At 65.2% G+C, this 56,684-nt stretch carries 56 protein-coding genes (1 of these 56 running past the window's edge); 10 read left to right on the plus strand and 46 right to left on the minus strand.

All coding sequences use genetic code 11. The annotated features are described in order from the left end of the window. On the minus strand, positions 1-521 hold a 521-nt coding region (locus KPL81_RS13630; protein ID WP_219792668.1), incomplete at its 3' end, for an electron transfer flavoprotein subunit beta/FixA family protein. 352 nt (positions 522-873) lie between these two features. Between KPL81_RS13630 and KPL81_RS13635 the strand changes: the two genes are divergently transcribed. Further along, positions 874-2,544 carry an electron transfer flavoprotein-ubiquinone oxidoreductase gene (locus tag KPL81_RS13635; protein ID WP_219792669.1) on the plus strand — a complete coding sequence of 557 codons (1,671 nt, stop codon included), beginning with the start codon at positions 874-876 and terminating at the stop codon, positions 2,542-2,544. A 78-nt stretch (positions 2,545-2,622) separates the two neighbouring features. Here the strand turns inward: KPL81_RS13635 and KPL81_RS13640 are convergent, their stop codons facing one another. The 16 genes from KPL81_RS13640 to KPL81_RS13715 form a co-directional block, all read right to left on the minus strand. Further along, complete coding sequence (locus KPL81_RS13640) at positions 2,623-3,453, minus strand: sulfurtransferase (protein ID WP_219792670.1); 831 nt, start codon at positions 3,451-3,453, stop codon at positions 2,623-2,625. Further along, entirely contained in the window at positions 3,450-5,678 is a 2,229-nt protein-coding gene (locus KPL81_RS13645) for an ATP-dependent helicase (RefSeq protein ID WP_219792671.1), read from the minus strand. The genes KPL81_RS13640 and KPL81_RS13645 overlap by 4 nt, the downstream gene beginning before the upstream one ends. Beyond that, a complete protein-coding gene (locus tag KPL81_RS13650; protein WP_219792672.1) occupies positions 5,675-6,232 on the minus strand; it encodes a DUF1285 domain-containing protein in 558 nt (185 codons plus the stop codon). Before KPL81_RS13650 ends, KPL81_RS13645 begins: the two co-directional genes overlap by 4 nt. A 30-nt stretch (positions 6,233-6,262) precedes the next feature. After that, positions 6,263-7,108: a TatD family hydrolase gene (locus KPL81_RS13655; protein ID WP_209477738.1), complete on the minus strand. Its 846-nt coding sequence runs from the start codon at positions 7,106-7,108 to the stop codon at positions 6,263-6,265. 48 nt (positions 7,109-7,156) lie between these two features. Further along, positions 7,157-7,492 (minus strand): PilZ domain-containing protein, encoded by a 336-nt coding sequence (locus tag KPL81_RS13660; RefSeq protein ID WP_209477736.1) that lies wholly within the window; start codon positions 7,490-7,492, stop codon positions 7,157-7,159. Positions 7,493-7,515: 23 nt separating this feature from the next. After that, a complete protein-coding gene (locus KPL81_RS13665) occupies positions 7,516-8,511 on the minus strand; it encodes a DNA polymerase III subunit delta' (RefSeq protein WP_422674133.1) in 996 nt (331 codons plus the stop codon). Further along, a complete protein-coding gene (tmk, locus tag KPL81_RS13670; RefSeq protein WP_209477732.1) occupies positions 8,508-9,161 on the minus strand; it encodes a dTMP kinase in 654 nt (217 codons plus the stop codon). The genes KPL81_RS13665 and tmk overlap by 4 nt, the downstream gene beginning before the upstream one ends. Before the next feature lie 24 nt (positions 9,162-9,185). Continuing rightward, positions 9,186-10,190 (minus strand): endolytic transglycosylase MltG, encoded by a 1,005-nt coding sequence (gene mltG, locus KPL81_RS13675; protein ID WP_209477730.1) that lies wholly within the window; start codon positions 10,188-10,190, stop codon positions 9,186-9,188. Between the two features lie 51 nt (positions 10,191-10,241). Beyond that, positions 10,242-11,063 (minus strand): aminodeoxychorismate lyase, encoded by an 822-nt coding sequence (pabC, locus tag KPL81_RS13680; RefSeq protein ID WP_209477728.1) that lies wholly within the window; start codon positions 11,061-11,063, stop codon positions 10,242-10,244. A gap of 24 nt (positions 11,064-11,087) precedes the next feature. Next, complete coding sequence (fabF, locus tag KPL81_RS13685) at positions 11,088-12,329, minus strand: beta-ketoacyl-ACP synthase II (protein ID WP_422674136.1); 1,242 nt, start codon at positions 12,327-12,329, stop codon at positions 11,088-11,090. 190 nt (positions 12,330-12,519) lie between these two features. After that, entirely contained in the window at positions 12,520-12,753 is a 234-nt protein-coding gene (gene acpP, locus KPL81_RS13690) for an acyl carrier protein (RefSeq protein WP_008956801.1), read from the minus strand. A 122-nt stretch (positions 12,754-12,875) separates the two neighbouring features. Continuing rightward, positions 12,876-13,619 (minus strand): 3-oxoacyl-ACP reductase FabG, encoded by a 744-nt coding sequence (gene fabG / locus KPL81_RS13695; RefSeq protein ID WP_219792675.1) that lies wholly within the window; start codon positions 13,617-13,619, stop codon positions 12,876-12,878. Positions 13,620-13,694: 75 nt separating this feature from the next. Next, the gene (fabD, locus tag KPL81_RS13700) at positions 13,695-14,648 is read right to left on the minus strand and encodes an ACP S-malonyltransferase (RefSeq protein WP_219792676.1); all 954 of its coding nucleotides are present in this window, start codon (positions 14,646-14,648) and stop codon (positions 13,695-13,697) included. 5 nt (positions 14,649-14,653) lie between these two features. Continuing rightward, positions 14,654-15,691, minus strand: a complete 1,038-nt coding sequence (plsX, locus tag KPL81_RS13705) for a phosphate acyltransferase PlsX (RefSeq protein ID WP_209477720.1) — start codon at positions 15,689-15,691, stop codon at positions 14,654-14,656. A gap of 35 nt (positions 15,692-15,726) precedes the next feature. Beyond that, complete coding sequence (gene rpmF / locus KPL81_RS13710) at positions 15,727-15,897, minus strand: 50S ribosomal protein L32 (protein WP_209477718.1); 171 nt, start codon at positions 15,895-15,897, stop codon at positions 15,727-15,729. Positions 15,898-15,928: 31 nt separating this feature from the next. Further along, positions 15,929-16,456 carry a YceD family protein gene (locus tag KPL81_RS13715; protein WP_219792677.1) on the minus strand — a complete coding sequence of 176 codons (528 nt, stop codon included), beginning with the start codon at positions 16,454-16,456 and terminating at the stop codon, positions 15,929-15,931. Between the two features lie 118 nt (positions 16,457-16,574). On the opposite strand from KPL81_RS13715, the gene KPL81_RS13720 reads away from it, so the two are divergent. Next, positions 16,575-17,168 (plus strand): Maf family protein, encoded by a 594-nt coding sequence (locus KPL81_RS13720; protein ID WP_219792678.1) that lies wholly within the window; start codon positions 16,575-16,577, stop codon positions 17,166-17,168. On the opposite strand, the gene sppA is transcribed toward KPL81_RS13720, so the two are convergent. From sppA to KPL81_RS13735, 3 genes are read right to left on the minus strand one after another with little or no spacing between them, the layout of a single operon-like run. Then, the gene (sppA, locus tag KPL81_RS13725) at positions 17,156-18,232 is read right to left on the minus strand and encodes a signal peptide peptidase SppA (protein WP_219792679.1); all 1,077 of its coding nucleotides are present in this window, start codon (positions 18,230-18,232) and stop codon (positions 17,156-17,158) included. The two genes, KPL81_RS13720 and sppA, sit on opposite strands and share 13 nt — an antisense overlap. A 25-nt stretch (positions 18,233-18,257) precedes the next feature. Continuing rightward, positions 18,258-18,908 (minus strand): HAD-IA family hydrolase, encoded by a 651-nt coding sequence (locus KPL81_RS13730; RefSeq protein WP_219792680.1) that lies wholly within the window; start codon positions 18,906-18,908, stop codon positions 18,258-18,260. Between the two features lie 35 nt (positions 18,909-18,943). After that, the gene (locus KPL81_RS13735) at positions 18,944-19,891 is read right to left on the minus strand and encodes an RluA family pseudouridine synthase (protein ID WP_219792681.1); all 948 of its coding nucleotides are present in this window, start codon (positions 19,889-19,891) and stop codon (positions 18,944-18,946) included. Positions 19,892-20,455: 564 nt separating this feature from the next. Here KPL81_RS13735 and rne point away from each other — a divergent pair. After that, positions 20,456-23,635 (plus strand): ribonuclease E, encoded by a 3,180-nt coding sequence (gene rne / locus KPL81_RS13740; RefSeq protein ID WP_219792682.1) that lies wholly within the window; start codon positions 20,456-20,458, stop codon positions 23,633-23,635. A gap of 94 nt (positions 23,636-23,729) precedes the next feature. Here the strand turns inward: rne and murB are convergent, their stop codons facing one another. The 9 genes from murB to KPL81_RS13785 form a co-directional block, all read right to left on the minus strand. Then, a complete protein-coding gene (gene murB / locus KPL81_RS13745) occupies positions 23,730-24,737 on the minus strand; it encodes a UDP-N-acetylmuramate dehydrogenase (RefSeq protein ID WP_219792683.1) in 1,008 nt (335 codons plus the stop codon). Further along, positions 24,734-25,213: a low molecular weight protein-tyrosine-phosphatase gene (locus tag KPL81_RS13750; protein WP_209477704.1), complete on the minus strand. Its 480-nt coding sequence runs from the start codon at positions 25,211-25,213 to the stop codon at positions 24,734-24,736. The genes murB and KPL81_RS13750 overlap by 4 nt, the downstream gene beginning before the upstream one ends. Before the next feature lie 15 nt (positions 25,214-25,228). After that, positions 25,229-26,002, minus strand: a complete 774-nt coding sequence (gene kdsB / locus KPL81_RS13755; protein ID WP_219792684.1) for a 3-deoxy-manno-octulosonate cytidylyltransferase — start codon at positions 26,000-26,002, stop codon at positions 25,229-25,231. Further along, the gene (locus tag KPL81_RS13760; protein WP_219792685.1) at positions 26,002-26,211 is read right to left on the minus strand and encodes a Trm112 family protein; all 210 of its coding nucleotides are present in this window, start codon (positions 26,209-26,211) and stop codon (positions 26,002-26,004) included. The genes kdsB and KPL81_RS13760 overlap by 1 nt, the downstream gene beginning before the upstream one ends. 76 nt (positions 26,212-26,287) lie before the next feature. Further along, the gene (gene lpxK, locus KPL81_RS13765) at positions 26,288-27,298 is read right to left on the minus strand and encodes a tetraacyldisaccharide 4'-kinase (RefSeq protein WP_219792686.1); all 1,011 of its coding nucleotides are present in this window, start codon (positions 27,296-27,298) and stop codon (positions 26,288-26,290) included. Next, positions 27,295-29,052, minus strand: a complete 1,758-nt coding sequence (gene msbA, locus KPL81_RS13770; RefSeq protein ID WP_219792687.1) for a lipid A export permease/ATP-binding protein MsbA — start codon at positions 29,050-29,052, stop codon at positions 27,295-27,297. Before msbA ends, lpxK begins: the two co-directional genes overlap by 4 nt. Next, complete coding sequence (locus tag KPL81_RS13775; protein ID WP_219792688.1) at positions 29,049-29,477, minus strand: ExbD/TolR family protein; 429 nt, start codon at positions 29,475-29,477, stop codon at positions 29,049-29,051. Before KPL81_RS13775 ends, msbA begins: the two co-directional genes overlap by 4 nt. After that, the gene (locus tag KPL81_RS13780) at positions 29,474-30,142 is read right to left on the minus strand and encodes a MotA/TolQ/ExbB proton channel family protein (protein WP_219792689.1); all 669 of its coding nucleotides are present in this window, start codon (positions 30,140-30,142) and stop codon (positions 29,474-29,476) included. Before KPL81_RS13780 ends, KPL81_RS13775 begins: the two co-directional genes overlap by 4 nt. A gap of 34 nt (positions 30,143-30,176) precedes the next feature. Beyond that, complete coding sequence (locus KPL81_RS13785) at positions 30,177-32,486, minus strand: DNA internalization-related competence protein ComEC/Rec2 (protein ID WP_240549285.1); 2,310 nt, start codon at positions 32,484-32,486, stop codon at positions 30,177-30,179. 109 nt (positions 32,487-32,595) lie between these two features. On the opposite strand from KPL81_RS13785, the gene KPL81_RS13790 reads away from it, so the two are divergent. Further along, positions 32,596-33,135 carry a DUF2062 domain-containing protein gene (locus tag KPL81_RS13790; protein ID WP_219792690.1) on the plus strand — a complete coding sequence of 180 codons (540 nt, stop codon included), beginning with the start codon at positions 32,596-32,598 and terminating at the stop codon, positions 33,133-33,135. Between the two features lie 32 nt (positions 33,136-33,167). Here KPL81_RS13790 and KPL81_RS13795 read toward each other — a convergent pair whose 3' ends face one another. Further along, entirely contained in the window at positions 33,168-33,902 is a 735-nt protein-coding gene (locus tag KPL81_RS13795; protein ID WP_219792691.1) for an ABC transporter ATP-binding protein, read from the minus strand. Further along, positions 33,895-35,136 (minus strand): lipoprotein-releasing ABC transporter permease subunit, encoded by a 1,242-nt coding sequence (locus KPL81_RS13800; RefSeq protein ID WP_209477686.1) that lies wholly within the window; start codon positions 35,134-35,136, stop codon positions 33,895-33,897. Before KPL81_RS13800 ends, KPL81_RS13795 begins: the two co-directional genes overlap by 8 nt. A 163-nt stretch (positions 35,137-35,299) precedes the next feature. On the opposite strand from KPL81_RS13800, the gene KPL81_RS13805 reads away from it, so the two are divergent. Then, on the plus strand, positions 35,300-36,361 hold the full coding sequence (locus KPL81_RS13805) for an agmatine deiminase family protein (RefSeq protein WP_219792692.1): 1,062 nt from the start codon (positions 35,300-35,302) through the stop codon (positions 36,359-36,361). Beyond that, positions 36,358-37,260 carry a carbon-nitrogen hydrolase gene (locus tag KPL81_RS13810; protein ID WP_209477682.1) on the plus strand — a complete coding sequence of 301 codons (903 nt, stop codon included), beginning with the start codon at positions 36,358-36,360 and terminating at the stop codon, positions 37,258-37,260. Before KPL81_RS13805 ends, KPL81_RS13810 begins: the two co-directional genes overlap by 4 nt. A 134-nt stretch (positions 37,261-37,394) precedes the next feature. On the opposite strand, the gene KPL81_RS13815 is transcribed toward KPL81_RS13810, so the two are convergent. The 4 genes from KPL81_RS13815 to KPL81_RS13830 form a co-directional block, all read right to left on the minus strand. Beyond that, positions 37,395-38,354 (minus strand): Nudix family hydrolase, encoded by a 960-nt coding sequence (locus tag KPL81_RS13815; protein ID WP_219792693.1) that lies wholly within the window; start codon positions 38,352-38,354, stop codon positions 37,395-37,397. Positions 38,355-38,447: 93 nt separating this feature from the next. Beyond that, entirely contained in the window at positions 38,448-39,677 is a 1,230-nt protein-coding gene (gene argJ, locus KPL81_RS13820; RefSeq protein WP_219792694.1) for a bifunctional glutamate N-acetyltransferase/amino-acid acetyltransferase ArgJ, read from the minus strand. Between the two features lie 62 nt (positions 39,678-39,739). After that, a complete protein-coding gene (secA, locus tag KPL81_RS13825) occupies positions 39,740-42,475 on the minus strand; it encodes a preprotein translocase subunit SecA (RefSeq protein WP_219792695.1) in 2,736 nt (911 codons plus the stop codon). A gap of 82 nt (positions 42,476-42,557) precedes the next feature. Continuing rightward, complete coding sequence (locus KPL81_RS13830; protein ID WP_219792696.1) at positions 42,558-42,929, minus strand: hypothetical protein; 372 nt, start codon at positions 42,927-42,929, stop codon at positions 42,558-42,560. Between the two features lie 97 nt (positions 42,930-43,026). Between KPL81_RS13830 and KPL81_RS13835 the strand changes: the two genes are divergently transcribed. Further along, a complete protein-coding gene (locus KPL81_RS13835; RefSeq protein WP_240549286.1) occupies positions 43,027-43,452 on the plus strand; it encodes a DUF721 domain-containing protein in 426 nt (141 codons plus the stop codon). Between the two features lie 20 nt (positions 43,453-43,472). Here the strand turns inward: KPL81_RS13835 and KPL81_RS13840 are convergent, their stop codons facing one another. After that, positions 43,473-43,718: a hypothetical protein gene (locus tag KPL81_RS13840; protein ID WP_338035626.1), complete on the minus strand. Its 246-nt coding sequence runs from the start codon at positions 43,716-43,718 to the stop codon at positions 43,473-43,475. A gap of 206 nt (positions 43,719-43,924) precedes the next feature. Between KPL81_RS13840 and KPL81_RS13845 the strand changes: the two genes are divergently transcribed. Further along, positions 43,925-44,227, plus strand: a complete 303-nt coding sequence (locus tag KPL81_RS13845) for a winged helix-turn-helix domain-containing protein (protein ID WP_219792699.1) — start codon at positions 43,925-43,927, stop codon at positions 44,225-44,227. Beyond that, complete coding sequence (locus KPL81_RS13850) at positions 44,224-45,234, plus strand: alpha/beta hydrolase (RefSeq protein WP_219792700.1); 1,011 nt, start codon at positions 44,224-44,226, stop codon at positions 45,232-45,234. The genes KPL81_RS13845 and KPL81_RS13850 overlap by 4 nt, the downstream gene beginning before the upstream one ends. A gap of 110 nt (positions 45,235-45,344) precedes the next feature. Here KPL81_RS13850 and KPL81_RS13855 read toward each other — a convergent pair whose 3' ends face one another. The 5 genes from KPL81_RS13855 to KPL81_RS13875 form a co-directional block, all read right to left on the minus strand. After that, complete coding sequence (locus tag KPL81_RS13855; RefSeq protein ID WP_219792701.1) at positions 45,345-47,156, minus strand: acyl-CoA dehydrogenase C-terminal domain-containing protein; 1,812 nt, start codon at positions 47,154-47,156, stop codon at positions 45,345-45,347. A 376-nt stretch (positions 47,157-47,532) separates the two neighbouring features. Then, positions 47,533-47,985, minus strand: coding sequence for a MarR family winged helix-turn-helix transcriptional regulator (locus tag KPL81_RS13860; protein WP_219792702.1), 453 nt, complete (start codon positions 47,983-47,985; stop codon positions 47,533-47,535). Between the two features lie 80 nt (positions 47,986-48,065). Further along, positions 48,066-48,833: an SDR family NAD(P)-dependent oxidoreductase gene (locus tag KPL81_RS13865; protein WP_219792703.1), complete on the minus strand. Its 768-nt coding sequence runs from the start codon at positions 48,831-48,833 to the stop codon at positions 48,066-48,068. Between the two features lie 171 nt (positions 48,834-49,004). Beyond that, positions 49,005-50,675: an AMP-binding protein gene (locus KPL81_RS13870; RefSeq protein WP_219792704.1), complete on the minus strand. Its 1,671-nt coding sequence runs from the start codon at positions 50,673-50,675 to the stop codon at positions 49,005-49,007. 204 nt (positions 50,676-50,879) lie between these two features. After that, positions 50,880-51,485 carry a TetR/AcrR family transcriptional regulator gene (locus KPL81_RS13875; protein WP_219792705.1) on the minus strand — a complete coding sequence of 202 codons (606 nt, stop codon included), beginning with the start codon at positions 51,483-51,485 and terminating at the stop codon, positions 50,880-50,882. A gap of 167 nt (positions 51,486-51,652) precedes the next feature. Between KPL81_RS13875 and KPL81_RS13880 the strand changes: the two genes are divergently transcribed. Beyond that, complete coding sequence (locus KPL81_RS13880) at positions 51,653-52,840, plus strand: acetyl-CoA C-acyltransferase (RefSeq protein ID WP_219792706.1); 1,188 nt, start codon at positions 51,653-51,655, stop codon at positions 52,838-52,840. Between the two features lie 54 nt (positions 52,841-52,894). Here KPL81_RS13880 and KPL81_RS13885 read toward each other — a convergent pair whose 3' ends face one another. From KPL81_RS13885 to pstB, 5 genes are all read right to left on the minus strand, one after another. After that, positions 52,895-53,698, minus strand: a complete 804-nt coding sequence (locus KPL81_RS13885; RefSeq protein ID WP_219792707.1) for an ABC transporter permease — start codon at positions 53,696-53,698, stop codon at positions 52,895-52,897. Further along, positions 53,689-54,291, minus strand: coding sequence for an ABC transporter ATP-binding protein (locus KPL81_RS13890; protein WP_240549287.1), 603 nt, complete (start codon positions 54,289-54,291; stop codon positions 53,689-53,691). The genes KPL81_RS13885 and KPL81_RS13890 overlap by 10 nt, the downstream gene beginning before the upstream one ends. Before the next feature lie 145 nt (positions 54,292-54,436). Then, complete coding sequence (locus KPL81_RS13895) at positions 54,437-56,119, minus strand: methyl-accepting chemotaxis protein (protein ID WP_219792709.1); 1,683 nt, start codon at positions 56,117-56,119, stop codon at positions 54,437-54,439. 128 nt (positions 56,120-56,247) lie between these two features. Next, a complete protein-coding gene (locus KPL81_RS13900) occupies positions 56,248-56,592 on the minus strand; it encodes a metalloregulator ArsR/SmtB family transcription factor (RefSeq protein WP_422674137.1) in 345 nt (114 codons plus the stop codon). Positions 56,593-56,659: 67 nt separating this feature from the next. Then, positions 56,660-56,684 carry the end of a phosphate ABC transporter ATP-binding protein PstB gene (pstB, locus tag KPL81_RS13905; protein WP_240549288.1) on the minus strand. Its footprint extends 785 nt past the window's final position, so only the last 25 of its 810 coding nucleotides appear in the window; its start codon lies off the right edge, out of view; its stop codon occupies positions 56,660-56,662.

Raw genomic sequence — 56,684 nt, forward strand, 5'->3', positions numbered from 1 at the left:
ATCACCGCCGGCAGGGTCAGCTCGACGGTCTGCAGGCCGCCGTCGATCTCGCGGGTCACCTGCACCTTGTCGTTCTCGACCGTCACTTCCGAGGCGAAGGTGCCCTGGGGCAGGCCGGCCAGCGCGGCCAGCATCTGGCCGGTCTGGTTGTTGTCGGTGTCGATCGCCTGCTTGCCGAGAATGACGAGACCGGGCTGCTCCTCTTCCACCACCTTGGCCAGCAGCTTGGCCGCGGCCAGCGACTCGACGCGCTCTTCGGTCTCGACATGCACGGCACGATCGGCGCCCAGCGCCAGCGCGGTACGCAGTTGCTCCTGGGCGGCCTTGGGGCCGATGGTCACGGCGACCACCTCGGTGGCCACTCCCTTCTCCTTCAGGCGCACCGCCTCTTCCACGGCGATCTCGCAGAAGGGGTTCATGGCCATCTTGACGTTGGTGAGATCGACGTCGGAGTGATCCGCCTTGACGCGGATCTTGACGTTGTAGTCGATGACGCGTTTGACCGCGACGAGTACTTTCATGGTGTCCTCACTTGGTTCAGTGGGTGAACCGTTTGGTTTTGGACTCGCTGACGTCCTTCGAGTAAAGGTCAACGACCCCTTAGAACCGTTTGCTATTCCTTTATACGTTTCATGCAAGCGTTTGATAGGCGCCGAATCGAAAAACCCTGCCAATGTGCCACAGCCTGGCCTGTGGCAACAATCCCTTACCCGTCGCTGCGGGTGGAGCCGTCGTACATTGCCATTCGTAGGGCTGTCCTGACTCGTTTATTATGCCTATCATGGAGAATATCGAGAAGCAAACGACCGTTTTATTTTCCTTCGACGTTGGTGGCAGCCGCTCCGACGCCGAAGCCGAGGGAGGAGCGAGTGGATGTCTGAGCAAGTAGAACGCGATTCGATGGACTTCGACGTGGTGATCGTCGGCGCCGGCCCTTCCGGGCTGTCGGCGGCCTGCCGCCTGATGCAGCAGGCCAACGAGGCCGGCCAGGAACTGACGGTGTGCGTGGTGGAGAAAGGCTCCGAAGTCGGCGCTCATATCCTGTCTGGTGCCGTGTTCGAGCCCCGCGCGCTGGCCGAGCTGTTCCCCGACTGGGAAGAGCGCGGCGCTCCGTTGACCACCCCGGCCACCCGCGATGAGGTCTACCTGCTCAAGGATGCCCAGAAGGCCCAGAAGCTGCCCAACGCCCTGGTGCCGAAGAGCATGCACAATACCGGTGGCGACATGAAGCGCTACGTGATCAGCGCTGGCAACCTGTGCCGCTGGCTGGCCGAGCAGGCCGAAGGGCTCGGTGTCGAAGTGTTCCCCGGCTTCGCTGCCCAGGAAGTGCTGCACGACGAGGACGGCACCGTGCGCGGCATTCTCATCGGCGACATGGGCGTGGCTGCCGACGGCACGCCCAAGGACGGCTACATGCCGGGCATGGAGCTGCGCGCTAAGTACACCCTGTTCGCCGAGGGCGCCCGTGGTCACCTGGGCAAGGGCCTGATCTCGCGTTTCAAGCTCGACGAGGGTCGCGATCCCCAGCACTACGGTATCGGCCTCAAGGAGCTGTGGGACATCCCCGCCGAACAGCACGAGCCGGGGCTGGTCCTGCACGGCTCGGGCTGGCCGCTGGCCAAGGATACCCATGGCGGCTGGTTCCTCTATCACGCCGAGAACAATCAGGTCGTGGTCGGCCTGATCATGGACCTCTCCTACCAGAATCCCTGGCTCTCGCCGTTCGACGAGTTCCAGCGCATGAAGCATCACCCGGTGCTGGCCAAGCATCTGGAGGGCGGCAAGCGGGTCGCCTACGGTGCACGGGCCATCACCAAGGGCGGCCTCAACTGCCTGCCGAAGATGACCTTCCCCGGCGGCCTGTTGATCGGCTGCGATGCCGGCACGCTGAACTTCGCCAAGATCAAGGGCCTGCACACGGCGATGAAATCCGGCCTGGTCGCCGCCGAGGCGGTCTTCGAGGCTATCGCCGGCGGCGACGAGGGCGGCCAGGAGCTGACTGCCTTCAGCCAGAAGTGGGAAGCAAGCTGGGCCTACACCGAACTCAAGGAGACCGCCAGCTTCGGCCCGGCGCTTCACAAGTACGGCACCGTGGGCGGCGGCGCCTACAACTTCGTCAATCAGCTGCTGGGCGGCAAGCTGCCCAACCTGCACGACACCACGCCTGACCATGCCGCCCTTAAACCGGCCAGCGACTTCGAGAAGATCGACTATCCCAAGCCAGACGGCAAGCTCTCCTTCGACAAGCTCTCCTCGGTGTTCCTGTCGAATACCAACCACGAGGAGGACCAGCCGAGCCATTTGAAGCTGCTGGACCCGGAGCTTCCCATTCGCGAGAACCTGCCGAAGTACGCCGAGCCGGCCCAGCGCTACTGCCCGGCCGGGGTCTACGAAGTGGTCGAGGATGACGACGGCAAGCCGCGCTTCCAGATCAACTTCCAGAACTGCGTGCACTGCAAGACCTGCGACATCAAGGATCCGGCGCAGAACATCAAGTGGGTGGCACCGGAGGGCGGCGGCGGGCCCAACTACCCCAACATGTGACCCGCAGCCCTAAGGGCAAACGTGAGCAGGGCGTGCCTATGGCACGCCCTTTTTGTACTACTTCCCTCTATTGGCAGCCTAGCGCAATCCGCCACGCGCCACTGGTCTCGATGGGTCGCGGATCCACTCGCTCCACGAGCCCGGATAGAGCCGGGGCAAGGGACGCCCGGCAATGGTGTAGGCGAGAACGTTGTGACAGGCGGTCACGCCGGAACCACAGTAGGCCACGACCGCTTCATCACGAGGGAGCTCGCCATCCAGCACCTCGGGAGTCTTGAAACGTCCCGTTTCGGTAAGGTTGGCGGAGCTGGGGCGGCACACCGCCCCGGGAATGTGTCCGGCCACCGGATCGATGGGCTCCACCTCGCCACGAAAGCGCTCCTCGCTGCGAGCATCGAGCTTCAGCTCCCGCCCGGAGAAGACTTCGTCTGCGCTCATGATTGCCCTGTCATCGAAGCTAGGCTGCCAGCGGCTCGGCTCGGGCCGTACTTCCTGCCCCAGCACGAGTTCTCCGCCCTCCTCCTGCCAGGCTCGCAGCCCTCCATCGAGTACGCGCACATCGGGGTGCCCTGCCCACACAGCTAGCATCCACCAGGCCCGGGCCGCGGCCAGCTGGCCGCCCATGTCGTCAAGCACCACCACGGGTACATGGGGTGAGATGCCGAGACGCTGTAACGTACCAGTGAAAGCCTCGCGAGACGGCAGGGGGTGGCGACCGCTCTCACCGGGCTCGGCCGCTAAGTCTCGATCGAGGTCGAGGTGCAGGCTACCGGGCACGTGACCGGCTTCCCACAGTCTGCGACCGGCATCACCGTCGCCCAGCCGCGCACGACAGTCGAGAATGCTGGGCGGGTTTCGTCCTAGCAGCGACTCGGCCAGTTCGCGGGCCGAGATGAGTACCTGGCTCATGTACGTTCTCCTTGGGCAGACTCGGGATACGCCTTCTCGCTGCCGAACAGTTCGATGGGCGCCCGGCAGGCCAGCAGGCGGCGACGTCCGGCCTGCTTGAAGTTTACTTCAATCACCGGGTCAGCGGGGTCGCCCTCCACCACCACGATCTCACCCTCTCCGAATACCGCGTGGAGCAGTCGCTGCCCGGGACGGTAGGGCTGCATGGCGTAGGCCGCACCCCGCTCACCCAGCGCCATACCTCGTGGCGTCAGTGGAATAGCGGAATGGCCGACGCCAGCCAGGTAGCGCGAGACCAAATCGGGTGAAGACACCGCCAGGGGGACATCCTCCTGCGTCGGCTCCTCCAGCCGGGCCGCGACACGTTGGCAATCCTCCCATGCCGTCTCGCCAAGAAAACGGCTGGGTCGGTGATCACCACCGTCATGCAGCAGCAGCAGACGTTCGCGAGCCCGCGTCACGGCGACATAGAACAGTCGCCTCTCCTCCTCCAGTCGCTCGGGAGACAGCGGGTTGTCACGACTGTAATGCGGGAAATCCTCCTCGTTGACGCCCGCAACGATCACCAACGGCCACTCTAATCCTTTGGCCCCATGGACGGTGGTGATCAGCAAGCCGTCGTCACGGTTCTCGACAGGCCTTTCGAGCAGCTCGATGAAGGCATCGATGTGAGGCGTCTCGCCGGCCTGTTCAATCAGAACGTCGAGCAGGCGCACGTCCTCCTCACCCTTCTCGCGGCGTGCGGCGGCGCGCTTGAGCACCTTCTCGGCATCCAGGGCCTCGACGATATGCGCCAGTAGTCGCGCGGGCGGCCAGTCGCCCAGCCGGGGCAGTTCGCATAGCAGCGCCCAGCGCCGCTTCAGGTTGCGTCGTTGCATCGGCTTGAGGCCGGCCAACAGAGGATCGTCCCGTTCGGGATATTGCTGCGCTTGCGCCAGGCGCTGGACCAGGGCGACGAGACGTTCACGGGCGACGAAAGGCGTCGGCTGCTCGAACAGGCGCAGCAGGTGTGCCGGGTCGTGCAATAGCCTCGGGCTTCGGGCCAGTTGCAGGTAGCCGGCCAGCGCCTGCACTAGCGGCAGGCGAAAGACGAAGCGATCCTCACGGGAGAGTCGAAATGCAATCCCGGCTTGTAGCAGCTGCAACTGTACGGGTACCGAAAGCGTCCAACTGCGCACCAGCAGGCAGGCCTCATCGAGCGCTCTTCCCGCACGCTGCCAGCGGTCGAGCGTCGCCAGTAGCGCCGCCCTGCCCTGCTCGATGGTCAATGCCGTGCGCGGGTTGCCGGGAGCGGCCAGGCACAGCTGGTCAGGCCGTCGCCGGTTGCCGGCAATGGCATGGTTTGCGAGTAGTGCCAGTGCATGACCGTGGCGGAAGGTGGTGGATAGCGGGTAGTCGGTAGCCATACCGAAGGTGGCGGTAAAGTGCTCGCGCATGGTGTCGGGATGGGCACCACGCCACTCGTAGATACACTGATTGGCATCTCCTACCGCCATCACATCGGCGTCGCGTCCGGCGAGCAGCGCCAGCAAGCGCAACTGAGCCTGATTGATATCCTGATATTCGTCGATGATCGCCTGGTCGAGAAAGCCCTGTACCCTGCGCACCAGGCCAGGGTCGGCCTCCAGCGCGCGCAGAGGACGGTAGAGCAGGTCGGAGTAGGTCATCAGGCCGTGTTCGGCCAAAAGCGTCTCGAGTCGCTCGAAGGCGTCGGCGAAATGCTCGCTGCCCTCGTCGTCGAACCGCTCCAGCAGCGTGGCCGCCGGAATCATCTCGGCCTTCACCAGGCCACAGAAATGCGCCAGCGCCTCCAGGGTATCGGCTTCCAGCGCCAGCTCGCGCCGATCACCGTCCTCGAGAGCCTCGAGGGTCGCCTGACGTAATAGACGTTCTACCTGCCAGTCGGCGGCGATCAGCCGTCGGGGGGCCAGCGCGCCCCAGCGCGTCAGGCTGGCCGTCAAACGATGCCCCAGCGAATGAAAGGTCCGCACGTCGGGCAGGCGCTGTCCGGCAGGCGCCATCTCGACCAACCGACGCTGGAAGTCTTCGCGCGCCGAGCGGTTGAACATGAGGACCAAGATCCGGTTCGCCGGCACCCCCCGCGCCAGCAGGTGCAGCACGCGAGCGACCAGGGTGGTGGTCTTGCCAGCCCCGGCCACCGCAGCGACCCGTGCATGACCGGCACCATGCTCGACGACGGCGCGCTGTTCTCCGGTCAGCCTCACGACGCCTCGGCAGGCAGCTCGCCGAGCGGCTGCCAACAGTCATCGCTGAGCAGGCCAAGCTCGATGACGCCGCCCGTCCCTGTGCGCTGCTCGGCGCTTTCCACCAGCCGATAGTAGACGTTACGCCCCAGGCGAGCGGCAAGGCCGAAGCGCACCGGCACTTCCGGGACCTGCTCCCCCTCGGGGGTAACCGTCACCTCGAGTCGATGAGTCGCGTCAAGGCGAACCCGATCTCCCACGTGAGTCGTCAGCCACCAGCAGCCCGAGGCTTCGTCGTAGTCGGCATCCACCACCACGAAGGGTCGATCGGCCACGCGGATACGCTGCTTCTCTACCGGCGTCACCAGATAGTAGTGGCCGTCCTCCTCACGCCGCAGCAGTGTCGAGAGCAAACGCACCAGATGGGGACGTGTCATCTCGCTGCCCTCGTGGAACCAGCGGCCATCGGCAGCGATCTCCACATCCATCACCCCAGCCAGGGTCGGCTGCCAGCGGTCCACCGGCGGGATGGCGCCATCGGAGTCGACGTGATTGAGTAGAGGATCGAGATTCATGGTTGCCCCCGATATCGATAGCGATTTCGCCTAAACCAGACCGGCCTGGACCAAGGCCTCACGGGTCTCGGCAGATATTTCGGGAGCGGCGTGACGAAAGAGGCGATAGAAATTTGCCGTGGTCTGCATGGCCACCTCGTCGACACTAATGCCGCGCTCATGAGCAATGCACTGTGCTACTTCCACCACCCAGGCCGGTTCGTTGGGCTTGCCGCGATGCGGTACCGGCGCCAGATAGGGACTGTCTGTCTCTATCAGCAGGCGGTCCAACGGCACCCGGCGGGCCACCTCGCGCAGGCTATCCGCATTGCGGAAGGTGACGATGCCCGACAGCGAGATGTAGAAACCATGACGCACCGCCTCCCGCGCCATCTCGAGGTCTTCGGTGAAACAATGCAATACCCCACCGATGGCAGGGTCGCTGTGCTCGCGGATCAGCGCCAGGGTGTCCTCGCGTGCATCGCGGGTGTGCACGATCACCGGAAGCTCTAGCTCGGTGGCGGCGATCAGCTGGCGGCGGAAGCGCTCGCGCTGCACCTCACGCGTGGGTACGCGATCAGGCGTCTTGTCGAGATAATGGTAGTCCAGACCGCACTCGCCGATGGCCACGGCAGCGAAGCGCTCTGCGCTCTCCTTGATCGACTCGAGGTCGGGTTCGTGCTCCAGCAGGTGCAGCGGATGCACGCCAGCGGATATCGAGACATCGGCGTGCTCGCGGGCTATTGCAGCCAGCTTCGGCACGTCTTCGAGGGTCACGGCAATCGCCAGGAACTGGCGCACGTCGCGAGCCCTGGCCGCTTCCAGGGCGTCGGCAAGACTACCGTCGTGCGTGGCGGGATCGAGGCGATCGAGATGACAGTGCGAATCGACAAACATGCAGGGGGAAACTCGTCAGATGAATGCGTTGGCAGGGGTACGGGTTGCTCACAGGGTATAGGTCGGAGCGCCCTTGTCCAGTTGCCCCGCCAGCAGGGTTTCGATGCGATCGCGTACGGCTTGGTCTTCGGGGCTGAAGTGGATACCGATGCCCGGCACCCGCCGCCCCGCCACGCCATCTGGCGATACCCACACGACCTGGCCGGTGACCGGCACCCGCTCGCTTTCGCCGGGCAGGGCCAGCAACAGATAGACTTCCTGGCCCAGCTCGTAGCGCTCGCGGGTAGGCACGAAGATTCCACCCCGTTCGAGCAGCGGCATGTAGGCGGAGAGCAGCGTCTGCTCGTCCTGGATCGTCAACGACAGGGCCTTCTGCGGTGCCATCGGTTCTCCTCCCTTCGCCTGCCTCAGGAGCGCAGCAGGGTCGACCAGCGTACCAGCCAGGCCTCGAGGACCAGCTGGGGGTTGGGATTGCCGCCCGCCGCCAGCAACCGGCGCTGCTCGCGGGCAAAGTCAAGCAGCCGGAACCAGTCCTGCACGCGAGCGTTCTTGACCGCCTGACGGTAGAGCGGCAAAAGATCGGGATTGCGTACTTCGTCTGCCTCCCCCGACAGGCCCAGGCGAATGAGATCCTCGAGCCAGGCAATACCGTACCACAGGATGGACTCTAGGGACTGGCGATCAAGGCGCGCCGCCTCCGCCACCGGCTCGGCGCCGCGCACCAAGGCATCGAAGGTCTCATGCAATTGCTTGCGCAACGCCCTTGCATCGGGCGTCGCCAGTTCGGTAGCGAGCAACGGCAGCCCACCCGAGACCTGAAACCAGAACGCGGCTTCGTCGCGATTGCCCAGCTGCGTCGACAGCCATTCCAGGCTCTGCTCGGATTCCGGCAGCGGCAGGCTCCAGTGCTGACAGCGCGAGCGAATGGTGGCCAGCATGCGCGAGGGAACGTCTGCCAGCAGCACGAACTGGGTGCGCTCGCCCGGCTCTTCCAGGCTCTTGAGCAGTGCGTTGGCAGCGGCCACGTTCATCGCCTCTGCCGGCGACAGTACGATCACGCGATGCCCACCCTGCTGGGCGGTCTGGGCGACGAAGGCGTTGACCTCACGAATGGGGTCGATGCGTATCTGTCGCTTGCCCTCTTCCGGCGATACACGCAGCAAGTCAGGATGATAACCGGAAGCCAGCATGCGACAGCCGTGGCACTGACCGCAGGCCATCTCTCCCGGAGTATTGCATAACAGGTAGCCGACCAGCGCCTCGGCGAAGTGCTGCTTGCCCACCCCATGCGGCCCGGAAAGCAGCAGTGCATGGGGAAGGCGGGCGCCACGATGCAGGGACACGAACTGCTGCCAGAGCGGTGCGTGCCACGGCAGTGGTGTCGCTGGCGTCGGCTCGTTCACTGCCAAGTCCTCAGGTGTTCCTCCAGGCACGCCGATAGTCGTCCCTGTACGGTGGCTAGCGGGGCATCGGCATCGATGACCGCCACCCGTTCGGGGGCCACTTTCGCCCTCTCCAGATAGGCCAGCCGCACCGCCTCGAAGAAGGCGACATGCTCCTGCTCGAAACGGTCACGGCCCTGCCCATTCGCCTCGAGGCGCCCCTGGAGGCGTCGCTGAGCGGCCTCGACCGGCATGTCGAGCAGCAGCGTCAGGTCGGGCTCCAGCCCACGCTGCACGAAACGCTCCAGTTCGCCGATGCGCACGGCATCGATGCCGCGACCGCCGCCCTGATAAGCAAAGGTGGCATCGGTGAAGCGGTCGCACAGCACCCAGGTGCCTTGTTCCAGTGCCGGTCGAATGCGCTGCGCCAAGTGTTGGGCGCGGGCGGCGAAGACCAACAGCAGCTCGGCGTCGGCATCCAGCGGCTCGTCGGCCTCCGAGGACAGCAACAGCTCGCGAATGGCTTCGGCCCGCGGGGTGCCTCCCGGCTCCCGCGTGCATATCACGTCGATGCCGCGTGCCGCCAGCCATTGGGCCACCCATGCCAGGTTGGTCGACTTGCCGACTCCCTCGCTGCCTTCCAAGGTAATGAATCGTCCACGCTGTTGCATCGGGGCTCCTGTGCGTCCAGCCGCTCAGCGATTGCGGATATAACGGTTCACGGCGTTATTGTGCTCGCGTAACGTGCGCGAGAAGTGGTGCGTGCCGTCGCCTCGCGAGACGAAATAGAGCGTCTCGCCGGGCTCGGGATCAACCGCGGCTTCGAGTGCAGCGCGTCCCGGCATGGCGATGGGCGTCGGCGGCAGGCCGTCGATGGTATAGGTATTGTACGGAGTCGACTCCCGCAGATCGGCGCGGGTGATGCGTCCCTCGTAGCGCTCCCCCATGCCGTAGATCACGGTAGGATCGGTCTGCAGACGCATGCCGCGCTCCATGCGGCGCTTGAAAACGCCCGCGATCTCGCGACGTTCCTCGGGGGCGCCGGTCTCGCGCTCGATCAGCGAAGCCATGATCAGCGCCTCGTAGGGCGTCTCGTAGGGCAGATCGTCGCGGCGTGTCTCCCACACCTCGTCCAGTACCTGCTCCATGCGCGCGAGTGCCTGGCGCAGGATATCGATATCGCTCATGCCCTTGTGGTAGCGATAGGTATCGGGGAAGAACCAGCCCTCGGGGTGCCGTCCCTCGCGCTCGAGCAGCGCCATGATCTCGTCATCGCCAAGCCCCGCGGTTTGGTTCTCCAGTTTGGGAGCGGCATCGAGGCGAGCCCGCATCTGGCGAAAGGTCCAGCCTTCGGGAATGGTCAACGGATAGGTGACGACCCGGTCGCTACCGAGCAGCTCGACCAAGTCGCGTCCGCTCATTCCAGGTTCGAGCATGTATTCGCCGGCCCGCAGTTGCGGGGTCGCTTCGGGTTCGAGTCGCGTCAGCAGGCGAAACGCCCACTCGTCCTTGATCACGCCACGGTCCGCCAGGTCCGCCATCACTCGGTTATAGCCCGCCCCACGCGGCACTTCATAGAGGGTCTCCTCCTCCACCGCAAGGGGAGCGTCGAGCCGGCTCTCCCAATAGCGATAGCCGGCGAATGCCGACACGGCCGCCAGGATGATCAGCACCACTAGAAACTTCACCACGCGCAGCATGCGTCTTCCTCATCACTCATCATTTCCGTGCACAACACGCGGCCAACGTCCTCAGCTCGTGAAACGTGCGGGATATCCCAGCAGCTCATGGGCTTCGCGCTGCAAGACCCGATGTACGGGCCCCACTTTCCAGCTACCGTGCCGGGAGCCATCGGCGCCGTCGAGCCGTACCACGGGCCAGAGCCCCTGGATCGAGTTGCCGAGCCATACGGCTTCCGCCTCGGCCAGCGCTGCCGGCCCCATGCTGACTTCACGGATCTCCAGACGCTCCATCAGGGCGGCGCGCAGCGTGCCGGCCACGCCGCAACCATCCAGCCGGGGCGTTTCCAGGCACCCTTGGCGCTGCCAGAACAGGTTCATGCAGGTGGCTTCGATCAAGGTGCCGTGGCTGTTGCAGAGTACCCCTTCCGCGACGTCAGGGTCGTCCCATTCGCGGCGCGCCAGCACGTTCTCCAGCCGATTGAGGTGCTTGAGCCCGGCAAGCAGTGGCTGAACGCTCAAGCGCAGCCGGCAGTGCCGCACTCGGACACCCGACTCCCAGCGCTGCGGCTGGGGGAGGAAATCCACCGCCTGCCATAACAGGCGTGGCTGGGCGACGGGCGAGGGAAGGTAACCGCGCCCGCCACTGCCCCGGGTCAGGATCAGCTTGAGCACCTTGAGCCCCGCTCCTGCCCGGGCGGGCAAACCGTCGAGTTCGGCAGCAGCAGGCATGGGAATGCCCAAGGTTCGACAGCCCTTGGCCAACCGGGCCATGTGCTGTGGCCACAGCAGGGGTTCGCCATCGCGCACCAGCACGGTTTCGAACAGTCCATCCCCATAAGCCAGGCCGCGATCGTCGGCCGGCACCCAGGGTTCTGCTTGCGGGCGGTTCATGTCACACGCTCGCGACGCCCCGGCTCAGCGCAGCCGGGAGAAGACCAGAGTGCCGTTGGTGCCGCCGAAGCCGAACGAATTGGACAGGGCCACGTCGATCTTCATCTCGCGTGCGGTGTGCGGCACGTAATCCAAGTCGCAGCCCTCCTGGGGGTTGTCCAGGTTGATCGTCGGCGGCGCCACCTGATCGCGAATCGCCAGGATGCAGAATACCGCTTCGACGGCACCGGCGGCGCCCAGCAGATGACCGATCATCGACTTGGTGGAACTCACCGCCACCGAGTCGGCCGACTCGCCCATGACCTTGCGGACAGCTCGGCTCTCGGCCAGGTCGCCCGCCGGGGTCGAGGTGCCATGTGCATTGATATAGTCGACCAGAGCGGGGTCGATGCGCGCATCGCGAATGGCATTGCGCATGGAGAGCGCCGCCCCGCTGCCATCTTCTGGCGGTGCGGTCATGTGAAAGGCATCGTCGCTCATGCCGAAGCCGGTCAGTTCGGCATAGATCCGTGCGCCACGCGCCTTGGCGTGCTCGTACTCCTCCAGCACCAGGATACCTGCGCCATCCGACAGCACGAAGCCGTCGCGATCGCGATCCCAGGGGCGGCTGGCGGCCTGCGGGTCGTCGTTGCGGGTGGACAGCGCCCGGGCGGCAGAGAACCCGCCCAACCCCAGCGGAGTGGTGGCCATCTCGGCCCCACCGCAAATCATCACGTCGGCGTCGCCGTAGGCGATGGTGCGGGCGCTGTAACCGATATTGTGGGTGCCGGTGGTACAGGCGGTGGTGATGGCGATGTTGGGCCCCCGGAAGCCATGCTGAATGGCCAGGTTGCCGGAGATCATGTTGATGATCGAGCCGGGAACGAAGAAGGGCGAGATTCGACGCGCCCCTCCCTTGTGGAGAGCGTTGTGGTTCTGCTCGATCATCGGCAACCCGCCGATGCCGGAGCCGATGGCGACACCGATGCGCTCGGCGTTCTCGTCGGTGCATTCGAGACCGGCATCCTGGATGGCCTGCGCTCCCGCTGCGATGCCGTACTGGATGAACAGATCCATCTTGCGCGCATCTTTCGGGTTCAGGTAAGGGCTGATGTCGAAGTTCTTGACCGAACCGCCGAAGCGAGTGTTGAAGCCGGTTGCATCGAAATGCTCGATAGGGGCGATACCGCTCTTGCCGGCCAGGATGTTCTCCCAGCTCTCCCCGACGGTGTTGCCCACCGGTGTGACCAGCCCCAGCCCGGTCACCACAACTCTACGAGCCATCAGAAATCCTCCAGACAACCTTGATGACACGGCCCATCGCCCGGGCCGTCATTGCGCGCATTATACCGGACATGCTCCTCGCTTGGGCAGCCACGGTCTCGACACAAAGCAAAAAGCCGCCCTGGAACTCAGGACGGCTTTTCCAGGCCCCTCGCAGAGCCCTTCACCTCAGCAAGCGGTGACGACCGCGCCCTTACTGATGGGCGTTGACGTAATCGATGGCTTCCTGAACGGTGGTGATCTTCTCGGCTTCTTCATCGGGAATTTCGGTGTCGAATTCCTCTTCGAGCGCCATGACCAGCTCGACGGTATCCAGGGAATCGGCGCCCAGGTCCTCGGTGAATGAGGAGCTGTTCTGGATATCCTCTTCCTTGACGTTCAGGCGCTCGGCCACAACCTTCTTCACGCGCTCTTCGATGGTGCTCATTATACGTACTCCAGTCGTTCAAGTTAGCCGTTCAGATGACCAGCCGTTTGGTCCGCAAACTCAAGCTGCGGGGTAGTTTATAGACGCCCCCCCGTCGGCGCAACCACCGACCCGCGGGGGCTTCAACGCATATTCATGCCGCCATTGACCTGCAGCGTCTCGCCGGTAATGTAGCCAGCGGCGTCGCTTGCCAGGAAACCGACGGCAGCCGCGATCTCCCCGGGCTCGCCAAGGCGCGCCAGCGGAATCTGGGTCAGCAGTGCTTGATGTTGCTCTTCGGGCAGTGCCCGCGTCATGTCCGTGGCAATGAAGCCCGGCGCCACCGCGTTAACGGTGATGGCCCGGGATGCCACCTCACGCGCCAGTGCGCGAGTGAAGCCTTCCATGCCCGCCTTGGCGGCAGCATAGTTGGTCTGGCCGAGATTGCCCATGGTCGCCACCACCGAACTGATGCTGACGATACGACCGAAGCGGGCTTTGGTCATGCCCCGCAGGCAGGCCTTGGTGACGCGATAGACCGACTTGAGGTTGGTGTCGAGCACCGCGTCCCACTCATCTTCCTTCATGCGCATCAGCAAGTTGTCCCGCGTGATGCCGGCATTGTTGACCAGGATGGTAGGAGCACCGAACTCCTCACCAATGGCCTTGACCAGCGCATCGACGCTGGCCTGGTCGGTCACATCGAGCGCCCTGCCGGCGCCCTCGATACCGTTGGCACGCAGGTCCTCGTCGATCCTGGCCGCACCGGACTCTGTAGTGGCCGTGCCGATCACCACGCGCCCCTGACGGCCGAGTTCATGGGCGATAGCCTGCCCGATGCCTCGGCTGGCACCGGTCACCAGGGCGATTCTGCGTTCGCTTGACATAACCTGTTCCCGCTCCATTGCTGTTTGATCCCGGGGCTCGACGCCCCTCCATGTGGGGTATGGGCCGGATGCGCCTTACTGGCCGACCGCCTCACGCGCCAGGCCAAGCGCCGCCTCGAGACTGTCCGGATCATTGACCGCCAGCCCCTTGCTGCCCTTGGCGATGCGCTTGCCGAGGCCGGTGAGCACCTTGCCCGGCCCGCACTCGATGAAGACCGCGGCTCCCGCCGCCTCCATCGCCTCGACGCAGGCGGTCCAGCGCACCGGTTGATAGAGCTGCTCGACCAGTCGAGTGCGCAGGGTCTCGACGTCGGCATGCGCCTGGGCATCGACGTTCTGGTAGACGGTATAGCGCGGCGGACGCATATCGAGATCCGCCATGGCCGCTTTGAGCCGCTCGGCGGCCGGATGCATCAGAGCGCAGTGCGACGGCACCGAAACCGGCAGCGGCATGGCACGCTTGGCTCCCGCCTCCTGGCACAGGACAATGGCACGCTCCACGGCCGCCTTGTCGCCGGCGATCACCACTTGCCCCGGGGCATTGTAGTTCACCGCCGCCACCACCTCATTCTGCGCGGCCTCGGCACAGGCCGTTTCAACGGTGGCATCGTCGAGCCCCAGGATCGCCGCCATGGCGCCCTGCCCCACCGGCACCGCTTCCTGCATCGCCTCGCCACGCAGACGTACCAGGCGCACACCGTCGGCGAAGCCCACGACACCGGCGCACACCATCGCGCTGTACTCTCCCAGGCTATGACCCGCCATGGCACCTGGGCGCGGCCCCTCCAGCTCCTGCCAGACGCGCCAGATCGCCACACTGGCAGTCAGCAATGCCGGCTGTGTACAGGCGGTAGCATTGAGAGCCTCGTCGGGCCCCTCCTGTACCACTTTCCACAGGTCATAGCCCAGCGCATCGGCGGCCTCTTCGAAGGTCGTCCTTACGACGCTGTAGCGTTCCGCCAGCTCCCGCAGCATGCCAACTTGCTGGGAGCCCTGCCCAGGAAAGACGAGGGCAAGGGGTTGAGTCATGTCATTCACCATTGCTCTTGTTGAGTGCTATCACATTGGGCGCCCAGCTCCGCGGCCAGCCGCGCCGGCAAGCCGCGGCGGATCTCTTGTACGGCCCGCGACACAGCATAGGAGAAACCAATGGCATCGGCGCTGCCATGGCTCTTGATCACGATGCCATCGAGCCCCAGCAAACTGGCGCCATTGTAGCGCACCGGATCGAGCTCGCTCTTCAGCCGACGCAGCGCCGGCCTCGCCAGCATGCCGACCAAGCGACTACCCCAGTGTGACTCGAAGGTTGTCTGGACCCGCCCGATCAGCATTCGCGCCAGCCCCTCGCTGGCCTTGAGTACCGCATTGCCAACGAATCCATCGCAAACCACCACGTCGGCGGAGCCGGCAAAGATCCCATCTCCTTCAACGAAGCCGATGTAGTTCATCGCGCCCAGTGCACCTAGCAGCGCATCGGCCTGACGCACCGTCTCGCTGCCCTTGGTACCCTCGCTACCCACGTTGAGCAGCGCCACCCGGGGGGCAGCGAGCCCATCCACGTGCCGCGCCATGACCTCCCCCATACGGGCGAAGTCCACTAGCCTCTCCGCCGTGACGTCGACATTGGCGCCGAGATCCAGCAGATAGCAGCGCTCGTCAGCGCGGGTAGGAATGGCAGTGCAGATAGCGGGACGCGGGATGTCCGCCACGGTGCCCAGTGCACGCCGGGCCAAGGCCATCAAGGCCCCGGTGTTGCCGGCACTGACGCCTGCGTCGGCATGACGGCCGGCCACGTGGGCGAGCATCAGCGCCATGCTCGTATCGCCGCCACGTCGGAGCGCGTCGGAGGGTCGCTGATGCTGATGAATCATCATCGGCGCGTGATGGATGGACAGACGTGAACCCGCCGCGGCTAGATGCCGCGGCAGATTGTCAAGCTCGTTTGACAACTGGTCGCCCGGGCCGAACAGATCGATCGCCAACCCCGGCCATGCCTGGATGGCAGCGGCTGAACCCTGCACGGCAACGGCGGGACCGGCGTCCCCGCCCATCGCATCGATGGCAATCCGCACGTTCAGGTGCCGATGGTCATCGACGGCGGGTCGACTCAGGCGTCGACCACCTTGCGGCCACGGTAGAAGCCGTCCGGGGAGACGTGATGACGCAGGTGAGTAGTGCCGGTTTCCTTGTCCTGAGCCAGGGTCGGCGCGCTCAAGGCGTCGTGGCTGCGACGCATGCCGCGCTTGGAACGAGTCTTACGGTTCTGTTGAACTGCCATGGGTGTCACTCCGAAGTGAGACGATAAACAATCAGGATTTGCCCTTGAGGTGACGCAACACCTCGAATGGACTAGCGGGAGCCGGCTCGCTAGATTCGGCCTCCTCACCGCTGCTCAGCTGGTCGCGCGAGACACGGCAAAGCGCCTCGTCGTGGTAAACCACCTGGGGCAGGCTGAGGATCAACTCATCCTCGACCACCTCCAGCAGGTTCAGCTGTTCGTTTTCCACCAGCACCGGCTCGTGGGTGCTCGGCAGCTCCGCCGCCAAGGTATCGCTCGAGACCATGCCCAGCAGGAACTCGCTCTCGACATGCTGCGCCATCGGCTCGAGGCAACGCCGGCAAGGCAGTTGCAACTCGGCTTCGAGACGACCGCAAATTTCGCGACGCCCCTGTGCATCGATGCCGAAATCGAGCCACACCTGGCAATCGCCCGCCTGCGCACCGACCTGCTCGGCCAGACGCTCGAACTGGTCGAGCGCCATCAGGCCGGAGAGGCTTTCGCCACGGGCGGCGAGCCGATAGGGCTCGACCCTGTTGGGAAGTCGTGAGGTCAACATAGGCGCGCAATGATAGGCACTCCCCCTGCCCCTGTCAAAGACGCCCTCTCAACAAGTTACACTACCCGTCCGCTCAAGCTCTGAACGACTCGTTTTCCATGCACTCCAGGAGGACTCCATGCCTCGACTCGTCCTCGCTTCCAGCTCCCGCTGGCGGCGCCAACTCCTCGACCGCCTTGGGCTCCCCTACGCCTGGGCAAGCCCCGACATCGACGAGACAGCGCACCCTGACGAGACACCACAAGCGCTGGTGCACCGGCTGGCACTGACCAAGGCCAGCCGAGTGGCCGAGGAGTACCCGGCGCACCTGGTGATCGGCTCCGATCAGGTCGCCGTATTCGACGGTGACATCCTCGGCAAGCCCGGCAATGCCGCCACGGCCCGGGCCCAACTGGCACGGTTCGCCGGGCACCGTGTGACCTTCCTCACCGGCTTGGCGCTGATCGATACCCGCAACGCGCGCCACTGGGTCTGCCATGAGCGCTATGACGTAGTTTTTCGCCGCCTCAGTGACGCCGAGATCGCCCGCTACGTGGAGCGCGAGCAGCCACTGGACAGTGCCGGCAGCTTCCGCATGGAGGGACTCGGCATCGCCCTGTTCGAAAAGCTCGAAGGCGACGACCCCAATACCCTGATCGGCCTGCCACTGATTCGGCTGTGCCAGTTGCTGCGCGAAGCGGGCCTCGACCCGCTGGGCACTCAGGGCAGTTGATAGCGTACCGGCGAGCGGCTGGAGGGTATTCCCGTCCACTCGGCAGCGACCCGCCCGAACTGGCGGCTCAGGCGTTCGAAGGGATCCAGCCGCGGCGTGTAGTCATGCAAGCGAAGCTCGCCGAACAGCTCGCGACTCAGCGCGTCGAGACTGCCGATGCCATCGATCAGCCCCAGCTCCACGGCTTGCTGACCGGTCCAGATCAAGCCACTGAAGAGCCGCTCGTCCTCGGCCAGGCGGTCACCGCGCCCCTGGCGTACGGCCTCGATGAACTGGTCGTGGGTAATGTCCATGACCTGCTGCCAGAATTCGAGCACCTCCGGATCCACCTCGGAAAAAGGATCGAGGAAGTCCTTGTTCTCGCCACTGACGTAGATACGCCGCTCGATGCCGAGGCGCTCGATCGCCTCCTCGAAGCCGAAGCTGGCGAAGATCACGCCGATCGAGCCCACCAGGCTGGCGGGGGCCGCCACGATCTCGTCGGCCGCTGCGGCCATATAGTACGCGCCACTGGCGCCGACATCCTCGATGACGGCGATGATCGGCTTGTCACCTTCCTCGCGCAGACGCAGGATTTCGTTGTAGACGCGCTGGGACTGCACCGGACTCCCCCCCGGACTATTGATGTGCAGTACCACGGCGACAGCGTTGGGCGAGTCCCAGGCGCGATTGAGCCCTTCGATGACGCGCCCGGCGCTGGCCGGCGACTCGCTGTCGATCACCCCCTGGACCTTGACCACACCCAGGTGCTGCCGCTCAGACTCCGCTGTCGGATCACCAAACAAGCCATAGAAGGTGGCAGCCAACGATGCCAGGATCAACGCGGCGAAGAGAAAGCGGAAGAACAGCTTCCAGCGCCGGGAGCGGCGCTGCTCGACCAGCACCCCATTGATCCAGCGGTCGAGCATCTCCTGCTGTGCCAGGCGCTGTCGCTCGCGCGTTGCCTCGGCACTCTCCGGCGGCGGTACCGGCTTTTCATCCTTCTCCCGACGCGCCTCTCGTGCCTGCTCGGGAGTCAACTCCGGTCCTTCGGTCCAGCGGTCTTCACGCTTGTCGTCGCTCATGGACTCATCTTCCCTTGCTTGCCAGCTAACTTTCCAACCAGTCGAACAGTGCTTCGACCGCCTCGGCAGTATAGACGGGGCGGCTCGTTGCCAGTCGCTGCGGGGCATGCACGCCCCATGTCACGGCGACCCGGTCCATGCCCAAGGCTCGTGCCATCTCCAAGTCGTACTCTGTATCGCCTACCATCACTGCCTCCTCGACCGGCACATCCAGCTCGACCAGCAGTTCCTCGAGCATCTGCGGGTGCGGCTTGGAGCGGGTCTCGTCGGCGGTGCGGCTGGCATGGAACCAGTGACCGCAGCCACTCTCGCGAAAGACCCGATCGAGACCTCGCCGACTCTTGCCGGTCGCCACGGCCAAGCGCCGCGCCGGGAGCTCGCGCAGCCTGGCGATACCCATCTCGACGCCGGCAAAAAACGGCATCGGCGTGCGACTGCCCTCGACGAAATGGTAAGCATAGCGGCTGCGCAGCAGTTCGAAGCGCTCGGCATCGATGCCCGGACACAGCCGGTCGATGGCCTCGGGCAATCCCAAGCCGATGATGTCGCGCACCGCGGCCGCCTCGAGATGCCCCCAGCCAGCATCGCGCGCCGCCGCCTGCATGCAGGCGACGATACGAGCGACGGAATCCATCAGGGTGCCGTCCCAGTCGAAGATTACCAGTCGATAGCGCATAGCGGCTCCGATAGAACTGCGCGGCAGACCGCGCCTCAGCGACACTCGCGGGCTCGCCTGAGCGCCGCCTCGAGCTCATCAGCCAACGGGGCGCGGATCTGAACCGGGCGCCCACTGCTGGGCTCGGGAAAGGTCAGCGACTCGGCATGCAGGAACAGGCGCGACAAGCCGAGATGCCTCGCCAGCGACTCACCTTCCCGTGAGCCGTACTTGTCGTCGCCGAGCAAGGGATAGCCGGCGTGGGCGGCATGCACGCGGATCTGGTGGGTGCGACCGGTCACCGGCTCGGCATCGATCAACGTCGCCTTGGGCAGGGCCTCGCGTACGGCAAAGCGGGTGCGCGCTACCTTGCCGGCGGCATCCACGCGCACCCGACGCTCGCCGTTGCCGGCATCGTAGCGATCGAGCCGTGCGCTGACGTATTCGCGCCGCGCGGGCCAGCGGCCTGCCACCAACGCCAGGTAGCGCTTGTCCATCTGGTGGTGCTTGAGCGACTCGTTGAGCGCGAGCAGCGCCGGGCGCGACTTGGCCAGCAGCAGACACCCCGAGGTATCGCGATCGAGGCGATGGACCAGCTCGAGGAAGTCGAGGTCCTCACGCACCTGCCGTAGCGCCTCGATCAGGCCGATCTTGACCCCACTGCCACCATGTACCGGAAGACCCGCAGGCTTATTAAGCACCAGCCAGCCCGGCCCTTCCACCAGCACGCTGCCGGCGAGTAGGTTGCGCAGGCCGTCACTGACCTGCTTGACCGCCTCACGGGGCGCCAGCTTGAGCGGTGGGATGCGCACCACGTCGCCCACCTGCAGGCGATAGTCGGCCTTCACCCGCTTCTTGTTCACCCGCACCTCGCCCTTACGCACGATGCGATAAACCAGCGTTCGCGGCACGCCCTTCAGCCGCGTTATCAGGAAGTTGTCGACACGCTGGCCCGACTGGCCCTCACCCACTTCCACCCACTGTACGTCGCGCCCCTCGGCCATGACACTCCTGCTGAAAATCCGTTGTTCGGCAGCATTCTAACGCACTCGGCGACGCACTGCGCCAATTGCTGCGCCTGGGCAATACTGCTATATTGCCAGCTCGCTCGGATGGATCCCTTCGGTCCCATGGCGCCTGCACGACAGACACGCAGGCCGGAGCGACAAATCGGGCAGCGACGATCCCCTATGCAACGGGTCACGCCGCCGACGAGTGACAGAAGCAGCAAAGAAGACAAGCAGTGACGCCACGCCCGGACCCGACTCGCGACACAGGCGAGCGGTGGCCACGGGAATCGTTCCACATCGTGCCGGTGGCCGGCGTTGGCGAATCGATGAATGCCAGGTGTCTGGCGGTGACCGCAGGGCCGGATGGGAGTAGCCCCACCGAGACATGTCCTGCCTCCGCCACGTACTCAACATGATCATGTCGTGCCGGACCCATAGAGGGGACCCGGTACGATCGGGCGCCACTGCGCATCCGCGACATGCGCTGAGCACAAGCACGCAGCACCCAGAGGTTCGCCTTCTTCGAAGCCTACCGGCGCGTCCAGTTTGCGAGACAACATGAAACGGATGCTCATCAATGCGACCCAGCCCGAAGAGCTGCGCGTCGCGCTGGTAGACGGACAACGCCTGTATGACCTGGACATCGAATCCGGTGCCAGGGAGCAAAAGAAAGCCAATATCTATCGCGGCAAGATCACCCGCGTCGAACCCTCCCTCGAAGCCGCCTTCGTCGACTTCGGGGCCGATCGACATGGCTTCCTCCCGCTCAAGGAGATCTCCCGCGAGTATTTCCTGAAGGAGGCCTCGGGACGCCCCAGCATCAAGGAAGTGCTCAAGGAGGGCCAGGAAGTCATCGTCCAGGTCGACAAGGAGGAGCGCGGCAACAAGGGGGCTGCGCTGACCACCTTCATCAGCCTGGCCGGCCGCTTCCTAGTGCTGATGCCCAACAATCCGCGCGCCGGCGGCATCTCTCGTCGCATCGAAGGTGACGAGCGCACCCAGCTCAAGGAGGCCATGGGCCAGCTCAGCGTGCCGGAGAAAATGGGCGTGATCGTGCGTACCGCCGGCATCGGCCGCAGCAGCGAGGAGCTTCAGTGGGACCTCAACTACCTGGTCCAGGTATGGGAGTCGATCACCGAGGAGGCCGGCAAACGCCCCGCACCGTTCCTGATCTACCGCGAATCCGATGTCATCATTCGCGCCATGCGCGACTACCTGCGACAGGACATCGGCGAAGTTCTCATCGATGACCCGACGGTGCATCAGCGCGCCCTGGCGTTCATTCGCCAAGTCATGCCCTCGTACCAGCAGAAGATCAAGCTCTACGCCGACGAAGTTCCGCTGTTCTCGCGTTTCCAGATCGAATCCCAGATCGAGACCGCCTATGAACGCGAAGTGAAGCTGCCCTCCGGCGGCTCCATCGTCATCGACCATACCGAGGCTCTGGTTTCCATCGACATCAACTCGGCGCGTGCCACCCGTGGCAGCGACATCGAGGAGACTGCACTGCAGACCAATCTCGAGGCAGCCGACGAGATCGCCCGGCAGCTGCGTCTGCGCGACATTGGCGGCCTGGTGGTGATCGACTTTATCGACATGAGTCCGGCGCGCAACCAGCGCGAGGTCGAGAACCGCATGCGCGATGCGCTCAAGCTCGATCGCGCCCGAGTGCAGATCGGTCGCATCTCGCGCTTCGGCCTGATGGAGATGTCACGTCAGCGCCTGCGGCCGTCGCTGGGCGAGACCAGCGGGGTTGTCTGCCCGCGCTGCAACGGCCAGGGCACCATCCGTGACGTGCGTTCGCTGTCGCTGTCGATCATGCGCCTGATCGAAGAAGAGGCGATGAAGGAGCGCAGCGCCCAGATACGGGCCATCCTGCCGGTACCGGTGGCGACCTACCTGCTCAACGAGAAACGCGCAGTACTCTCCGACATCGAGAAGCGCCAGGACGTGCGCGTACTGGTGCTGCCCAACCCCGACATGGATACGCCGCACTACGACGTCCAGCGGCTACGCGATGACCATATCGAAGAGGAAGGCGATCAGGACAAGTCCAGCTTCGAGCTGTCGGTCGAGACCGAGATCGGCAAGGAGCCGGATACGAGCATCGCCAAGCCGGTCGTCCGCACCGAAGCGGCCGTCAAGACGGTAATCCACAACGAACCGGCGCCAGCCTCCCTGCAACAGGAGCCGACCCCGCAACCGCCCGCCACCCCCCCGGCCAGCGCCCCCGCCACTCCCGCTGTCGGCGTACTCGGCCGCTTGTTCAAGGGTGTCAGCAAGCTGCTCGGTGGCACCGAGAGCGAACCGGCGGCACCAGCGGAGTCACGCAAGCCGACGCCTCGCCCGGCGCAGGCTCGCAGCAGCGATGAAGAGCGCGGCGAGCGCAACGGTGGCCGCCAGCGACGCCGGCCACGCAGCGAGCCTCAGGAAGAAGGCCGGGGGCAACGCGGACAGGCGCGTCAGCAGAGCCAGCAGGAAGGTAACCGCAGCGATTCGCGCCAGGACGCCCGCCAGGATAACACATCCGGCCGCGGTGAAGGCCGCGGCGGCCGCGGCCGCAACCAGGCGCGTGCCGACAAGCCACAGGCCAGTGAAGAGAGTCGTCAGGGCAATAAGCCGCGCAGCCGCGACGACGCCCCCCGTCGCCCCAGGACCGAGCCTCAGGAAAAACCCACCGAGCAAGCGGCCGAACCGGCCAAAGCGGACGATGGCAAGCCCAAGCGCACGCGCAACAACCCGCGCAACCGCTCGCGCCAGCATGCCCTCAACCCGCAGGCCGAAGCAGAGCAGAAGCGTTTGCAAGCAAGCGAACAGGCTGAACCTGCTACCGAGCAGGCCAAGGCCGAAGCACCCGTGCCGGCAGAGAAATCCGCCGAGCCGGTAAAGGCCGAACAGCCGAAGCCGGCGGAGAAGCCTGCCGAGCCGACCAGGGCCGAGCAGCCGAAGCCTGAAGCCAAGCCCGAACAGGCCGAGGCGCCCAAGCCGGCAGAGAAGCCCGCCGAGCCGGTAAAGGCCGAACAGCCGAAGCCGGAAGCCAAGCCCGACCAGGCCAAGGGCGAGACGCCCAAGCCGACGGAGAAGCCTGCCGAGCCGACCAAGGCCGAGCAGCCGAAGCCGGAAGCCAAGCCCGAGGAGGCCAAGGTCGAGGCGCCCAAGCCGGTGGAGAAGCCTGCCGAAGCGGCCAAGTCCGAGCAGCCGAAGCCGGAAGCCAAGCCCGACCAGGCCAAGGGCGAGACGCCCAAGCCGGTGGAGAAGCCTGCCGAGCCGACCAAGGCCGAGCAGCCGAAGCCGGAAGCCAAGCCCGAGGAGGCCAAGGTCGAGGCGCCCAAGCCGGTGGAGAAGCCTGCCGAAGCGGCCAAGTCCGAGCAGCCGAAGCCGGAAGCCAAGCCCGACCAGGCCAAGGGCGAGACGCCCAAGCCGGTGGAGAAGCCTGCCGAGCCGACCAAGGCCGAGCAGCCGAAGCCGGAAGCCAAGCCCGAGCAGGCCAAGGTCGAGGCGCCCAAGCCGACGGAGAAGCCCGCCGAGCCGACCAAGGCCGAGCAGCCGCAGCCGGAAGCCAAGCCCGAGCAGGCCAAGGTCGAGGCGCCCAAGCCGGCGGACAAGCCTGCCGAGCCGGGCAAGACCGAGGCAACCGAAACCGAGCAGCCTCCTGCCCGCCGTCGGCGTCGTGCGCATAACGATCCGCGCGAAATCCGCCGCCGCGAGCAAGAAGCACAGAAAGGCAGTCAGGGCTGAAACACGCCTCCTGCTAAAAGTGAACGGCCCGCGCTCTCAGCGCGGGCCGTTTCGTTCATACCCTCTTGTCGTCTCGACAATGTTCTACATGCTTTCAGGCCAGCCGGGGCTCACGCTCCAATACGACGCCAAAATGCGCTTCCACCTCGGCAGCTACCTGACTGGCAAACGCCAGCAACTCCTCGGCACTACCGCCGCCGAAGTGCACCAGCACCAGTGCCTGACGCTCATGCACAGCGAAGTGACCGACACGCCACCCCTTGAGCCCGCAACGGTCGATCAGCCAACCGGCGGCCAGCTTGACGCGACCATCCGACAGCTCGAAGTGCGGCATATCAGGCCATGACGAGCGCAATGCGGCCGCCTGGTGGCGCTCAACGACAGGATTCTTGAAAAAACTTCCGGCGTTGCCCAGCACCGCCGGGTCGGGCAGCTTCTCACGACGAATGGCACACACCGCCTCGGCCACTTCGAGTGGCTCCGGCCGCCTCCCTACCCGCTGGGCCAGGTCGCCGTATGCCAGACGCGGGGTTGGCCTCCGTGACACCTTCAGGATCAAGCCCGTAACGACCACCCTGCCCTCCAGTTCGCCCTTGAAGATGCTGTCACGATAGCCGAAGGCGCACTCCTCCGCCGTCAGCCGCGCACAACGGCCATCCTCGACGAACATGACGTCAACCGCTTCAAGCACGTCGCACAGTTCAACGCCGTAGGCACCGATGTTCTGGATCGGCGCGGCACCGCAGGAACCGGGTATCAGGGCAAGGTTCTCGATGCCCCACAGGCCGCGGCCGGCCAATGCCATGACCAACGCATGCCACTCGACCCCCGCCCCCACGTGCACCTGCACGCTGTCATCCTTCTGCTCGAGCCACCAGTGGTGCAGTGCCGGTTGAAGCACCAGCCCCGGCAATCGCGCCGGCAGGATCAGGTTGCTGCCTCCGCCCAGCACGGTCAGCGGCCACTCCCTTGTGCCCGCCAGGCCCAGCAGTCGGCGCAGCGGCTCGAGTGCGGTCGGAGCGGCAAAATACTCGGCGCGGCACGGCAATCCCAGGGTATTGGCCGAGCTCAGGTCGTGCCACGCCAGGATGGTATCGCTCAATGCCGCAGCTCCTCGAGCCGCTGGGCGATTTCCTCGACCAGGCCTCGGGAAGCGGCTTCGATCAGGTCGAGCACTTCCTCGAACCCCTGTTCGCCGCCGTAGTAGGGGTCGGGCACCGGCCGATCGACCTCACCGGCGAAGTCGAGGAACAGGCCGATATGGGCCCCGCATCCGTCGGGGCACTGCTGGCGCAGAGCCGCCAGGTTGTCATGGTCCATGGCCAGCAGATAATCGAAGCGTGAGAAGTCCTCGGCCGCGAGCTGGCGCGCGCGCAGCTCGCTCAGATCGATACCACGCCGGCGCGCGGCCGCCGCGGCTCGCGTATCCGGCGCTTTGCCTACGTGCCAGTCACCAATGCCGCAGGAGTCGATCTCCACGCGGTGGGCCAGCCCGGCCACTTCGAGTTCACGGCGGAACACGCCCTCGGCGGTGGGTGAACGGCATATGTTGCCGAGACAGACGAAGAGAACGCGCATGGGGCCTCCTGCTGCTTACGGTTTCGCGGTCAACAAGGCTCTGACGCGCGCCAGGTCCTCCAGCGTATCGACACCGGCCGGGTTGGGCTCTGCCGCCAGTGCTACCTGGATGGGATGGCCGTGATGCAGCGCCCGAAGCTGCTCCAATTGCTCCAGCTGTTCCAGCGTGGAGGGATGCCAGTCGCGATACTCGGCCAGGAACGCGGCACGATAAGCGTAGAGCCCGATATGCCGCAGCCAGGCATCGGTCTCGAGCCACTCCGGACGCGCTGCGAACGACTCGCGATCCCAGGGGATGGGGGCTCGCGAAAAATAGAGCGCGCGCCCCGAGAGCGCACGCACCACCTTGACCACATTGGGATTGAACAAGGCCTCGACATCGGCAATGGGCTCGGCAAGCGTGGCGATGGAAGCACCCGGATCATCATGGAGCCGCAAGGCAACCTGGTCGATCAGGCTCGGCGGGATCAACGGCTCATCGCCCTGGACGTTGACCAGCACGGCATTGTCCGCGAGCCCCAACAATTCGGCGACTTCGGCCAGGCGGTCGGTGCCTGAAGGGTGGTCGGCCCGCGTCATCACTACTTCGGCACCCAAGGGCAGCAGGGCGTCACGAATACGCGTATCGTCGGTCGCCACCACCACGCGACTGGCCGTGCTCTCGCAGGCCCGGTGCCAAACATGGGCCACCATCGGCTCGCCGGCAATGTCGAGCAGTGGCTTGCCCGGCAGGCGCGAGGAGCCGAAGCGTGCCGGAATGACGGCGACAAAGGCGTTATCCGTCGCCATCACGCCTCTCCGCTACGACCGGGCGAGGGCGGCAGCTTTTCATCGACCTCCAGTTGGCGCGCCTCCTCGGGCAACATGACCGGAATGCCGTCGCGTACCGGATAGGCCAGGCCATCGTAGTGGCAGATCAGCTCCTGTGCCTCGCGGTCGAACTTGAGCTTGCCCTTGCACAGCGGGCAGACCAGCATGGCCAGCAGTTCCTTGTCCATCGTTTCACCTCTCTCTTTCCGACCTTGTCGGGGCCGAGCCCCGCCTGATAACAACTCTTGCCCGCCTACCGCTCGGTTATCGCAGCCCCGCCAGCCGACTGTCCAGCCAGGCCTGGAAATCCGCCGAGGGCTCGGCCTCGACCTCGAGCACCCAGCCCTGATCGAGTGCCATGGCTTCGCTCTTTTCGGCATCCTTGGCCGTCATCACCACCGGGAGATCGTCTCCGAAATCCAGGTCCTGCGCCGTGAAGCGATGATGGTCGGGAAAGGCATGCGGTTGCGCTTCGATCCCCAGCTCCAGCAAGGTGTCGAAGAAGCGCCTGGGATTGCCGATCCCCGCCACCGCATGCACCGGTCCGTGGAAGGGCGCTGGCGCCAGCGGGAAAACCGCATTGTCGCTCAGCGCGCGCCAGCTCGACGGTGCCAGACGAAAGCAATATGCGCCCTCGGGCGGCGCGAAGGTCGCCTCACCATTGATCAACACCGCATCGGCGGCGTCCAGGCGAGACAAGGGTTCGCGCAGGGGCCCTGCCGGCAGGCAATGCCCGTTACCGAAGCCACGTCGGCCATCCACTACGATCAGCTCGATATCGCGCCCCAGCGCCAGGTGCTGCAGGCCGTCGTCGCTGATGATGATATCGCAGCCGAGTTCGAGAAGCGCCCGCGCCCCGCGGGGGCGGTCGGGGTCGACCACGACCGGCAAGCCGGTCTGGCGCGCCAGCATGCGCGGCTCGTCACCGCTCTGGGCACTCGGCGTCAGCGTCGTGACGCGAAGAGGATAGCCTGTGCCTCGCCCCGCCTTGCCGCCATAGCCACGCGATACGATGCCCGGCCGCCAACCCCGCTCGGACAGGTATCGCCCAAGCCAGGCCACCAGGGGGGACTTGCCCGTACCGCCCAGGGTAACGTTACCCACGACGATCACCGGCACACCCGCACGCCATGCGTGACGACGGCCGTCGCGATAGGCCGCCGCGCGACGCGCCAACACCCAGCGATACACCGCTTCGAGCGGCCGTAACGCCCTGAGCCAGACGGCGCCGTCATAGGCTGCCTGCAGCCAGCGTTCACCCAGCCCCTGGTTCATGACACCGAAGCTTCCTGGAACTGCAAGCGGTGCAGGGCGGCATAGGCCCCATCATGCCCCAGCAGCTCGGCATGGCTGCCCTGCTCCACGATCTGTCCCTGCTCCATAACCAGGATGCGATCGGCGCGCTCGATGGTGGAGAGCCGGTGGGCAATGACCAGCGTGGTACGGCCTTGGCAGACTACCTCGAGCGCCTGCTGGATGTAGCGCTCCGACTCGGTATCCAGCGCCGAGGTCGCCTCGTCGAGGATCAGCAGCGGGGAGTCCTTGAAGATGGCTCGAGCAATGGCGAGTCGCTGGCGCTGCCCGCCGGATAGCATCACCCCGTTGTCGCCGACGATGGTGTCGTAGCCATTGGGCAACCGCTCGATGAATTCGTGGGCATTGGCCGCCTTCGCTGCCGCCTCGATGGCGCTGCGCTCGGCATGCGGCACGCCATAGGCGATGTTGTCGGCAATGCTGGCGTTGAACAGAGTCACCTGCTGCGACACCAGCGCGACCTGGCGACGCAGCGGAGCCAGGCGGTATTCATCGATGGGCACCTCGTCGATCAGCACGCGACCGCTGGTGGGGCGATAGAAGCGCGGCAGCAAACCCGCCAGGGTCGACTTGCCGCTCCCCGAGCGCCCCACGATGGCCACCATTTCGCCGGGCTCGATCGCAATATCAATGCCCTTGAGCACTTCGGGCTGATCGTCGCCGTAACGGAAGTGCACGTCTTGCAGCTCGATCCTGCCACGTAGTCGCTCGGGTTCGAGAGTGCCCTCGTCAGGCTCGGTCGGAACCCGCATCAGGCCGAACAGCTCCCCGGCCGCGGCGATCCCCTTCTGAATCTCGCTGTTAATCTCGGTGAGCTGGCGCACCGGCTTGGCCATCAGCGAGGCGGCAGTGATGAAGGCGACGAACTCACCCGGTGTCATATTGGCCATCAGCGCCGGCGACATCGCCAGCCACACCAGGATGGCCAGCGACACGGCAATCAGCAGCTGGATCATTGGCGTGCTGATCGCCTTGGTCAACGCCTCCTTCATCTTTTGCTGGCGGTTGTAGTCGCTGGCCCTTGCGAAGCGCGCCTTTTCGTACGCCTCGGCACCATGGGTACGCACTACCCGATAGCCGGTGAGCGCTTCGGAAGCGACGTGGGTCACATCTCCCATGGAACTCTGGATACGCTGGGAAATGCGCCGAAAGCGCTTGCTGGCATAGCTCACCACGCCGCCGATCAGCGGCGTCACGGCGAGGAACAGCAGGGTCAGCATCCAGTTGGTCCACAGCAGGTAGCTCAGTAGTCCAATCACGAACAACCCTTCACGTAGCAGGATGGTGATGGCATTGGTCGCCGCCCCCGTGACCTGTTCGACGTGGTAGGTGACCCGTGAGATCAGATGCCCGCTGGAGTGGGAATCGAAGAACCGCCCGGGCAGGTGCAGCATGTGGTCGAACACGTTGCAGCGCAGCGCATGTACCACGTTGCGCGCCACGTTGCTCATGAAGTAGGTGCCGAGAAAGGTGCCGAGCCCCCTGACCGCGAACATGAACACCACGAACAGCGGGAGCATCAGGCGAAAGGCGGCATCCGGATCCTGGATACCGTCGATCAAGCGCTTCATCATCTCGGCCAGGGCCGTGCTCGAGGCCGCATACAGCGCGTAGCCGACGATCGCCAGGGCCATGCTGACCCAGTGCGGTTTCACATAAGCCAGCAACTGCTTGTAAAGGGCCCAGCCCGAGTGTTGGCTGCGATCTTGAGTCACGGTGTCTCCGCTTGCATGGGTGTTGCCTGTCCTTCGCGCGTGGCGATGCGAACTTGATGAATGCCGAGTCTCCCCGCGTGGTCGAGCGCCCGCACCACATCGGCATGCATCGCCCGGGCATCGGCCTCAACCACCAAGCCGTGCAGTCTGGCCTGCTCGGCCTCGGCGGAGAGTGCTTCACCGAGCTCGGCAGCGGCGAGTTGGCGCTGACCCAGACGGTAGCGCCCCTGCTCGGTCACCACCAGCGTGACCGGCGAGACCGGGAGGTCCGCTCCCGAGCTGCTCTCGGGAAGCGTGAGTTCGAGCGCCTGGCGGGTTTCGAAAGTCGTCGAAACCATGAAGAAGATCAACAACAGGAAGACCACGTCGATGAGCGGCGTGAGATTGACCTCCACCGGGTCGCGGCGACGGCGCGTGAACTTCACAAGCCCCCGGCCTCCCTGGCGGAGCGCTCGCCCTCACGCTGCTCGCTGAAGCCCAGCTCGCCGCGGTAGTGGGCCAGAAACTCCACCACCTGTCCGGCCTGCTCCTCCATGCGCACGGTGATGTCTTCGACCCGGCGCAAGAAATAGCGGTGGAACATCAGCGCCGGGATCGCCACGGTGAGACCCGCCGCGGTGGTGACCAACGCCCGCGAGATGCCACCGGCAAGTTCAGCGGTGCGACTGGCGCCATCGGCGGAAACGATCACAGCGAACACCTCTATCATGCCAACCACGGTACCCAGCAAGCCGATCAGCGGCGTAATGGCGGCGATGGTCCCCAGGGGACTCAGGAAGCGCTCCATGTCGTGGATCACGGCGGTGGCGGCCTCCTGCAACCGGGCCCTGACCTGCTCGTGCCCCAGGCGCGCATTGCGCAGCCCGGCTGCCAGTACGCCGCCCAACGGCGAGTGGCCCTCAAGCCAGTAGAGATTGACCTGGCCCCGAGCTACCAGCGAACAGACCTCCTGCCCCAGACCGTAAGGCGCGATGCGCTTGGCACGTAGTGTCCAGAGGCGTTCGATGATGATCACCGTCGCCAGCAGCGAGCACCCCAACAGCGGCACCATCAGCCAGCCGCCGGCGATGAGCGCATCCATTATGTCCATCGACTTCCCCTCTTCCCCACCACGGGCGTCGCGATCAATGGCGCGATTCTACCGCATGGCATCCGCCTTCGACACCGCCGCGGCGCCAGGGCATGGCACGCGTGCCCTGAGGCGAGGCGTGATCTCCATGGCCGAGCCAGAAAGTGACGGCGCCATCCAGGGCGGTGTTCCATTGGCAGCTACCGACCCGCCGAAAGCGCCGTACCACCTCATCGTGAGGATGACCGAAAGCGCTGTGGCGAGCAGCGCTGTAGATGACATGCCGCGGTGAGAGCCGCTGTACCAGTTGCGGCCCCGAGCTGCCATGGCTGCCATGATGCCCGGCCACCAGCAGCGTGACCGGCCGCTCCACGTCGAGCAGGAACAGGCGCTCTATCTCGTGTCCGACATCCCCGGTGATCAGCAGCCGGTCATCGCCGGCCGTCACCTCCAGCACGCAGGAGCGGTCATTGTCGGACAGATGCTCAGCCTCCTCGGGCGGCCACAGCACCCGATAGCCAATGCCGTCCCGTCGCCAGGCCTGTCCACGCAAGCAGGGCTCGGCGGGAACACCGAGCGACTCGCCTGACGGCGCCAGCACCCTTCCCACGACATGTTGCTCGGCCAGCACGGCAACGCCGCCGGCATGATCGAGATCCCCGTGGCTGACCATCACCTCGTCGAAATACTGGCCCGCCGGCCACAGTGCACTCAGCGGAGCGAATCCCGAGGCGAAGCTGGGCCCGGTATCATAGAGCAGACGATAGTTGGCGCTGCGCAGCTCGATCAACTGGCCCTGACCGACATCCTGCACCCTGACCCGCAGGATCCCTGCGTCAAGAGTCGGGGGAGCGAGCCCCAGCATGGCCAGACCCAGTAACAGCGTCGCTCCCAGCCTCAACGGCCCAACCAACCCAGGCAGCGCCCACAGCAACGCCATGAGGCCAAGCATCAAGGCCAGCGGCCCGACCTGCTCCGGCAAAGGCCACCACAACGGCAGGTACTGCACGGCCAACTCCAGCAGGCTTACCAGTAGCCGGGTCGCGTGTTCGAATAGCCACCAGCAGGCAAGACCGAGGTAGGGCACGGGCGCGAACAGCCAACCCAGCAGACCGAGCGGTACCAACACCGTGCTGACCAGCGGTACCGCCACGAGATTGACCAGAGGCGCCGCCGGCGCCAGCCGGGCAAACGCCAGCAGCACGGCAGCCGCCATCAACGGTGCCAGCAACAGTTGGGTGCGTACCAGCCCCCAACTCCAGCCGGCAAGCCCCCGCGGCCGCGAACGTCCCTGCCAGATCAGGATCAGCAGTCCTACGGCCAGGAACGACAACCACAGACCCGGACGCCACGCCGACAGCGGATCGATCAGCACGACCAGTCCCAGGGCCAGCCACCACGCCTGCCAGGGGCCTGGCGCGTGCCGCCCGCTGGCTACCCACAGCCCTATCAGGGTCATGATCATGGCGCGCATGGCCGGCGGCTGCAGGCCCGCCAGCCAGGCGTAGCCAATGGCGGCAACACCGGCCAGCCACCATGGCCAAACTGCCATACGCCAACGACTCGGCATGACCAGTCGGGCCAGAACGCGGGCGACGAGTAGAGTGAAGGTCGCCACCAGTCCCACATGCAGGCCTGAGATCACTACCAAATGGGTGGTGCCCGAAGCGTTGAGTAGATCCCAGTCATCCAGGATGAGCCGTTCACCCGCTCCCAGGGTCAGGGCAGCCAGCCAGCGCTGGGCCTGCTGGGACAGTGCCGTCGCGCCAAGGTAATCGAAGCCTTGCTGGCGCAGCGATACCGGCGCCGTCGCCAGCCGCACGGCGGCGGGCTCACGACGTACGTAGCCGGTCGCCTGGATACCCTCGCGCCATAGCCAGGCACCGTAGTCAAAGGAGCCGGGGTTGGCGAAGCCCGCGGGAGGTCGCAACCGCACGGTCATGGCCCACGACTCCCCCGCCTCGATTTCGGGCGCCTCGAAGTAGCTCAGCCGCACCCGGCGCAGGGCGTCGCACGACAGTCTGGTGGGGTCCAACGGCTGGCACGACCCCACCCGCACCAGCAAGCGACTGAGCCGCCCCTCTTTCTCGACCGACTCGACGCGCCCTTCCAGAGCGAGGTCGGCACGCAGCAGCCCATCGGGCAGCACGGCACCTCTGGCCAGCAGTACCTGAGATGCCGCAAGGCCGATCACAACTGCCAGTGCAGCGGCCCGCCACTCGCCACGCGAGACCAACAGCAGCAGGCTCAGAAACCAAAACTCGACCAGTCCCGGCGGCGCCCAGCGCCCCAAGGCCACGCCGACCAGCGCCGCTACCGCCAGCGGCATCGCCATGCCCAGTTGCACTCCCTTGCTCCCCTTCATCAGCCTCCGGCCAGCCTCGCCCCGTTGAGCGGCATTCCGCCCCCGGCATGGCAGCCCTCCTCCCAGACATGGATAATACCCGGGTCCCGAAGCAGCGAGCCAATCCGACATGCCGCGCCGATTCCTGCAGCGCTACATGCCCAATCCCGAAACGCTCAAACGCCAGCGCTCGCTGCGTTTCATGAGCCGCATGATCAGCGATGCCGGGCTTTGGGTACTCACCCGGCGCACCGTGGCCAATGCCTTTTCCATGGGGTTGTTCTGCGCCATGCTGCCGGTTCCCTGCCAAATGGCGGTGGCAGCGTTCGGCGCCTGGATACTGCGTTGCAACCTGCCGCTCTCGGTGGGCCTGGTATGGATCACCAATCCTCTGACCATGCCGCTGGTTTTCTACGGCAACTATCGGATCGGCGCCTGGCTGATGGACACGCCGGCACGCGAGGCACCCACCAGGATCTCGACGCGCTGGATCGCCGAGCGCACGGCCGATATCCTGCCTGCCCTGGCCTTGGGCTCGGTGGCAACGGCCATCGCATTGGCGCTACTGGCGAACCTGCTGGTACGCCTGGCTTGGCGATGGCACGTCTCGCGCAGCTGGAAGCAGCGCGCCAAGAAGCGACGCCTGCGGCGACGCGCATTGAACGAATGAGCCCCTTGGCAGGGGCTCAATAGGCAACGGACTCAGGCCTGCTCGGTGAGGCGCCCTCCATCCAGCCTCATTACCCGGTCCTGGTGAGCGGCAAGGGAGGCGTCGTGGGTTACCACGACGAAGGCGCAATCGGTGGTGCGGGCCAGTTCATCCATCAGTGCCAGGATGCTGGCCGCGGTGGCCTGATCGAGATTGCCGGTCGGCTCGTCCATCAATACCAGGCTAGGGTCGGTCACCAGCGCCCGGGCAATGGCTACGCGTTGCCGCTCGCCACCCGAAAGCTCGCCCGGCTTGTGGTCGGCGCGGTGCTCTATGCCTACCTTGACCAGCAGCTCGCGCGCCCTGGCCTCGGCGACTTTCTTGCGCTGACCACGCACGATCAGCGGCAGCGCAGCATTCTCCAGCGCCGTGAACTCCGCCAACAGATGGTGAAACTGGTAAACGAAACCGATGTGGCGATTGCGGAATTTCCCCAGTGCCGCCTCGCCCAGATCGAGCAGCGATTCACCAGCGATACTCACCTCGCCATGCGTGGGGCGATCGAGCCCCCCCAGCAAGTTGAGCAGCGTCGTCTTGCCCGATCCCGAGCTGCCCACCACGGCGACCCGCTCCCCCGCACGCACCTCGAGCGAGAGGCCATCGAGCACGGTGACGTCTTGCGGTCCCTCGCGATAGATGCGGGTCAGGTCGCGGCAAGCCAGCATTATCTTGCCGCTGGCGGTACGCTGCACGGGGCTTGGCTGGTTTTCGAGAGCCGAATCACTCATAGCGCAGCACCTCCGCAGGCTGCACGCGCGAGGCGCGCCAGGCGGGATAGAGGGTGGATAGGAAGGTCAGGCCGAAGGCGGCTGCGACGATGTCGCGCACGTCGTCCCAGTGCAGTCGAGACGGTAGATCGCTGATGAAATAGACCCCGGCATCGAGGAATTGGATACCGAATACCGATTCGACCCAGCCGATCAGGTCCGAGACGGTCAGCGCCAGCAGAATGCCCAGGCCAACGCCGATAGCGATGCCGATGATGCCGATCGCCAGCCCCTGCACCACGAAGATGCCCATGATCGAGCGCGGCGTCGCGCCGATGGTACGCAGGATGGCAATGTCGGCATGCTTGTCGGTCACCACCATCACCAGGGTAGAAACGATGTTGAAGGCAGCCACGGCGATGATCACCGTGAGCAGCAACGCAATCATGCGTTTCTCCATCTGGATCGCCTGGAACAGGTTGCCATGGGAATAGGTCCAGTCGAGCCCGCGATAGCCGCTGCCCAGCTGGTTGACGATGGCACGGGTCTCGGCACCGGCGGCAAACAGATCGTCGAGTTCCAGGCGCAGTCCGCCTACCGCGTCGCCCAGACGGGCCAGGGTCTGCATGTCCTCGATGTTGGCGTAGGCCAGGTTGGCATCGAGGTCGGCGCCCACGCTAAAGATGCCGCTCACCGTGAAGCGCTTGAGGCGTGGGAATACCCCGGCCGGGGTAATCGAGGCCTCAGGCACCAGCAGCGTGACCCGGTCTCCTACACCGACACCCAGGTGACGTGCCAGCAGCGAGCCCAGCACCACGTTCCACTCGCCCGGCTGCAGATCGTCGAGGCTACCCTGGCGCATATGGTTGCCGATGATCGAGACGCGATCCTCCCATTGGGGATGGATGCCATTTACCATGGCTCCCTCGTTGCGCCCGGCCACCGAGAACATGCCCTGCTGCTCGACATAGGGAGCGGCGCCGATCACCCTCTCGCGCTGCATCAGCTGTTCCGCCAGCGCCTCCCACTCGACCAGGCCGCTGCGCGACTCGATCTTGGTGTGCGGCACCATGCCGAGGATGCGGGTGCGCAGCTCGTAATCGAAGCCGTTCATCACCGAGAGCACCAGGATCAGCACCGCGACGCCTAGCATCAGGCCCAGCATGGAGGTCATGGATATAAAGGAAATGAAGTGGTTGCGGCGCTTGGCGCGCACATAGCGCAACCCGATCAACAGTGGTAGGCGGTCGAGCATCATCGCGTTCCTTGTCAGAGGGGGCCATGGTACGGTTTTTTGCGCCGCGCTGCATCGGGCGCGTGTGGATTGCCCAATGCTTGCAAGATTGTCGATGCGCGCCTACATTGCGCCGACTCGCTACCCGGCAACGTCTTAAGACGCGACTAAAGAGGCTCCGCTCATGGCCAACCGCCTGCTTCCCGAATGGCACCCTCAGGATGCCGTCCAGCTTACCTGGCCTAGCCCGGCCAGCGATTGGGCGCCTCTGCTCGAACGCATCGAGGCCACCATGGAAGCGCTGGCGGTCGCCATCGCACGCTACCAGAGCGTGCTGATCGCCGTACCCGACACCGCCACCCGGACCCACCTGGAACAGCGCTTCGCCCACCTGGGTGTCGAGGCCTCGCGCCTGCGGCTGGCGGTGGTCGATGCCGACGACACCTGGACCCGGGACCATGGCCCCATCGCCGTCGAGCGCGACGGCCGCCTCGTGCTGCTCGACTACATCTTCACCGGCTGGGGCGGCAAGTTCGAGGCCGGGCGCGACAACCGGTTGACTCGACGCCTGGCCGAAGCCGGCCTCTATGCCTGCCCCGTCGAGAGCCGTGACATTGTGCTCGAAGGCGGCGCCATCGACACCGACGGCGAGGGTACGCTGCTCACCACCGAAGCCTGCCTGCTCAACCCCAACCGCAATCCGCAGCTCGACCGTCAGGCGGTGGAAGCCCTGCTCATGGCCGATTTCGGCGTCGAGCGGGTGCTGTGGCTGGCCAACGGCCACCTGGAGGGCGACGATACCGACAGTCACGTGGATACCCTGGCGCGCTTCTGCGACCCGGCCACCATCGCCTACGTGCGCTGCGATGATGAAACCGACCCGCATTACCCGGCCCTGGCCGCCATGGAAGCCGAGCTCAAGGCGTTTCGTCGCGCCAACGGCGAGCCCTATCGCCTGGTACCGCTACCCTGGCCACGGCCTTGCTTCGACCCGATGGATGGTCATCGACTGCCGGCCACCTACGCCAACTTCCTGATCGTGAACTCCGCGGTACTGGTGCCTGTCTATGGCGATGCCGCCGACAGCCGGGCGTTGTCCGCCCTGGCCGACGCCTTTCCCGGCCGCGACATCGTGCCGATCGATTGCCTGAGCGTGATTCGCCAGCACGGCAGCTTGCATTGTCTGACCATGCAGCTCCCCCGGGGCAGCCTGAACGCCGCTACACAGCAAGGAGAAACCCCATGACCCGCACCCTCAAGGTCGGCCTGGTCCAGCAACCCGCCTGGCCCGACAAGGAGCGCAGCCTGGCCGAGAGCGAGGCCGGCGTACGCGAGCTGGCCGCCGCCGGGGCCGAACTGGTGATGCTCCAGGAACTGCATGCCACGCACTACTTCTGCCAGTACGAAGCCACCGAGCTGTTCGACCTGGCCGAGCCGCTGGACGGCCCCACCGGCCAACGGCTCGCCGCCCTGGCAGCCGAGCTCGGCATCGTGCTGGTGGGCTCGCTGTTCGAGCGCCGCGCCCCGGGCCTCTACCACAATACCGCTGTGGTCTATGACCGCGATCGCGGTCAGGTCGGGGTCTATCGCAAGATGCATATTCCCGACGATCCGGGCTTCTACGAGAAGTTCTACTTCGCCCCGGGCGATCAGGACGACAGCCGCAAGCAGGGCTTCCAGCCCATCGATACTTCGGTGGGCCGGCTGGGGCTGCTGGTGTGCTGGGATCAGTGGTATCCGGAAGCGGCGCGCCTGATGGCACTCGCCGGTGCCGAAGTACTGCTCTACCCTACCGCCATCGGTTGGAGTCCCGGCGACGATGACGGCGAGAAGTCGCGCCAGAAGGAGGCCTGGACACTGATCCAGCGCAGCCATGCGGTGGCCAACGGACTGCCGGTAATCGTCGCCAACCGAGTCGGCCACGAACCGGATCACTCCGGCGTCGGCGACGGTATCGACTTCTGGGGCGGTAGCTTCGTCGCCGGCCCTCAGGGCGAGCTGCTGGCCCACGCCGGCACCGAGGCCGAACGCCTGCTGGTTACCCTGGACATGAGCCGCGGCGAGGACGTACGGCGCATCTGGCCCTACCTGCGCGATCGCCGTATCGACGCCTATGGTGACCTGACCCGGCGCTATAGGGATTGAGTATCCTGCCGTGCCCCCTCGAAGGCCTGTCGCCAGGACAGCTGCGGAGATAGGTCACAGAGGCTTTTCGGGTTGATAAAGAAAAACCCACCGCTGCGGAGGCATGCGGTGGGTTTTTCCGTTTACAGCCGAGCTCAGGCGACCGGCGCTTTCCAGAAATCGCGGATCGAGGCGATGCCCTGGGCACCCACGGCGCGGGCGTGGTTGGCGTCGAAGCGGGTCATCCCGCCCAGCGCGAACACCGGCATGGCGGCACGTTCCACCAGCTGCTGGAAGTCATGCCAGCCCATCGGCGCCACCTCGGGATGCGATGGCGTGGTGCGCAGCGGCGACAACGTGACGAAGTCACAGCCGATACGGGCCGCCTGGCCGAGCTGCTTGCGATCATGGGTCGAGGCCGCCAGCCATTTGTTCTCGGCAATGGGTCGCCGCTCCAGGTTCATCAGCCGCTCGCTGGTCAGGTGGATGCCGTCGGCATCGACCTTATCCAACAGCTCCGGCTCGGCGTTCAGCAACAGGCGCGCCCCATGCCGGCGGCAAAGCGCCAGGGCGCGCTCGGCACGCGCCAGGTAGGCGGCTTCATCAAGGGACTTGGCCCGCAACTGGACCAGGCGCACGCGATCTTCCACCAGCGCCCGCTCCAGGTGCGCATCGAACACCGCTTCGTCCTGCTCCTCGGCAGTGATCAGGTACTCGGTCGGCAGCATCACCGCCTGCAGGATCGGCAGGTTGGCCGCCGGAAACGGGTAGTTGACCAGCTCGTCCAGCGGCACCCAGCGCACCGCCTGTCCTTCGCGCCCGAATGGCTCGCCGCTGAACTCATGCACCTGCCAGACGTCGAGCAGGATGTGCTTGTCAGGATATTCGTGATGAACACGAATCAGCGGCTGCGCGCGCCGGATCTCCACCCCGAGCTCCTCGTGAAGCTCACGCTTGAGCCCCTCCAGCCCCGTCTCGTAGGGTGCCAGCTTGCCGCCCGGAAACTCCCACAGGCCGCCATGGTCGACGTTGGAGGGACGGCGGGCGATCAGCGCCTTCTGGCCATCACTGCTGATGATGGCGGCCGCCGCCACGTGCACCCTTCTTTTCACCATTACGTTCATTGACTCCTACCCGCTGGCCCCGCACCGTCACGAGCGGCACGGAGGTGATGTTCATGCGTCGCGGCCCTGTCCAACTGCGATGGCCTAGCTGCGATAATCGGCATTGATACTGACATAATCGTGGGACAGGTCGGAGGTCCATACCGTGGCGCTCTCCTCGCCTCGGCCCAGCGCGATGCGGATAGTGATCTCCTCCTCGCGCATCACCCGACTACCCTGCTCTTCGGTATAGCCGGCAGCCCTGCCGCCTTTTTCCACCAGCCTCACGTCGCCCAGGTCGATGGTCACCCGCTCGACATCGAAGTCATCGACCGGGGCGCGTCCCACCGCCGCCAGAATGCGCCCCCAATTGGCGTCGGAGGCAAACAGCGCGGTCTTGACCAGCGGCGAGTGTGCCACCGTGAAGGCGACATCCAGCGCCTCCTGGCGGCTCGTCGCCTCGCACACCTGAAGCGTGACGAACTTGGTGGCCCCCTCACCGTCGCGAATGATCGCCTGTGCCAGTTCGGTCATGACCTGCTGCAGGGCATGACGGAACAGCGCCACTTCCTCGTCGCTGGCAACCGTGGCGCCACGGCCGGTGGCGATCAACACGCAGGCGTCATTGGTTGAGGTGTCGCCATCCACGGTAATGCAGTTGAACGAGCGATCCAGCGTCTCGCGCAGCAGCGAGTCGAGCAACGCCTGCTCGATGGCGGCATCGGTCGCCACGAAGGCCAGCATGGTCGCCATATTGGGCTTGATCATGCCCGAGCCCTTGCTGATGCCGTTGATGGTCACCCTGCGTTCGCCCAGCTCCAGCGTCACGCTGGCCCCCTTCGGCCGGGTATCGGTAGTCAGGATGCCTTCGCCCGCCTGTTGCCACGCCTCGGCGTCACTCCCCAACGCCGCCAGCGCCGACGGTAACCCGCCCAGCAGCCGCGCCATGGGCAGCGGCTCGCCGATCACGCCGGTGGAGAACGGCAGCACGCTGTCCTCCGCCACGCCGGCGAGCCTGGCAAGTTCCGCACAGGTCGCCCGGGCGTCACGCAGGCCGATCTCGCCGGTGCCGGCATTGGCATTGCCGGTATTGATCACCAGCAGACGGGCACCTTCTTCGCGCGATTGGCAGGCTGCCAGGTTCGCCTTGGCCACGGTAACGGGCGCAGCGCAGAACGCGTTGCGGGTGAAGCTTCCTGCCACCCGGGCGCCTTGGGGGATGTCGATCACCACCAGATCGCGCCGTCCTGGCTTCTTGATGCCGGCCATGGCAGTTCCCAGACGCAACCCTTCGATGACCGGCATGGCCGGGAAACGTGTCTCACCCACTGCCATGAATCGTGTACTCCTCAGTTAGTCCAGGGCGGCCGATTCGCCAAGCGGATCGGCCCCTTGCTTCAACTCAGCTGACCGCAGCACTGCTTGTACTTCTTCCCCGAGCCACAGGGGCAGGGATCGTTGCGCCCCACCTTGGGCCCTTCACGGCGTACGGGGCGTCCATCGGCCGCGGTGGCCGGCGCTCCCGGCGCCTCGCCGTCGGCGGGCTCCGGCGCCTCGTGACGGCTGGCAGCGGCAGCCTTCTCCCGCTCCAGCGCCTCGCGGCGCTGCCGTTCGAGTTCGTCGACCTCTTCTGGCCGGCGCACCTGCACATGGCTGGTAATGCGGGTAATGTCAGCCTTGATGTTGGCCAGCAGCGTCTGGAACAGCTCGAAGGCTTCGCGCTTGTACTCCTGCTTGGGGTTCTTCTGGGCATAGCCGCGCAGGTGAATGCCACGGCGCAGATGGTCCATCGACTGCAAGTGCTCCTTCCAGCGCGTGTCGAGTACCTGCAGCATGATCTGCTTCTCGAAGCGGCGCATCAGCTCGGCGCCCGCGATGTCGATCTTTTCCTGATAGATGCCGCGATGCATGTCGTGCAAGCGTTCGCGCAGCTGCTCCTCATGGAAGCGCTCGTCCTGCGCGGACCACTCGACCACGGGTGCCTCGAGATTGAATTCGGTCTTGAGGTGATCCTGCAGACCGGCCAGGTCCCACTGCTCGGGAAGGCTCTGGGGCGGCACGAAGTCGCTGATGGCGAGATCGAGCACTTCGTCACGAATGCCCAGCACGTTGTCGGAAACGTCCTCGGCGGCGAGGATCTCGTTGCGCTGTTCGTAGATCACGCGGCGCTGATCATTGGCCACGTCGTCGTACTCGAGCAGTTGCTTGCGAATATCGAAGTTGCGACTTTCGACCTTCTTCTGCGCCCGCTCCACGGCATTGGTGACCATCTTGTGTTCGATCGCCTCACCGCGCTCCAGCCCCAGCGCCTTCATCATGCGCTGCACGCGATCGGAGCCGAACAGACGCATCAGGCTGTCTTCCATGGACAGGAAGAAGCGCGTCGAGCCCGGGTCGCCCTGGCGTCCGGCGCGGCCACGCAGCTGATTGTCGATACGCCGCGACTCGTGGCGCTCGGAGCCGATCACATGCAGACCGCCGGCCTCCAGCACCGCCTCGTGGCGAAGGCGCCACTCCTCGCGCAGCGTTTCGATCTGCGCCTCGCTGGGATTCTCGAGCTTGGCCGCCTCGGCCTCCCAGTTGCCGCCCAGCACGATGTCGGTTCCACGCCCGGCCATATTGGTGGCAATGGTGATGGCGCCGGGACGACCAGCCTGAGCGATGATCTCCGCCTCGCTCTGGTGCTGCTTGGCGTTGAGTACGTTGAAGCTGAGTCCGGCCTGCTTCATCAGCCCAGCCAGGTACTCGGAGGTTTCGATGGAGGCGGTGCCCACCAGTACCGGGCGTCCGGCCTCCGTCTCGGCCTTGACATCGTCGATGATCGCCTCGAACTTCTCTTCCGCGGTGAGGTAGACCAGATCGTTGAGGTCGCGGCGAACCAGCGGGCGATTGGTGGGGATGACCACCACGTCGAGGCCGTAGATTTGGCGGAACTCAAAGGCCTCTGTGTCGGCGGTACCGGTCATGCCAGCTAGCTTGTCATAGAGGCGGAAGTAGTTCTGGAAGGTGGTCGAGGCCAGGGTCTGGCTCTCGCGCTGCACCGGCACGCCCTCCTTGGCCTCCACCGCCTGGTGCAGGCCCTCGGACCAGCGGCGCCCGGGCATGGTACGACCGGTGTGCTCGTCGACGATCACCACCTGGTTATTGGCGACGATGTAGTCGACATCGCGATGATAGAGGTGGCGGGCACGCAGCGCCGAATGCATGTGATGGAGCAGGTTGAGGTTCTGTGCGGCGTAGAGCGAATCCTCGGGCCCCAGCAAGCCCTCGGCGCGCATCAGCTCCTCGACCTTGTGGTGGCCTGCCTCGGTGATCTCGACCTGCTTGTGCTTCTCCTCGAGCAGGAAGTCGCCGCTCACCGGCGCCTCGTCGTCCTCGGAGGCCTCGCCCTTCTCCAACTGGGCCGCCAGACGGTCGACCACCTTGTAGAGCTCGGTGTTCTCGTCCACCGCACCGGAGATGATCAGCGGCGTGCGCGCCTCGTCGATCAGGATCGAGTCCACCTCGTCGACGATGGCGAAGCTCAGGCCGCGCTGGACCTTGTCCTCCAGCGAGAAGGCCATGTTGTCGCGCAGGTAGTCGAACCCGTATTCGTTGTTGGTGCCGTAGGTGATATCGCAGGCGTAGGCGGCACGCTTCTCCTCAGCGGTCTGGCCGGAGTAGATGATGCCCACGGAGAGCCCGAGGAATTCATACAGCGGGCGCATCCACTCGGCGTCACGGCGTGCCAGATAGTCGTTGACTGTGACCACGTGCACGCCGTTGCCTGGCAAGGCGTTGAGATAGACCGCAAGCGTCGCCACCAGGGTCTTGCCCTCGCCGGTCTTCATCTCGGCAATCCGCCCGCGATGCAGGGTCATGCCACCGATCATCTGCACGTCGAAGTGGCGCATGCCCATCACGCGCTTGCTGGCCTCGCGCACCGTGGCAAACGCCTCGGGCAGAATGTCATCGAGGCTCTCTCCGGCGGATAGACGCTGGCGGAACTCCTCGCTGCGCGCCTGGAGCGCGGTATCGTCGAGCGCTTCGAACTGCGGCTCCAGCACGCCGATCTGCTGTACCTGGCGCTGCATGCGCCTGACTTCGCGGTCGTTCTTCGAGCCGACGACCTTGCGTAACAAAGTATTGATCATGAGACGTCCATTCTGCGTGTCGCGTTCAGCCGGCACAGTACAGCGCTGGCGGCAGCCAGCCGTCACCGGCAGCATGGTTGGCTTATGGGCAACGCGGCGCGCAGGGAGGTCCGCGGCGGGAAAGGACGTCATGGGCGGCAGCCCAGCGACGCAAGGGAGCCGAGCGCCTGGGAACGGCATGCGTCACGCTGCCCCTCGGGCGCCGCTGAGGCCAGCGCGGCACGGCACGCCGGCGAGCCACATAGCGGCATCGCGCGCGCATCAGCGTCGGGGCGAGAATGCAGGTCTGCACCACCCGCTCGGCCAGACGCAGCGTTTCCGCCTGGGTCAGACCGGCCGGCAGCAGACAGCTCACAAGCAGCCCGGCCAGCCACCAGCGCGACCGCTGTCGGCAGCGGGGCGAGGCCGTCGCTGCGCTGGCGAGGCTGCTATGCTGTGGCTGGGCGGCGCTCATGCTGTCGCGGATCTCCGAGCGTGTTAGGCTTGGCGTGTTGGTTCGGACGAGAAACAAGCCCATGAGTATAAAGGTTAAGCGCTCACGAGCACAGCCCATGTCTCGCCTGCTGGGAGGCAACGGGGAGCTGGCACCGCTGATGCGCACGGCAAGGCTGATCGGCCGGGCACAACAGCACCTGCGCGACCATCTTCCCGAAGAGGTGCGCGAGCATCTGTTCGTGGGGGGCTACCACGACGGCAAGTTGACGCTGCTCACTGATCGCGCCGTGTGGCTGACCTGGCTGCGCTACGAGCAGTCACGACTGCTCGAACTGCTGCACCAGCTGCCGGAGTTCGCCGCCGTAACCGGCTTCAGCCTGAAGGTACGCCCCGTGCGCCCGCTCAAGGTGCCGCCGCGCCAGTTGCGCACGCTGCCGGCGCCCGCCGCCGATGAGATCTCCGCCTGTGCCGCCGATGTCGACGACCCGCGTCTCAAGCACGCACTGGAGCGCCTCGCCTCGCACGCCGAACGAGGCAAGTGAGGCAACCTGCCCTTCAGCGCTCAGGCCAGGCGATAAATGACACCGCCGATGTCCACTTCACGAATGTCGTCATAGGAGACGGTAATTCCGTTGATATCGCCGGGCTCACCCTCGTGCTCGATCAACATCGTCTCGGGAACGACCTTCACCCCGGTGACGCCCACGTGCTGGACACGCGCCGAGAAACGCTTGCCTTCGTGCTCGACCACCAAGCGCTCTCCGAACATGCAGCGTCCCGCCTGCTCTTTCAGCTCTTTCTTGCTCACATTCCTTTGCTCGCTTGCCATTGCTCTCCTCCGTCGCGCCAATCCTGGTGAATTCGACAGGGTCGTCCCTTAACTGTAGGAGATGAAAGCACCAAGCACAGGGTGAGACGGAGTGGAGACCATACTGGGGCGGACGTTATGCTGCCGGTAGCCCCTCGGCCCGGATCGCCCTCCCGCGTCGTCACGTCCCACCCATAGGAGACAGCATGCCTCTCAGCAAGACCCAATCCAGCTTCTACCGACGCCTCTACCTGGCCCACCTGATTGAGCACGGCATCGCCAGCGTGCCGGCCATCGTCGCTGCTACCGGCATGCCTCGACGCACCGCCCAGGATACGCTCAAGGCGCTCGAGGAATTGGACATGCGCTGCGAATTCCAGCCCACCCCCGGTGAGCGCCACAACAGCGGCAACTACAAGATCACCGACTGGGGGCCCATCGACCGTGACTGGGTGTTGCGACACGCCGAGCGCCTGCGCCTTACCCTGGGCTACCCTGCGCTGCCATGAAGCGACCCGGCTGGATCCTGGGGACATGGCTGGCCCTGGCGCTTTGCTTGTCGGCTTGCGCCGGGCCGCAGCGGCAATCGCCGGGACCTGCTCCCAGCACACCCCGACTGACGCCCCACCTGGTCATTGCCGATGATGGCTACCGCTTGCCGCTGCGCCATTGGCCCGCGACGGGCGATACACGCGCGGTGGCGCTGGCGGTGCACGGCTTCAACGACCATGCCGGTAGCTTCGAGATCATGGCCAACGCCCTCACGCCACATGGCATCGCAGTCTACGCCCATGACCAGCGCGGCTTTGGCACCACCGCGCAGCGTCGGCTATGGCCGGGTCACGAGCGCCTGCGTGACGATGTCATCCTGCTCGCGGGCCTGCTGCGCGAACGCCATCCCGACACACCGCTCTACCTCGTCGGCAAAAGCATGGGGGCAGCCGTCGTCCTGCTGGCGATGAGCGCAGACACACCACCCCCCGTGAGCGGCAGCGTGCTGATCTCCCCGGCCGTGTGGAGCCAGGCAACCATGCCGTGGTATCAGCGACTCGGGCTGTGGCTGGGCGTGCGACTGTTCCCGCAGGCCAGCTTCTCGGTACGCACCCCACGTCGCTTAGGCATCGAACCCACCGACGACGAAGCGATCAAGCACCGACTGGCCAGCGATCCGCTTATCCTGCGCAGCGCTCGGGTCGATACTCTTTACGGTCTGACGCGTACCATGGGACTTGCCCTCGAAGCGGCAGAGGAACTCCCCCCTCCCTCGCTGATACTCTATGGGGACGCGGACCAGATCATTCCCCTGCCGGCCTACTGCGCCCTGCTGCAGCGCCTTCCCGACAGCGAGGGTATCCGCCTGGTGCTCTACCCCGGCGGCTATCACATGCTGACACGCTATACGCGGCGCGACCGCACCGAGCAGGACCTCGCAGCCTGGCTGCTTGCGCCCGGTGGCAAGCTGCCTTCAGGCTACGAAGTCACGCGTGAGAGCACGCTGGCTTCGCGCTGCGATTGAGCGCTAACCTCGCCGGGCAGATGAATTCAACAGGACGAAAAAAAGCGGCGGGCCATGCCCGCCGCAAGACACCGATCAGTCGCGCTGACCGAGAGAGATGCCTGGTGGTGTCAGATTTCGAAGCCGAGGCCGAACTCTTCCGACGTCAGCGCCATCAGCGGCTCGGCGCCAGCCTGGATCATGCGCGCATGGGCCAGGGTGCGCGGCAGCAGGCGCTGGAAATAGAAGCGCGCCGTCTTGACCTTGGCCTCGTAGAAGGCCGCTTCTTCGCCACCCGCCGCCAACGCTTCCCGAGCCTGCTTGGCGGCACGGGCGAAGAGATAGCCCAGGGTCACGTAGCCGGAGTACATCAGGTAGTCGACGCTGGCCGCCCCCACTTCTTCACGATCGTTCATGGCCTTCATGCCGATGCCCATGGTCAGCTCACCCCACTCGGCGTTGAGCTTGGCCAGCGGTGCGACGAACTCGGCGAGTTCGGCATTGCCCTCTTCGGCTTTGCAGAACTTGTGGATCTCCTTGGTGAAGACCTTGAGGCTCTCGCCCTGGCTCATCAGCACCTTGCGGCCCAACAGGTCGAGTGCCTGGATGCCGGTGGTGCCTTCGTAGAGTCGGGTGATGCGCGCATCGCGCACCAGCTGCTCCATGCCCCACTCCTGGATGAAGCCGTGGCCGCCGAAGACCTGCACGCCCTCGTTGGTGGCCTCGAAGCCCACCTCGGTCAGGAATGCCTTGACGATCGGCGTCAGCAGGCCCAGCAGCGTCTCGGCACGCTCGCGCTCGGCGGCATCCTGGCCGTGTTCGACGATATCGAGCAGCTGCGCGGTATACAGCACCAGCATCCGACCACCCTCGGCGAAAGCCTTCTGGGTCAACAGCATGCGTCGAACGTCAGGATGCACGATGATCGGATCGGCAGGCTTCTCGGGCGCCTGAGGGCCGGAAAGCGCACGCATCTGCAGACGGTCGCGGGCATACGCCAGCGCGTTCTGGAAGCTTGCCTCGGTCAGGCCCAGCCCCTGGATACCGACGCCCAGGCGCGCAGCGTTCATCATGGTGAACATGCAGGCCAGCCCCTTGTTGGGCGGGCCGACGAGGAAGCCGCGGGCAGCGTCGAAGTTCATCACGCAGGTGGCGTTGCCGTGAATGCCCATCTTGTGTTCCAGCGAACCACAGGCCACGCCGTTGCGCTCGCCCGGGTTGCCTTCGGCATCCGGCAGGAACTTGGGCACCACGAACAGCGAGATACCCTTGGAGCCTTCCGGTGCGTCCGGCAGCTTGGCCAGCACCAGATGCACGATGTTCTCGGCCAGGTCGTGCTCACCGGCGGAGATGAATATCTTGGTGCCGGTGATCTCATAGGCGCCATCGGCAGTGGGCACCGCGCGCGTCTTGATCAGCCCCAGGTCGGTGCCGCAGTGCGGCTCGGTCAGGCACATGGTGCCGGTCCACACGCCTTCCACGAGTTTGGTGAGGTAGGTAGCCTGCTGCTCATCGGTACCATGGTGTCGCAGCGCATCGGCGGCACCATGGGACAGACCGGGATACATGCCCCAAGCCAGATTGGTGGAACAGACCATCTCATTGAGCACCATGGCCAGTGAGTGCGGTAGCCCCTGGCCACCGTGAACGGGATCTGCCGCCAGGCTCGGCCAGCCGCCTTCGACGTACTGCTGGTAGGCTTCCTTGAAGCCCTTGGGCGCCTTGACCTCGCCGCCTTCCAACAGGCAGCCCTGCTGGTCGCCGCTCTGGTTCAGCGGCAACAGCACCTCGCGAGCGAAGCGTGCGCCCTCCTCGAGAATGGCGCTAACCACGTCCGGCGTGGCCTCCTCACCGCCCGGCAGACGGGCGTAGTGGGCGGGATAGTCCAGCATTTCGTCCATCACGAAGCGAAGGTCGCGCAGGGGGGCCTGATAGTCTGGCATCTCTACTCTCCACAGAAGGTCGCCATGAAAGGTCGCCTGAGATCGGGCGATGGAAGCAGCCGCAGCCGCTTTCAAACATGTGTTTGAAACTAGCCTGCGACTGGCTCAGAGTCAAGCGTCCGTTTTAATTCTTGTAAGCTTCTCCGATTGCCAGCCGACCCGCCGCACCTCCTCGCCTATAGCTGAGATGCCTAAAGACTTGCCTGTGGCACAAAAGGTCACGATATCTTGAGAAATATTATTTCAAATCAAGCTATTGTAAATTTTATCTGTCGCCAGATTATACGGATCAACAAAAAAATGTGTCGCAATAAATGGTGCGCCATCTAAATAGGCGCACTAACTTCTGAGAGACCGTGCTTCCACGCTTCGCCGCCTAGGGCATCGCCTCCTTCAGCCTTTCCCGCAGTGTCTCAAGCCGCGACTTGAGCTCAGCGATCTCTTCAGGTGGCTGGCCACTGGCCATGACCACGCAGTCGGGAATTTCCTGGGCTTGCGCCTGCATCGCCCTGCCCCGGTCGGTGAGAAACAGCTCGACGACCCGCTCGTCGCGACGGCTGCGCACTCGCTGAAGCAGACCATCAGCTTCGAGACGCTTGAACACCGGAGTGAGCGAACCGGTATCGGTCATCAGGCGCCGGCTGATGGCCCCGGCGCTTTGACCATCTTCCTGCCACAGCGCAAGCAGCACCAGGTATTGGGGATAGGTCAGACCAAGCCCCTTGAGCAGGGGCTTGTAGAACTTCGTCATCAGCAAAGAGGTGGAATAGAGCGTGAAGCAGAGCTGATCGTCGAGCTTGAGCTCGGAGCCGATCTCCTGGCTGGCCATGTGGCGCTCCCTATGGCATCTGATAATGCGCCCTACGCTAGCGCGCCAGCCGGTACCTGCCAAGCAGGTACCGCCAACGCTCACTGCATGCGAATGCCACCGTCCAGGCGTATCACCTCGCCATTGAGCATGGGATTGGTGATGATCTGCTCGGCGAGACGGGCAAACTCGTCGGGATATCCCAGCCGCTTGGGGAACGGCACCGAGGCCGCCAGCGCCTGGGCGGCCTCGTCGGGAATCTCGCTCATCATGGGGGTCTGGAATACGCCTGGGGCAATGGCCATCACGCGGATGCCGTGGCGCGACAGCTCGCGTGCCGCCGGCAGGCTCATGCCCACCACGCCGGCCTTGGAGGCACTGTAGGCGCACTGCCCCACCTGGCCGTCGAAGGCAGCTATGGATGCGGTATTGACGATGACGCCGCGCTCGCCGTCGTCGCTCTGCCCATTCTTCGCCATGGCGGCAGCGGCCAGCCGCATCACGTTGAAGGTGCCCACCAGGTTGATCTGCACGGTACGCGCATAGGCCTCGAGATCGGCAGGGTTTCCTTCGCGGTCGACCAGCTTGGCCACGCTGACCACCCCGGCACAGTGCACCACGCCGGCCAGCCCCGCCTCACCGCCCAGGGCGACTGCGGCATCGACCGCCGCCTGAATGTCCTTGGCCGAGGTCACGTCGCCGCGCACCGCGCGGGCCACCTCACCCAGCTTTTCGGCATGGCTCTCGACGGCCTCGCTCAGGTCGCAGAGCACCACCCGACCGCCGCCGGCGACCAGGCGTTCGGCGGTGGCGGCCCCCAGCCCGGAGGCGGCGCCGGTGATCAGAAAGGTATTGTCCTTGACTTGCATATCAGGTTCCTGGGGTTAGATGGCAGGCTGAAAGTGCTCGAGGCTGTTCCGTCGTCAGGGCTACGAGGGGGCGCTGTGAACCCATCCCTGGGCGCTACCGATGCCATACCTGGCATAGGACCCCCTCTACGCCCTGCCCCCGGGGCCTCTCGCTTCAGGTAACTGCAACTGTCATTGCGCAGCACCGGTTTCGGCCTTGTCGGCAGCATCGGCGCGCAGCTTGAAGCGCTGAATCTTGCCGCTCGGCGTCTTGGGCAGGGTCTCGACGAACTCGATGACCCGCGGGAAGGCGTGGGTAGACAGTCGCTCGCGTACCAGTTGGCGAATCTCGTCGGCCAAGGCGTCGCTGGCCTCGAAACCTTCGCGCAGCACGATGTAGGACTTGATGATCTCGCCGCGGATCTCGTCGGGCTGGCCAACGGCAGCCGACTCTGCCACCGCCGGATGAGTCATTACGCTGTTCTCCACGTCGGTGGGTCCCACCCGGTAGCCGGCGGTGGTGATGATATCGTCGTCACGACCGGCGAACTGGAAGGTGCCGTCCTCGTTGCGAATCACCACGTCGCCGGTCAGGTAGTACCCCTCGGCGAAGGGATGCTTCTCCTGCCAGGTGTAGCCGGCGAAGAAGTGCGCCGGTGAGCGGGCGATGTCCACCGCCAGCACGCCAGGCTCGCCCGGGGGCAGCTCCCGATACTCAGCGTCGAGGATCGCCAGGCGATAGCCGGGCATCGGCACTCCCATGGCGCCGACGTGCTTGGGATGCGCCAGCGCGTGGTGGTTGCAGCAGGTCATGCCGGTCTCGGTCTGGCCGTAGTGGTCCATGACCGGACAGCCCAGCGAGCGCTCGACCCAGGTCACCACTTCGGTGTTGAGCGGTTCGCCGGCGGAGCTGGCCACGCGCAGCTCGAGCGTCCGATGGGCGTCGTCGAACAGGCCCGAGGCCTTCATCAGGCGATAGGCGGTGGGCGCGGCGGCAAAGTTGGTGATGCGGTGGCGCTGCATGAAGGCAAGCGCTCCCTCGGCGCTGAAGCCCGCCTCGCAGAAGTGGGTGGTCACGCCCAGCAGCAGCGGCCCGGCGATGGCGTAATAGAGACCGTAGGCCCAACCGGGATCGGCCATGTTCCAGAAGCGGTCACTCTCGCGCAGGTCGATGGCGAGTTCCATGTAGAGCGCAAAGGCCGGCATGCCGGAGAGCGGCACGGCCACGCCCTTGGGCTTGCCCACGGTGCCGGAGGTGAACATTTGCAGGAAGGGCGCGTCAGGGGCGAGCCGCGGCGGATTGGCCTGAATCGGCTTATGCGCCAGCGCCTCGCGCCAGTCGAGATCGGCGTCATGTCCTTCGCTCGCGCCACCCACCGCCAGCACCGGCGGGCATTGCGACAGGCCATCGAACTTGAAGCGATTGGCGTGATCGGTGATTACCAGCTTGGTGTCGGCCCGCCCCAGGCGGTAATCGACTGCATCGGGGCCGAAGGCGGTAAACAAGGGTTGATAGACCGCGCCGATGCGCCAGGTGGCCAAGACCGCCACCAGCAGCTGGGGCGAGCGCGGGAGCATGCAGGCGATACGATCGCCGACGCCAAGGCCGCGCTCGGCGAACCAGCCCGCCAGCCTGGCACTCTCGGCCTCCAGTTCGGCGAATGTCAACCGATTGACGTTGCCCTGAGCATCTTCATGGATCAACGCCAGCACGTCGCCCCGGCCTGAGCGCAGATGGCGACCACAGCACGACTCGTAAGCGTTGAACTTGCCATCACCATGATCGTCGAGGCGAGCGATGACCTCGTCAATGGAAAAGCCTTCGTAGTAGGCGGAGTACTCAGGAAGCTGTTGGGTGCTCATGAACTGCCCTCTCGTACCGGTTTGTGCTTGTTGTTGAAACGCCGCCTCGGCTCCGTTGCCCCTCACCGAGGTGCACTCGCTGCGATGTACAGCGCGAATCTCTTCTGCTTAAATGCCGTTGACGTAAGCGTCAACCTAGCAAGCGCTCGGTACAAGCTAGAAGCAAAGCACGGGCAGGGCAACCCCCAGGAGGAGCGACCTGGGCTAGACCTTGGTCGACTGCCCCGGCTGGACATGGGTCGCAGGGGCGATCATGGCGACGAGTTCGTGGGCCAGATCCTCCGGCTTGCGCGGCCCTTCGGGGTCGTACCAGCGTACCGTCCAGTTCAGCGCCCCCATGACGAAGCGGGACACTAGGAAGCGATCGCCGTGGATGAGCCCGGCTTGCAGTGCCTCGTCGATGACCTGCTCCCACAACGCTTCATAGGCGTCGCGTAGATGGCTCAAGTGGTCCCGTGCCGCAGGGTCCAGCCGGCGCCATTCGTAGAGTGCGACCACATGCGCATTGCGGTCGGTCAGCAGGGTTTGCAGGTGGGCGCGGGCCATGGCATGGAGGCGCTCGCTGGTCGAGTCACCGCACTCCTCCAGGGCCTGCCGCGCCAGCATCAGGGCATTTTGAGTGCCCTCCTCGATGACGGCCGCCAGGATTTCCTGCTTGTCGCGAAAATGGTGGAACAGGCTACCGGACTTGATGCCCATTTCCTGGGCCAGCATGCGCACCGTGGTGCGGTCAAACCCCTCCTGGACGAACAATTGCGCGGCCAGGCGGGTCAATTCCTTACGGCGAGGAGACTCGTTAACGACATTCATCGGGTTTACACTAGCGCTTGCTTGGTTGATCTTGAGAAAAGCACAGCGGCGCTGGCAGGTCAACGCAGCAGACTGCGGACAACGCCAACGAGACGACCGAGAGCCTTGTCATGGCTGGCTCTCGCAGACCATTAGCACAACGAATGATTTGACAGGAGACCGCCACCATGAGCAGCCCCAACGATATCGTTTTCCTTTCCGCCGCCCGCACCCCCATGGGCGGCATGCTGGGCAGCCTCTCGAGCCTGACCGCCCCGGAACTCGCCGCCACCGCCATTCGCGCCGCGATCGAGCGCGCCGGCATCGAATCCAGCGCCATCGATGAAGGCATCATGGGTTGCGTGTTGCCAGGCGGCGTCAAGCAGGGCCCGGCCCGCCAGGCGATGCGCCAGGCCGGCATTCCCGACGGCATCGGCGCCACCACCGTCAACAAGCTGTGCGGCTCGGGCATGAAGGCGGCCATGCTGGCCCACGATCTGATCCGCGCGGGCAGCGGCGAGGTGATCCTGGCCGGCGGCATGGAGTCGATGTCCAATGCCCCGCACGTGCTCACCAAGGCGCGAACCGGCTATCGCCTGGGCCACGGCGAACTCAAGGATCACATGTTCCTCGACGGCCTCGAAGACGCCGAGACCGGCAAGCTGATGGGCGTCTTCGCCCAGGACGTTGCCAGCGAGCGCGGCTATTCCCGCGAGCGTCTGGACGATTTCGCCATCGCCTCGCTGGAGCGAGCCATGGAAGCCACCAATGACGGCCACCTCAAGGCCGAGATGGCGCCGGTCACCGTCACCAGCCGCCAGGGTGAAAGCGTGGTCGAGCACGACGAGCAGCCGTTCCAGGCCAAGCTCGACAAGATCCGCCAGCTGCGTCCCGCCTTCGCCAAGGATGGGACCATCACCGCGGCCAACTCCAGCTCGATCTCGGACGGCGCCTCGGCGCTGATCCTGGCCAGCCAGGCCGCCGCCGACCGCCTGGGCAGCAAGCCGCTGGCGCGGATGCTGGGCCACAGCACACACTCCCAGCACCCCAGCGAGTTCACCATTGCCCCGGTAGGGGCCATCGACAAGCTGTTGAAGAAGCTCGACTGGAGCGTCGCTGACGTCGACCTGTTCGAGATCAACGAAGCCTTCGCAGTGGTCACCCTGCTGGCCATGGACGGCCTCGACATTCCCCACAGCAAGGTCAACGTCTTTGGCGGCGCCTGTGCCCAAGGGCATCCTATCGGCTCCACCGGCTCGCGTATCATCGCCACCCTGATCCATGCCCTGCGCACCAAGGGCGGCAAGCGCGGCATCGCCAGCCTGTGCATCGGCGGCGGCGAGGCCACCGCCGTGGCAGTCGAGTTGATCGACTAAGCCAAGCCAAGTACAGGCAATGTCAACGCCCGCCTCGAATCGAGGCGGGCGTTTTCATGAACGGGGTGCCGAGAGCCGATCGAGGCGCAGTCGCTCCCGGCCATCGAACAGCCGGCGGCTGCCCACGGTCACCGCGGCCAGGGTGCCGAAGCCGGTGCCCAGGGTGATCGCGAACATGATCAGGATCTGATACTTGACCGCCAGCCCCGGCGCCGTACCGGCGAGTATCTGGCCGGTCATCATGCCCGGCAGGCTGACCACCCCGGCGGCGGCCATGGCGTTGATCATCGGCATCAATCCGCTGCGCATCGCCTCGCGCCGAATGTCGCCGATCGCCACCTGCCAGGGCTCGCCCAGCATCAGACGGTTCTCGATCACGCCGCGCTGGCGACAGGCAGTATCGGTCAGGCGATCCAGCGCCAGGGCCACCCCGGTCATGGTATTGCCCAGCAGCATGCCCAGCAGCGGTATGGCGTACTGCGGCCGATACCACGGCTCCGGGCCAATGACGACCGTCAGGGTCAGCACGGCCACGGTGAAGGAGGAGAGAAACATCGACAGCGTGCCGATGCCGAAGGTCCAGCCGCCCAGCAGCCGGCGCTGCTGCCGCGCCATCACCTCGCGCCCGGCGATCAGCAGCATCGCCAGCGCCATCAGCACGACCCATACGAGTCGCTCGGCGGCGAACAGCGCCTCCAGCACCAGCCCCACCAGCGCCAGCTGAATGACGGTGCGCAGTGCGGCGATCAAGAGGCTACGGCTCATTCCCAGCCGCAGGGCAGCGGTACAGCCAGCCAGCATCACAACCATCAATGCCGCCAGTGCCAACTGCCACCACGAGAGTTCGATTACGCCCACGCGACCTCCCCCTCTTCCAGCCGCCCGCTCGCGATTCGCCAGTGGCGGCTGGCCACCCGGGCGATCTGTCTTCGATCATGGGCGACCCATAGCGTCGGCCAGCGGTGTTCGCGTATGCGCGCGGTCAACCAGGCCTCAACGCGTTCGCCGGTCTCACCGTCCAGGTTGGCGGTGGGCTCGTCGAGCAGCAAGGCCCGAGGTTCGCGGCCAATGGCCCGCAGCAGCCCCAGGCGCTGCTTCTCGCCAGTGGAGAGCCGAGCCACCTGCCAAGAGAGAGTGTCGCGAGTGAAACCAAGCGCTTGCAGCTCCGCATTGGCCGGCTCGTCGGCGAAGTGTTGCCCCACCGTTTCCGCCCACCAGTGGCTTTCCGCCGGGACTAGCATTACCCGGCGCCGCCAGACGTGGCCCGGGGTTCGCGACTGGGCTTGGCCGCCCAGCCAGACCTCGCCGGCATGCGGTTCGAGGTCGGCCACCGCACGTAGCAGCCGGCTCTTGCCCGAGCCGCTGGCGCCGGAAAGGCAGACGATCTCGCCGGGTTCGATGGTCAGGCCGACATCGACGAGTTCACCGATAGCAACCCCAACGAGTCGCAAGCACTCACTTAACAACGGCTCCTCTCCCCGCAGGTGGAAAGAGAATAAAGTGGCGCGAACTCGCCTGTCAGACAACCCCTGACGGCACGAGACTGCTTCGGCGCCACGACGAAGATTCGCGCCCTCATGCCACCGTCACGTAGCGCTAGGCCGGCTCGAATACCCGTTCGATCCGCTGCTGTTCGACCGGTTCAGCGACTGCTACGCGCTGCTCCACGATACCGAGCAACGGAACATCCCACAGTTCGCCCGTCTCCTGAACGAATGACGCTACCGGCATCACGAAGCGCCGGGCCTGTTCCTGCATACGCAGCGATTGGGTTTCCAACTGCTTCGCACCGTCTGCGGCCTGTTCCACCAGCAAGCTGCTCTGACGCGTCGCACGCTCCATCTGGCCCATGGCCCGATTCACCTCCTCTATGCCGAGACGCTGCTCGGCCGAGGCATGCACGACTTGCTCCATCAGCGCATCGACCCGTTCGATGGCGTCGATGATGCTCCGCGTATGCTCGGCAGCCCGTACCGAGAGTGTGTTGCCCTCTGCCACGCTCGCCTGGGAGGCCTGGATGCGCTGGCGTATATCCTTTGCCGCCTCGGCACTGCGCGATGCCAGGGCACGGACTTCGTTCGCCACTACCGCGAACCCCCTGCCCTGCTCTCCTGCACGCGCCGCTTCGACCGAGGCGTTGAGGGCCAGGATATTGGTCTGAAAGGCGATCGACTCGATCACGCCCACGATGCTGGCAATCTCATCGGAGTGGTCGTGAATGTCGTTCATGGTAGCGACGAAACGCGAAATGACCGCCTCGCCATCTCGTGCACGCTGTGCTGCCGCTTCTGCCGATTCACCCACCTGCCTGGCATTTTCAGCGTTGCTGGTCACGGTAGCGGTAAGTTGCTCCATGCTGGTCGCCGTCTGTTCGAGCGCCACGGCCTGTTCTCGGGTCTGGGCCGCAAGCGCCTGATTGTGGCCGGCCATCTCACGGCTTTCCGTATGCACGCTCTCGCTGCCGCTGCGCAGAAACCCCACGGTCTCGATGAGCGAGTGCTGCATGGTGGCAAGTTCGGCATATAACTGGCCTATCTCATTGCGTCCATGCGACTCCACTGCAGCGGACAGATCCCCCTTGGCAATGCGCTGGAAGTACTTGACGATGCGTCGCAGCGGCCGGATTACATTGACCGTGACGCCCCACACCACTCCGGCAATCAGCAGACACGCCACGGCTAGAGACACGAGGATGGCCCAGGTCATTCCGTCGGCAAGGCGCTCGAAACGCATCGTCAATGCCTCACCCCGAGCCGTCGAATCGCCGAGGAAGCTATCTGCCGCCTCTATGAAGGCCTGGCCACTGTCGTTGACGCGGGACTGCCCCGAGCGATAACCGGCATGGTCGCCGTCCTCTAGCAGCATCAGTTGCAATTTGAGGTTGTTATTGACTAGCGACTGGTAACGACCCGTCAGCACCTCGACAGCCGCCTGACGTTGCTCTGCCATGGGAATGGCGAGAAAAGTCTCGAAGGCGAGTTCGGCCTCGGCAAGGCGATCCCGCGCGCGCTCAAGAGCCGGCTCGGGCCTTTCGAAGGAAGGCACCCGCAGCAGCTCGGCGGCTCGGTCCATCTCGATCCGTGCCTGGAGGACATTGGTATAGGTGCGATTCAAGGCCCCAGCCTGCTCGACGTTGAGCCGGTTGAGGGTATCGAAGGCATCACGGCTCATCTTGTTGGAAACCAGGCCCAATCCGCCGGCACCCAGAATCAGCACGCTGAAAGCTACCAGCACCAGCGACCAGCTGAGCCGTACCGTCATGTCTTGGAATCGTTTCATACGCTCCCCGCGCCTTGATGATCGTCCGACACGGCCCGACTGGCCGCCCCGCGGGGTAGATTAGTAACAGGTAAAGATGACAGTTCGAGGAATGAGGAGGGTAGTGAGAACGTCGAGAAGGTTCGTTATCAACAGAGCGCCGCGCGGCGCTCCGGTCGGTTGCCCATGCCCTGCAGGCGCACCTGCAGGGCACCGAGGCGGACAGCCTCGCCGCGCTCGGCGGCGGCAAGTGCGGCCATGATCCAGGACGGCATGTCCGCGGCCAACCCGTAGTAGACCCACTGCCCATCACGCCGATCCTGCAGTAGCTCGCACTCTCTCAGTTGGGCCAGGTGGCGCGATACCTTGGGCTGGGATTCACCGAGCGCATGGGTCATCTCGCATACGCACAGCTCCCCCTCGCGCAGAATCAGCAGGGTCACCAGCAGGCGCGTCTCGTCGGCGAGACACTTGAACAGTCGGGACGGGGTCAATGAGGTCACGCCATCTCTCAGCATCAATGAGCCTGTCCGCATCTTAGCGCATCCCGACCGCCCCGGATCAGCCGTAGCGTCCAGTAATGTAA

The sequence above is a fragment of the Billgrantia antri genome, from assembly GCF_019430905.1.
Classification (GTDB): domain Bacteria; phylum Pseudomonadota; class Gammaproteobacteria; order Pseudomonadales; family Halomonadaceae; genus Halomonas; species Halomonas antri.

Coding starts and splice junctions, on each gene's coding strand:
- KPL81_RS13635 (WP_219792669.1), top strand. CDS start 874: ATGTCTGAGCAAGTAGAACGCGATTCGATGGACTTCGACGTGGTGATC.
- KPL81_RS13640 (WP_219792670.1), bottom strand. CDS start 3,453: ATGAGCCAGGTACTCATCTCGGCCCGCGAACTGGCCGAGTCGCTGCTA.
- KPL81_RS13650 (WP_219792672.1), bottom strand. CDS start 6,232: ATGAATCTCGATCCTCTACTCAATCACGTCGACTCCGATGGCGCCATC.
- KPL81_RS13655 (WP_209477738.1), bottom strand. CDS start 7,108: ATGTTTGTCGATTCGCACTGTCATCTCGATCGCCTCGATCCCGCCACG.
- KPL81_RS13660 (WP_209477736.1), bottom strand. CDS start 7,492: ATGGCACCGCAGAAGGCCCTGTCGTTGACGATCCAGGACGAGCAGACG.
- tmk (WP_209477732.1), bottom strand. CDS start 9,161: ATGCAACAGCGTGGACGATTCATTACCTTGGAAGGCAGCGAGGGAGTC.
- mltG (WP_209477730.1), bottom strand. CDS start 10,190: ATGCTGCGCGTGGTGAAGTTTCTAGTGGTGCTGATCATCCTGGCGGCC.
- pabC (WP_209477728.1), bottom strand. CDS start 11,063: ATGAACCGCCCGCAAGCAGAACCCTGGGTGCCGGCCGACGATCGCGGC.
- acpP (WP_008956801.1), bottom strand. CDS start 12,753: ATGAGCACCATCGAAGAGCGCGTGAAGAAGGTTGTGGCCGAGCGCCTG.
- fabG (WP_219792675.1), bottom strand. CDS start 13,619: ATGTCAAGCGAACGCAGAATCGCCCTGGTGACCGGTGCCAGCCGAGGC.
- fabD (WP_219792676.1), bottom strand. CDS start 14,648: ATGACTCAACCCCTTGCCCTCGTCTTTCCTGGGCAGGGCTCCCAGCAA.
- rpmF (WP_209477718.1), bottom strand. CDS start 15,897: ATGGCAGTTCAACAGAACCGTAAGACTCGTTCCAAGCGCGGCATGCGT.
- KPL81_RS13715 (WP_219792677.1), bottom strand. CDS start 16,456: ATGTTGACCTCACGACTTCCCAACAGGGTCGAGCCCTATCGGCTCGCC.
- KPL81_RS13720 (WP_219792678.1), top strand. CDS start 16,575: ATGCCTCGACTCGTCCTCGCTTCCAGCTCCCGCTGGCGGCGCCAACTC.
- sppA (WP_219792679.1), bottom strand. CDS start 18,232: ATGAGCGACGACAAGCGTGAAGACCGCTGGACCGAAGGACCGGAGTTG.
- KPL81_RS13730 (WP_219792680.1), bottom strand. CDS start 18,908: ATGCGCTATCGACTGGTAATCTTCGACTGGGACGGCACCCTGATGGAT.
- KPL81_RS13735 (WP_219792681.1), bottom strand. CDS start 19,891: ATGGCCGAGGGGCGCGACGTACAGTGGGTGGAAGTGGGTGAGGGCCAG.
- rne (WP_219792682.1), top strand. CDS start 20,456: ATGAAACGGATGCTCATCAATGCGACCCAGCCCGAAGAGCTGCGCGTC.
- KPL81_RS13750 (WP_209477704.1), bottom strand. CDS start 25,213: ATGCGCGTTCTCTTCGTCTGTCTCGGCAACATATGCCGTTCACCCACC.
- kdsB (WP_219792684.1), bottom strand. CDS start 26,002: ATGGCGACGGATAACGCCTTTGTCGCCGTCATTCCGGCACGCTTCGGC.
- KPL81_RS13760 (WP_219792685.1), bottom strand. CDS start 26,211: ATGGACAAGGAACTGCTGGCCATGCTGGTCTGCCCGCTGTGCAAGGGC.
- lpxK (WP_219792686.1), bottom strand. CDS start 27,298: ATGAACCAGGGGCTGGGTGAACGCTGGCTGCAGGCAGCCTATGACGGC.
- KPL81_RS13780 (WP_219792689.1), bottom strand. CDS start 30,142: ATGGACATAATGGATGCGCTCATCGCCGGCGGCTGGCTGATGGTGCCG.
- KPL81_RS13785 (WP_240549285.1), bottom strand. CDS start 32,486: ATGAAGGGGAGCAAGGGAGTGCAACTGGGCATGGCGATGCCGCTGGCG.
- KPL81_RS13790 (WP_219792690.1), top strand. CDS start 32,596: ATGCCGCGCCGATTCCTGCAGCGCTACATGCCCAATCCCGAAACGCTC.
- KPL81_RS13795 (WP_219792691.1), bottom strand. CDS start 33,902: ATGAGTGATTCGGCTCTCGAAAACCAGCCAAGCCCCGTGCAGCGTACC.
- KPL81_RS13800 (WP_209477686.1), bottom strand. CDS start 35,136: ATGCTCGACCGCCTACCACTGTTGATCGGGTTGCGCTATGTGCGCGCC.
- KPL81_RS13805 (WP_219792692.1), top strand. CDS start 35,300: ATGGCCAACCGCCTGCTTCCCGAATGGCACCCTCAGGATGCCGTCCAG.
- KPL81_RS13810 (WP_209477682.1), top strand. CDS start 36,358: ATGACCCGCACCCTCAAGGTCGGCCTGGTCCAGCAACCCGCCTGGCCC.
- KPL81_RS13815 (WP_219792693.1), bottom strand. CDS start 38,354: ATGGTGAAAAGAAGGGTGCACGTGGCGGCGGCCGCCATCATCAGCAGT.
- argJ (WP_219792694.1), bottom strand. CDS start 39,677: ATGGCAGTGGGTGAGACACGTTTCCCGGCCATGCCGGTCATCGAAGGG.
- secA (WP_219792695.1), bottom strand. CDS start 42,475: ATGATCAATACTTTGTTACGCAAGGTCGTCGGCTCGAAGAACGACCGC.
- KPL81_RS13830 (WP_219792696.1), bottom strand. CDS start 42,929: ATGAGCGCCGCCCAGCCACAGCATAGCAGCCTCGCCAGCGCAGCGACG.
- KPL81_RS13835 (WP_240549286.1), top strand. CDS start 43,027: ATGTCTCGCCTGCTGGGAGGCAACGGGGAGCTGGCACCGCTGATGCGC.
- KPL81_RS13845 (WP_219792699.1), top strand. CDS start 43,925: ATGCCTCTCAGCAAGACCCAATCCAGCTTCTACCGACGCCTCTACCTG.
- KPL81_RS13850 (WP_219792700.1), top strand. CDS start 44,224: ATGAAGCGACCCGGCTGGATCCTGGGGACATGGCTGGCCCTGGCGCTT.
- KPL81_RS13855 (WP_219792701.1), bottom strand. CDS start 47,156: ATGCCAGACTATCAGGCCCCCCTGCGCGACCTTCGCTTCGTGATGGAC.
- KPL81_RS13860 (WP_219792702.1), bottom strand. CDS start 47,985: ATGGCCAGCCAGGAGATCGGCTCCGAGCTCAAGCTCGACGATCAGCTC.
- KPL81_RS13865 (WP_219792703.1), bottom strand. CDS start 48,833: ATGCAAGTCAAGGACAATACCTTTCTGATCACCGGCGCCGCCTCCGGG.
- KPL81_RS13870 (WP_219792704.1), bottom strand. CDS start 50,675: ATGAGCACCCAACAGCTTCCTGAGTACTCCGCCTACTACGAAGGCTTT.
- KPL81_RS13875 (WP_219792705.1), bottom strand. CDS start 51,485: ATGAATGTCGTTAACGAGTCTCCTCGCCGTAAGGAATTGACCCGCCTG.
- KPL81_RS13880 (WP_219792706.1), top strand. CDS start 51,653: ATGAGCAGCCCCAACGATATCGTTTTCCTTTCCGCCGCCCGCACCCCC.
- KPL81_RS13895 (WP_219792709.1), bottom strand. CDS start 56,119: ATGAAACGATTCCAAGACATGACGGTACGGCTCAGCTGGTCGCTGGTG.